The 56,165-nt window shown below is 66.4% G+C and carries 51 protein-coding genes and 1 pseudogene; 27 read left to right on the forward strand and 25 right to left on the reverse strand.

Features of this window, described 5'->3' with window-relative positions; all coding sequences use genetic code 11:
• The first annotated feature begins 125 nt into the window (after positions 1-125).
• From C5F44_RS14725 to C5F44_RS14750, 6 genes are all read left to right on the forward strand, one after another.
• The gene (locus C5F44_RS14725; protein WP_107674310.1) at positions 126-512 is read left to right on the forward strand and encodes a hypothetical protein; all 387 of its coding nucleotides are present in this window, start codon (positions 126-128) and stop codon (positions 510-512) included.
• A 194-nt stretch (positions 513-706) separates the two neighbouring features.
• Positions 707-1,639 carry a UDP-3-O-acyl-N-acetylglucosamine deacetylase gene (gene lpxC / locus C5F44_RS14730; RefSeq protein WP_107674311.1) on the forward strand — a complete coding sequence of 311 codons (933 nt, stop codon included), beginning with the start codon at positions 707-709 and terminating at the stop codon, positions 1,637-1,639.
• A gap of 162 nt (positions 1,640-1,801) precedes the next feature.
• Positions 1,802-2,641 carry an outer membrane protein assembly factor BamD gene (locus tag C5F44_RS14735; protein WP_107674312.1) on the forward strand — a complete coding sequence of 280 codons (840 nt, stop codon included), beginning with the start codon at positions 1,802-1,804 and terminating at the stop codon, positions 2,639-2,641.
• 39 nt (positions 2,642-2,680) lie between these two features.
• The gene (gene recN / locus C5F44_RS14740) at positions 2,681-4,324 is read left to right on the forward strand and encodes a DNA repair protein RecN (RefSeq protein WP_107674313.1); all 1,644 of its coding nucleotides are present in this window, start codon (positions 2,681-2,683) and stop codon (positions 4,322-4,324) included.
• Positions 4,325-4,378: 54 nt separating this feature from the next.
• Positions 4,379-4,771, forward strand: coding sequence for a GFA family protein (locus tag C5F44_RS14745; protein ID WP_107674314.1), 393 nt, complete (start codon positions 4,379-4,381; stop codon positions 4,769-4,771).
• Positions 4,772-4,974: 203 nt separating this feature from the next.
• Entirely contained in the window at positions 4,975-5,136 is a 162-nt protein-coding gene (locus tag C5F44_RS14750; protein WP_107674352.1) for a DUF3563 domain-containing protein, read from the forward strand.
• Positions 5,137-5,223: 87 nt separating this feature from the next.
• On the opposite strand, the gene C5F44_RS14755 is transcribed toward C5F44_RS14750, so the two are convergent.
• Positions 5,224-6,591 carry an FAD-binding oxidoreductase gene (locus tag C5F44_RS14755; RefSeq protein WP_107674315.1) on the reverse strand — a complete coding sequence of 456 codons (1,368 nt, stop codon included), beginning with the start codon at positions 6,589-6,591 and terminating at the stop codon, positions 5,224-5,226.
• Between the two features lie 107 nt (positions 6,592-6,698).
• On the opposite strand from C5F44_RS14755, the gene purQ reads away from it, so the two are divergent.
• The 4 genes from purQ to C5F44_RS14775 all read left to right on the forward strand — a co-directional run bounded on the left by purQ (position 6,699) and on the right by C5F44_RS14775 (position 13,663).
• The gene (purQ, locus tag C5F44_RS14760) at positions 6,699-7,367 is read left to right on the forward strand and encodes a phosphoribosylformylglycinamidine synthase subunit PurQ (protein ID WP_107674316.1); all 669 of its coding nucleotides are present in this window, start codon (positions 6,699-6,701) and stop codon (positions 7,365-7,367) included.
• A 46-nt stretch (positions 7,368-7,413) separates the two neighbouring features.
• On the forward strand, positions 7,414-9,177 hold the full coding sequence (locus C5F44_RS14765) for a sensor histidine kinase (RefSeq protein WP_107674317.1): 1,764 nt from the start codon (positions 7,414-7,416) through the stop codon (positions 9,175-9,177).
• Between the two features lie 7 nt (positions 9,178-9,184).
• On the forward strand, positions 9,185-10,513 hold the full coding sequence (locus C5F44_RS14770; protein ID WP_107674318.1) for a sigma-54-dependent transcriptional regulator: 1,329 nt from the start codon (positions 9,185-9,187) through the stop codon (positions 10,511-10,513).
• 426 nt (positions 10,514-10,939) lie between these two features.
• Entirely contained in the window at positions 10,940-13,663 is a 2,724-nt protein-coding gene (locus C5F44_RS14775; RefSeq protein ID WP_107674319.1) for an Rne/Rng family ribonuclease, read from the forward strand.
• A 141-nt stretch (positions 13,664-13,804) separates the two neighbouring features.
• On the opposite strand, the gene C5F44_RS14780 is transcribed toward C5F44_RS14775, so the two are convergent.
• A complete protein-coding gene (locus C5F44_RS14780; RefSeq protein ID WP_107674320.1) occupies positions 13,805-14,065 on the reverse strand; it encodes a sulfurtransferase TusA family protein in 261 nt (86 codons plus the stop codon).
• A 103-nt stretch (positions 14,066-14,168) separates the two neighbouring features.
• On the opposite strand from C5F44_RS14780, the gene C5F44_RS14785 reads away from it, so the two are divergent.
• From C5F44_RS14785 to C5F44_RS14795, 3 genes are read left to right on the forward strand one after another with little or no spacing between them, the layout of a single operon-like run.
• Positions 14,169-14,927 carry a cytochrome c biogenesis CcdA family protein gene (locus C5F44_RS14785; protein ID WP_107674321.1) on the forward strand — a complete coding sequence of 253 codons (759 nt, stop codon included), beginning with the start codon at positions 14,169-14,171 and terminating at the stop codon, positions 14,925-14,927.
• Positions 14,928-14,987: 60 nt separating this feature from the next.
• The gene (locus C5F44_RS14790; protein ID WP_107674322.1) at positions 14,988-16,235 is read left to right on the forward strand and encodes an alpha/beta hydrolase; all 1,248 of its coding nucleotides are present in this window, start codon (positions 14,988-14,990) and stop codon (positions 16,233-16,235) included.
• On the forward strand, positions 16,232-17,605 hold the full coding sequence (locus tag C5F44_RS14795) for a cytochrome P450 (RefSeq protein WP_107674323.1): 1,374 nt from the start codon (positions 16,232-16,234) through the stop codon (positions 17,603-17,605). The genes C5F44_RS14790 and C5F44_RS14795 overlap by 4 nt, the downstream gene beginning before the upstream one ends.
• Before the next feature lie 117 nt (positions 17,606-17,722).
• Here C5F44_RS14795 and purS read toward each other — a convergent pair whose 3' ends face one another.
• Complete coding sequence (gene purS / locus C5F44_RS14800) at positions 17,723-17,962, reverse strand: phosphoribosylformylglycinamidine synthase subunit PurS (RefSeq protein ID WP_107674324.1); 240 nt, start codon at positions 17,960-17,962, stop codon at positions 17,723-17,725.
• 146 nt (positions 17,963-18,108) lie between these two features.
• Here purS and pepN point away from each other — a divergent pair, with 146 nt between their 5' ends.
• Positions 18,109-20,679: an aminopeptidase N gene (pepN, locus tag C5F44_RS14805; RefSeq protein WP_107674353.1), complete on the forward strand. Its 2,571-nt coding sequence runs from the start codon at positions 18,109-18,111 to the stop codon at positions 20,677-20,679.
• Between the two features lie 15 nt (positions 20,680-20,694).
• Here the strand turns inward: pepN and C5F44_RS14810 are convergent, their stop codons facing one another.
• Positions 20,695-21,246, reverse strand: coding sequence for a lytic transglycosylase domain-containing protein (locus tag C5F44_RS14810; RefSeq protein WP_412917554.1), 552 nt, complete (start codon positions 21,244-21,246; stop codon positions 20,695-20,697).
• A 288-nt stretch (positions 21,247-21,534) separates the two neighbouring features.
• Between C5F44_RS14810 and gatB the strand changes: the two genes are divergently transcribed.
• On the forward strand, positions 21,535-23,046 hold the full coding sequence (gatB, locus tag C5F44_RS14815; protein WP_107674325.1) for an Asp-tRNA(Asn)/Glu-tRNA(Gln) amidotransferase subunit GatB: 1,512 nt from the start codon (positions 21,535-21,537) through the stop codon (positions 23,044-23,046).
• Positions 23,047-23,153: 107 nt separating this feature from the next.
• Positions 23,154-23,549: a DUF4177 domain-containing protein gene (locus C5F44_RS14820; RefSeq protein WP_107674326.1), complete on the forward strand. Its 396-nt coding sequence runs from the start codon at positions 23,154-23,156 to the stop codon at positions 23,547-23,549.
• A 3-nt stretch (positions 23,550-23,552) separates the two neighbouring features.
• Here C5F44_RS14820 and C5F44_RS14825 read toward each other — a convergent pair whose 3' ends face one another.
• From C5F44_RS14825 to C5F44_RS14845, 5 genes are all read right to left on the reverse strand, one after another.
• On the reverse strand, positions 23,553-24,656 hold the full coding sequence (locus C5F44_RS14825) for a pyridoxal phosphate-dependent aminotransferase (RefSeq protein ID WP_107674327.1): 1,104 nt from the start codon (positions 24,654-24,656) through the stop codon (positions 23,553-23,555).
• Positions 24,657-24,721: 65 nt separating this feature from the next.
• Positions 24,722-27,883: a valine--tRNA ligase gene (locus C5F44_RS14830; RefSeq protein ID WP_107674328.1), complete on the reverse strand. Its 3,162-nt coding sequence runs from the start codon at positions 27,881-27,883 to the stop codon at positions 24,722-24,724.
• A gap of 90 nt (positions 27,884-27,973) precedes the next feature.
• Positions 27,974-28,621 carry a glutathione S-transferase family protein gene (locus C5F44_RS14835; RefSeq protein ID WP_107674329.1) on the reverse strand — a complete coding sequence of 216 codons (648 nt, stop codon included), beginning with the start codon at positions 28,619-28,621 and terminating at the stop codon, positions 27,974-27,976.
• Positions 28,618-29,376, reverse strand: coding sequence for a VOC family protein (locus C5F44_RS14840; protein ID WP_107674330.1), 759 nt, complete (start codon positions 29,374-29,376; stop codon positions 28,618-28,620). The genes C5F44_RS14835 and C5F44_RS14840 overlap by 4 nt, the downstream gene beginning before the upstream one ends.
• 3 nt (positions 29,377-29,379) lie before the next feature.
• Positions 29,380-29,733, reverse strand: a complete 354-nt coding sequence (locus C5F44_RS14845; protein ID WP_107674331.1) for a DUF1428 domain-containing protein — start codon at positions 29,731-29,733, stop codon at positions 29,380-29,382.
• A 74-nt stretch (positions 29,734-29,807) separates the two neighbouring features.
• On the opposite strand from C5F44_RS14845, the gene C5F44_RS14850 reads away from it, so the two are divergent.
• The gene (locus C5F44_RS14850) at positions 29,808-30,461 is read left to right on the forward strand and encodes a winged helix-turn-helix transcriptional regulator (protein ID WP_107674332.1); all 654 of its coding nucleotides are present in this window, start codon (positions 29,808-29,810) and stop codon (positions 30,459-30,461) included.
• A gap of 3 nt (positions 30,462-30,464) precedes the next feature.
• On the opposite strand, the gene C5F44_RS14855 is transcribed toward C5F44_RS14850, so the two are convergent.
• On the reverse strand, positions 30,465-30,896 hold the full coding sequence (locus tag C5F44_RS14855) for an Lrp/AsnC family transcriptional regulator (protein WP_107674333.1): 432 nt from the start codon (positions 30,894-30,896) through the stop codon (positions 30,465-30,467).
• A 216-nt stretch (positions 30,897-31,112) separates the two neighbouring features.
• Between C5F44_RS14855 and C5F44_RS14860 the strand changes: the two genes are divergently transcribed.
• Positions 31,113-32,258 (forward strand): type III PLP-dependent enzyme, encoded by a 1,146-nt coding sequence (locus tag C5F44_RS14860; RefSeq protein WP_107674334.1) that lies wholly within the window; start codon positions 31,113-31,115, stop codon positions 32,256-32,258.
• Between the two features lie 133 nt (positions 32,259-32,391).
• Here the strand turns inward: C5F44_RS14860 and C5F44_RS14865 are convergent, their stop codons facing one another.
• The 3 genes from C5F44_RS14865 to gltX all read right to left on the reverse strand — a co-directional run bounded on the left by C5F44_RS14865 (position 32,392) and on the right by gltX (position 36,064).
• Positions 32,392-33,123, reverse strand: coding sequence for a heparan-alpha-glucosaminide N-acetyltransferase (locus C5F44_RS14865; protein WP_235822643.1), 732 nt, complete (start codon positions 33,121-33,123; stop codon positions 32,392-32,394).
• Positions 33,124-33,249: 126 nt separating this feature from the next.
• The gene (locus C5F44_RS14870; RefSeq protein WP_107674335.1) at positions 33,250-34,539 is read right to left on the reverse strand and encodes a citrate synthase; all 1,290 of its coding nucleotides are present in this window, start codon (positions 34,537-34,539) and stop codon (positions 33,250-33,252) included.
• Between the two features lie 109 nt (positions 34,540-34,648).
• Positions 34,649-36,064, reverse strand: coding sequence for a glutamate--tRNA ligase (gene gltX / locus C5F44_RS14875; protein ID WP_107674356.1), 1,416 nt, complete (start codon positions 36,062-36,064; stop codon positions 34,649-34,651).
• Positions 36,065-36,169: 105 nt separating this feature from the next.
• Here gltX and C5F44_RS14880 point away from each other — a divergent pair, with 105 nt between their 5' ends.
• A complete protein-coding gene (locus C5F44_RS14880) occupies positions 36,170-38,299 on the forward strand; it encodes a ComEC/Rec2 family competence protein (RefSeq protein WP_235822644.1) in 2,130 nt (709 codons plus the stop codon).
• On the opposite strand, the gene lexA is transcribed toward C5F44_RS14880, so the two are convergent.
• The 8 genes from lexA to C5F44_RS14920 all read right to left on the reverse strand — a co-directional run bounded on the left by lexA (position 38,293) and on the right by C5F44_RS14920 (position 45,281).
• Positions 38,293-38,979 (reverse strand): transcriptional repressor LexA, encoded by a 687-nt coding sequence (gene lexA / locus C5F44_RS14885; protein ID WP_107674336.1) that lies wholly within the window; start codon positions 38,977-38,979, stop codon positions 38,293-38,295. The genes C5F44_RS14880 and lexA overlap by 7 nt on opposite strands.
• A 188-nt stretch (positions 38,980-39,167) precedes the next feature.
• A complete protein-coding gene (locus tag C5F44_RS14890; RefSeq protein WP_107674337.1) occupies positions 39,168-40,334 on the reverse strand; it encodes a molybdopterin molybdotransferase MoeA in 1,167 nt (388 codons plus the stop codon).
• Positions 40,331-40,822 carry a cyclic pyranopterin monophosphate synthase MoaC gene (gene moaC / locus C5F44_RS14895; RefSeq protein ID WP_107674338.1) on the reverse strand — a complete coding sequence of 164 codons (492 nt, stop codon included), beginning with the start codon at positions 40,820-40,822 and terminating at the stop codon, positions 40,331-40,333. Before moaC ends, C5F44_RS14890 begins: the two co-directional genes overlap by 4 nt.
• Positions 40,819-41,634: an indole-3-glycerol phosphate synthase TrpC gene (gene trpC / locus C5F44_RS14900; protein ID WP_107674339.1), complete on the reverse strand. Its 816-nt coding sequence runs from the start codon at positions 41,632-41,634 to the stop codon at positions 40,819-40,821. The genes moaC and trpC overlap by 4 nt, the downstream gene beginning before the upstream one ends.
• A 128-nt stretch (positions 41,635-41,762) precedes the next feature.
• Complete coding sequence (locus tag C5F44_RS14905) at positions 41,763-42,413, reverse strand: uracil-DNA glycosylase (protein WP_107674340.1); 651 nt, start codon at positions 42,411-42,413, stop codon at positions 41,763-41,765.
• Positions 42,406-43,419, reverse strand: coding sequence for an anthranilate phosphoribosyltransferase (gene trpD, locus C5F44_RS14910; protein WP_107674341.1), 1,014 nt, complete (start codon positions 43,417-43,419; stop codon positions 42,406-42,408). The genes C5F44_RS14905 and trpD overlap by 8 nt, the downstream gene beginning before the upstream one ends.
• Positions 43,416-44,003: an anthranilate synthase component II gene (locus C5F44_RS14915; protein WP_107674342.1), complete on the reverse strand. Its 588-nt coding sequence runs from the start codon at positions 44,001-44,003 to the stop codon at positions 43,416-43,418. The genes trpD and C5F44_RS14915 overlap by 4 nt, the downstream gene beginning before the upstream one ends.
• Positions 44,004-44,147: 144 nt before the next feature.
• Positions 44,148-45,281 (reverse strand): Hint domain-containing protein, encoded by a 1,134-nt coding sequence (locus tag C5F44_RS14920; RefSeq protein ID WP_107674343.1) that lies wholly within the window; start codon positions 45,279-45,281, stop codon positions 44,148-44,150.
• A 570-nt stretch (positions 45,282-45,851) separates the two neighbouring features.
• Between C5F44_RS14920 and C5F44_RS14925 the strand changes: the two genes are divergently transcribed.
• The 3 genes from C5F44_RS14925 to C5F44_RS14935 all read left to right on the forward strand — a co-directional run bounded on the left by C5F44_RS14925 (position 45,852) and on the right by C5F44_RS14935 (position 46,812).
• Positions 45,852-46,103, forward strand: a complete 252-nt coding sequence (locus tag C5F44_RS14925) for a helix-turn-helix domain-containing protein (protein ID WP_107674344.1) — start codon at positions 45,852-45,854, stop codon at positions 46,101-46,103.
• Positions 46,104-46,270: 167 nt separating this feature from the next.
• Positions 46,271-46,519 carry a type II toxin-antitoxin system ParD family antitoxin gene (locus tag C5F44_RS14930; protein WP_107674345.1) on the forward strand — a complete coding sequence of 83 codons (249 nt, stop codon included), beginning with the start codon at positions 46,271-46,273 and terminating at the stop codon, positions 46,517-46,519.
• Positions 46,519-46,812, forward strand: coding sequence for a type II toxin-antitoxin system RelE/ParE family toxin (locus tag C5F44_RS14935; RefSeq protein ID WP_107674346.1), 294 nt, complete (start codon positions 46,519-46,521; stop codon positions 46,810-46,812). Before C5F44_RS14930 ends, C5F44_RS14935 begins: the two co-directional genes overlap by 1 nt.
• Before the next feature lie 471 nt (positions 46,813-47,283).
• Here C5F44_RS14935 and C5F44_RS14940 read toward each other — a convergent pair whose 3' ends face one another.
• A complete protein-coding gene (locus C5F44_RS14940) occupies positions 47,284-48,150 on the reverse strand; it encodes a LysR substrate-binding domain-containing protein (protein ID WP_219908690.1) in 867 nt (288 codons plus the stop codon).
• Between the two features lie 96 nt (positions 48,151-48,246).
• Here C5F44_RS14940 and C5F44_RS14945 point away from each other — a divergent pair, with 96 nt between their 5' ends.
• From C5F44_RS14945 to C5F44_RS14965, 5 genes and pseudogenes are all read left to right on the forward strand, one after another.
• Positions 48,247-49,242, forward strand: a complete 996-nt coding sequence (locus C5F44_RS14945) for a DMT family transporter (RefSeq protein ID WP_181318286.1) — start codon at positions 48,247-48,249, stop codon at positions 49,240-49,242.
• Positions 49,243-49,615: 373 nt separating this feature from the next.
• A pseudogene (locus C5F44_RS14950) lies at positions 49,616-50,005 on the forward strand (terminase gpP N-terminus-related DNA-binding protein); the annotation flags it as partial.
• A gap of 85 nt (positions 50,006-50,090) precedes the next feature.
• Positions 50,091-50,933, forward strand: coding sequence for a helix-turn-helix domain-containing protein (locus C5F44_RS14955; RefSeq protein WP_181318287.1), 843 nt, complete (start codon positions 50,091-50,093; stop codon positions 50,931-50,933).
• A gap of 7 nt (positions 50,934-50,940) precedes the next feature.
• Positions 50,941-51,744 carry a helix-turn-helix domain-containing protein gene (locus C5F44_RS14960; RefSeq protein WP_235822645.1) on the forward strand — a complete coding sequence of 268 codons (804 nt, stop codon included), beginning with the start codon at positions 50,941-50,943 and terminating at the stop codon, positions 51,742-51,744.
• Between the two features lie 280 nt (positions 51,745-52,024).
• A complete protein-coding gene (locus C5F44_RS14965; protein ID WP_181318288.1) occupies positions 52,025-54,016 on the forward strand; it encodes a Hint domain-containing protein in 1,992 nt (663 codons plus the stop codon).
• Between the two features lie 243 nt (positions 54,017-54,259).
• Here the strand turns inward: C5F44_RS14965 and C5F44_RS18030 are convergent, their stop codons facing one another.
• The 3 genes from C5F44_RS18030 to C5F44_RS14980 all read right to left on the reverse strand — a co-directional run.
• Entirely contained in the window at positions 54,260-54,586 is a 327-nt protein-coding gene (locus C5F44_RS18030) for a hypothetical protein (protein ID WP_181318289.1), read from the reverse strand.
• A gap of 564 nt (positions 54,587-55,150) precedes the next feature.
• Positions 55,151-55,603 (reverse strand): GNAT family N-acetyltransferase, encoded by a 453-nt coding sequence (locus tag C5F44_RS14975; RefSeq protein WP_107674351.1) that lies wholly within the window; start codon positions 55,601-55,603, stop codon positions 55,151-55,153.
• Between the two features lie 366 nt (positions 55,604-55,969).
• Positions 55,970-56,165, reverse strand: a 196-nt coding sequence (locus tag C5F44_RS14980; protein WP_146161961.1) for an efflux RND transporter permease subunit, incomplete at its 5' end; no start/stop codon positions are given.

The following is a 56,165-nucleotide window of genomic DNA, read 5'->3' on the forward strand; positions in this document are numbered from 1 at the left end:
AGCCGAAGAGATGGATTTCGGCAATGACTTCGGACACGGCTCCGACGTGGCCGAGACGCAGGACAACGACCTGCCGCCGCCGGCCTACCGTCCGCAGGCCGCTGCCCCCGGCCGCGCCGCGCCCCGTGCCCGCCGCCATCGACGCCGATGCCGCCGCTTTCGTGGCCCCGCGTCCGCGCGCACCCGGTCAGCCCTCGCCCGAGGCGCTGGATCGTCTGCGCTCCGCCGTGGCCCGCAATCCCGGCATGACCGCGCAGCGCCCCGCCACCCCGGCGCAGGCCGCGCCCGCACCGGCCCCCGCGCCCTCTGCGGCGGCGGCTGGCAAGCCGCGCTTCGGCATCGGCTCGCTGATCAACCGCATGGCCGGCCATCTGGAGACTGCCCCCGACCGCGCCGCCGGCCCGGCCGTGCGCACGCAGCCCCCGGTGACCGCCTATGATGATGAGCCGGAACACGGATCGGATCACGACCGGATCGAAATTCCGGCCTTCCTGCGCCGCCAGGCCAACTGATCACAGGCCACGACGCCACCTTCGAAAAGGCCCGGATTTCCGGGCCTTTTCCATTTTTTACAAGCACTTACAATTATTGCAGCAAGTGTCACAAACCGTTGCAAAAGGTGAGTTGAGCTGACGCACCCCCTTCACTAGTTACAATTGGAAAGAACGCGCGCCCCTGGTGCGCGAAAACAGTTCGGGTAAGGCTCGTGCAGAACACGCTCAAATCCGCGGTCACCTTTGTCGGCGTCGGTCTTCACACCGGGGCCCCGGTGCGCATGACCGTGCGGCCGGCTTCGGCCAATCACGGGATCTGGTTCCGCCGCACGGATGTGACCGACCGCAGCGCCCTGGTGCCCGCGATCTGGTCCGCCGTCACCCCCTCGCGTCTGTGCACCGTGGTGGAAAACGCCGCCGGTGTCTCGGTCTCGACCATCGAACATCTGATGGCCGCTCTGGCCGGCTGCGCGATCCACAACGCCCTGATCGAGATCGACGGCCCCGAAGTGCCGATTCTCGACGGGTCGGCCGAACCCTTCGTTTCCGCCTTCATCGCCCGTGGCCTGCAGGAACAGGCGGCCGAGGTGCGCGCGATTCGCGTGCTGAAGCCCGTCGAAGTGCGCGAGGGCGAGGCGGTCGCCCGGCTTGAGCCCGCCGACATGCTGGAAATCGACTTCCGCATCGACTTTGCCGAAGCCGCCATCGGCACCCAGGAGCGCCGGCTGAGCCTGGCAAACGGCGCCTTCGTGCGCGAACTGTCCGACAGCCGCACCTTCTGCCGCCAGTCCGACGTGGACATGATGCGCGAAAAGGGTCTGGCCCTGGGCGGCACGCTGGAAAATGCCGTGGTTTTCGACGGTGACCGCGTGGTTTCGCCCGGCGGCCTGCGCCATGCCGATGAACCCGTGCGCCACAAGATGCTGGACGCCCTTGGCGACCTGTCGCTGGCCGGCGGCCCGGTTCTGGGTCGCTACACCGGCCTGCGCGCCGGCCATGCCATGACCAACCGCCTGCTGCGCGCGCTGTTCGCCGATCCCGAAGCGTTCCGCATGGAAGGCTGCGGTGCCTGGGTCGGCGCCAAGCTGCCCGGCGTCGGCGTGCATCGCGGCGATCTTCCCTCGCGCCGCCGCGCGGCGGCCTGAGGTCGCGTTTTCCCACCCCTGCTTCCGCTCCCGAAGCCGTGAAAGGCGTTTTGCGCCCCGGATTTTTCTATGCTAGGACAGCGCAAAAGCCGGGAGCAAATCACCCGGGCGGGGCCCGTGACAGGGTGCCGGACAAGGACGACGGGTTTGGATAGGCAACACATGGCAGGCGGACGTTCGGGTAGACGGCTGGCAACGGCACTGGCGCTGACGGCTGTTTTGTCGGCCTGCGGCTCCAACCCCAAGACCGAGTCGCTTGAAGGCTACACGGCCGAACAGCTTTACAAGCAGGGCGAACTGGTTCTGGAAACCGGCAAGCGGCCGCAGGATTCGCTGCGCTACTTCCAGGAAATCGAACGGCTCTATCCCTATACCGAATACGCCAAGCGCGCGCTGATCATGCAGGCCTTCACCCTGCACAAGACCAAGAAATACGAAGAATCCCGCGCCGCCTCGCAGCGGTTCCTGGATTTCTACCCCGATGACGAAGACGCCGCCTATGCGCAGTATCTGATGGCGCTCAGCTATTACGATCAGATCGACGATGTTGGCCGCGACCAGGGGCTGACGTTCCAGGCGCTGCAGGCCATGCGCGACGTGATCGAGAAATATCCCGACAGCGAATATGCCCAGTCGGCGATTCTCAAATTCGACCTGGCCTTCGACCATCTGGCGGCCAAGGAAATGGAAATCGGGCGCTACTACCTCAAGCGCAAGCATTATGCGGCGGCGCTGAACCGCTTCCGCACCGTGGTGCAGGATTTCCAGACCACGACGCACACCGCCGAGGCGCTGCACCGTCTGGTCGAATGTTATCTCGCGCTTGGCTTCGAATCCGAGGCGCAGACCGCGGCCGCCATTCTTGGCTACAACTACCAGTCCTCGCCCTTCTATCAGGACAGCTTCAACCTGCTGAAGGGCAGGGGGCTTTCGCCTGAAGCCAAGGGCGATAGCTGGCTGACCAAGATCTATCGCCAGATGGTTCGCGGCGAGTGGCTGTAACCATGGGGCGTGCCGGCACGCTTCCGACGGTCTGACCTGATGCTTCGATCGCTTGAAATCCGCGATGTGCTGATCATCGACCGGCTGGCCATGGATCTGGGTCCGGGCCTCAACGTGCTGACCGGCGAAACCGGGGCCGGCAAATCGATTCTGCTTGATGCGCTTGGCATGGTGCTGGGCTGGAAGGGGCGGGCCGATGTGGTGCGCGCCGGGGCCGACCGGGCCGAGGTGACCGCCGTTTTCGACCTGCCCGCCGGCCACCCCGCCACGCCCATTCTGGCCGAGGCCGGCATCGCCGCCGAGGGCGAGCTGATCCTGCGCCGCGTGGCCCAGGCCGATGGCCGCCGCCAGGCCTTCGCCAATGACCGCCGCGTGACGGCCGAAGTGCTGCGCGACCTGTCGGAAACGCTGGTCGAACTGCACGGCCAGCATGATGACCGGGGCCTGCTGAACCCGCGCGGCCATCGCGCGCTGCTGGACAGTTTCGCCGGGTTTGACCTTGCGCCGCTGCGCGCGCTTTGGGCCGCGCAACGCCAGGCGCGCGACGCGCTGTTCCAGGCCGAGGCACAGATCGCCCGCGCCCGCACCGAAGAAGATTACCTGCGTCATGCCGTGGCCGAGCTGGTCAAACTTGACCCGCAGCCGGGCGAAGAGGCCACGCTGGATGCCAGCCGCCGGCTGATGCAGGGCGCCGCCCGCATCCGCGACGACATCGCCCGCGCACAGGCCGCCCTGTCGGAAGACGGCGCCGAAGGCCGGATGCGCGATGCGCAGCGCTGGCTGGAAGGGGCCGCCGACAAGGCCGGGGGGCGGCTGGACGAACCGCTTGCCGCCCTGTCGCGCGCCAGCATCGAACTGTCCGAGGCGCTGGCCGGGGTGGAACACTGTCTTGAGGCGCTGGATTTCAACCCGGCCGAGCTGGAGGCGGCGGAAGAACGGCTGTTCGCCATCCGCGCGCTGGCCCGCAAGCACGCCGTCGCGCCCGATGATCTGGCCGCCCATGCCGCCGCGCTGGCCACCCGGCTTGAGGCGCTGGATGCCGGCGAAGCGGGGCTTGCGAAACTGTCCCGCGCCGTCACCGCCGCCGAGGCCGCCTATGCAGAAGAGGCCCGCCGCATCCGCGCCCTGCGCCGCGAGGCGGCCGCGCGTCTGGATGCGGCCATGGCGGGCGAACTGGCCCCGCTCAAGATGGAACGCGCCCTGTTCGTCACCCGTCTGGACGAGGCCGAACCCGGCCCCGACGGCATGGATTCCGTCACCTTCACCGTCACCACCAACCCCGGCGCGCCGCCCGGCGCGCTGAACCGCATCGCTTCGGGCGGCGAACTCAGCCGCTTCCTGCTGGCGCTCAAGGTCTGCCTCACCGGGCAGTCGCGCGGGCTGACGCTTATCTTCGACGAAATCGACCGTGGCGTCGGCGGCGCCACCGCCGATGCCGTGGGGCGCCGGCTCAAGGCGCTGGCCGAGGGCGCGCAGGTGCTGGTTGTCACCCATTCGCCGCAGGTGGCCGCTCTTGGCGTGGCGCATTGGCGGGTGGAAAAGCGCGTGCAGGGCGATGCCACGCTGTCCGCCGTCACCGCACTGGCCCCGGATGACCGGGTTGAGGAAATCGCCCGGATGCTGGCGGGTGATACGGTCACCGATGCCGCCCGTCAGGCGGCCCGCGCGCTGCTGGCGGGCTGACGCCGCCGCCTGCCGATGCTATCTTCCACACCATCGGGGGCCTTGGGGGGCAGCATGGAACAGTTCACCGCCGGGTGTCTTTGCGGCAGCGTCCGCGTCATCGCCAGCGGGCGCCCCTACCGGGTTGGCCTCTGCCATTGCCTTGACTGCCGCAAGCATCACGGCGCGCTGTTCCACGGCTCGGCCATCTTTCCCGAAGACGCCGTGACCGTCACCGGCGAAACCCGCGCCTATCGCGGGCGCCACTTCTGCCCCACCTGCGGCTCGCCGGTCTTTGGCTGCAGCGGCGACGAGGTTGAGGTGAACCTGGGCGCCTTCGACGCGCCCGACCAGTTCCGCCCCAGCTATGAGTTGTGGACCACCCGCCGCGAGGCCTGGTTGCCGGCCTTTCCCGGGATGCGCGGCTATGAACGCAACCGCGCCTCGGACGGCCGCAGCGAGGACTGACCGCCCGCTTTGGGGCGCGAGGGCAGGGGGCTTTGGCCGGCTGCCGCTCTGCGCAAGGCATCTGGCCTGCGAGAATTGCTAAATCTGATAGCGCTATGCGTGTGGTGCATGGCGGGATTCGCCATTCCAGCCTTTTTCGCTGCGCTGCAGCAACCTATATTCCCCCTGTGAACTGAATGACCGCAAAAGAAGGAGGGTTCGCCATGTTCGCTCGTCTGAAGACTGTGCTGAAAACCCTGCAAGGCCCCAGCATCGAAGAAATGGAACACCGCTATCTGGAAGGCGCCGTGTCGCGCATTGATCTGGAACGCCGTGAACGCGATGTGGACGCGGGCCTGTTCCGCCGCCCGACCCGCTACTACTGAGGTCCGGTTGCGGCGCCCCGGCGCCGTGACGGAATGACAGCACGGGAAACGGCCCGACGAAGTGCCCCTCATGGGGCACTTTCTGTTTCAGGGCACCAGCTTGCCCGGGTTCATCAGCCCCTTCGGGTCCAGCGCGGCCTTGATCCGCCCCATCGCGGCCCAGGTCGCCCCGTGTTCGGCCGCCATCAGCCCCTTCTTGCCAAAGCCGATCCCGTGTTCGCCGGTGATCGTGCCGCCCAGCCGCAGCGCCCGTTCGGCCATGCGGTGCGCCAGCGCCTTGGCGGTGGCCGCCTCCTCTGCGTCGCCCTCGCGCACCATCAGGATCGCGTGGAAATTCCCGTCCCCGACATGGCCCAGGATAGGCCCCGGCAGACCCGAGGCCGCAATATCCGCCGCCGTCTCCTCGACCGCCACGGCCAGCGCCGAGATCGGCACGCAGGCATCGGTGACGATGGCCCGCGATCCGGGGCGCGAGGCCAGGATCGCCCGATAGGCCGCGTGGCGGGCCGCCCACAGCTTCTTGCGGTCTTCCGGCGCGCGGGCCCACTGGAACCCGGTCGCCCCGAAGCCGGTGGCGATGTCGCCAAAGCGGGCGGCCTGTTCCGTCACCCCGTCGGGCGAGCCGTGAAATTCCACCAGCAACTGCGGCGCCACCGGCAGATCAAGGCGGGAATAGGCGTTGACCGCCGCCACCGTCGCCGCATCCAGAAACTCGATCCGCGCCATGGGCACGCCCGACTGGATGGTCGCGATCACGCAATCCACCGCATGGGCCATGCTGTCAAAGGCACAGACCGCCGCCGACACCGCCTCGGGCTGGCCATGCAGGCGCAGCGTCAGTTCGGTGATCAGGCCCAGCGTGCCCTCGGACCCGACGATCAGCCCGGTCAGGTCATACCCGGCCGAGGATTTCGGCGCCGCCGTGCCGGTGCGGATCACCTCGCCGCCGGCCAGCACCACCTCAAGCCCCAGCACATTGCCGCGCATGGTGCCATAGCGCACCGCCGCCGTGCCCGAGGCGCGGGTGGCCGCCATGCCGCCCAAGGTGGCATTGGCGCCGGGATCGACCGGGAAGAACAGGCCGGTCGCGCGCAGCTCTTCATTCAGGCGTTCGCGGGTGATGCCGGGCTGGACCACGGCGGTCATGTCCTCGGGGTGGACCGACAGAACCTTGTCCATCCGGGTGAAATCCACCGTCACCCCACCCGCCAGCGCCAGCGCATGTCCCTCAAGCGAGGTGCCGGCCCCCCAGCCCACCAGCGCAAAGCCGTGCCGGTCCGACAGCCGGGCAAGCTCGGCCACTTCGGCCGTGCTTTCGGGCCAGACCACCGCCTCGGGCGGCGGGCCCGAGACAAGGCTTTCGCTTTGGGCATGGGCGTCCAACACGGCGCGCGCGGTGGACAGACGGGCGCCGAAAACGGCGCGCAGATCGGCAAGGGCGGTTTCTGTCAGCATGACGCGGAAAGTTGTTCATTCTGCCCCCTGACGCAAGCCCTGCGGGGTGGAAATGCTGCGACCTTTGCGCTAAGCCCAAGCCACCGCCGCAAACCCGAGGTTCCGCCATGAAAGCCGCCGTCATCACCTTTCCGGGGTCGAACTGCGACCGTGATCTTGTCGTCGCCTTCGAAGGGGCCGGGTTCCAGGTAACGCGGATCTGGCACAAGGATGCCGAACTGCCCGAGGGCGTCGATGTGGTCGGTGTGCCGGGCGGGTTTTCCTATGGCGATTACCTGCGCTGCGGCGCCATCGCGGCGAAATCGCCGATCGGCGGGGCCATCGTGAAACACGCGCAGCGCGGCGGCTATGTGCTGGGCATCTGCAACGGCTTTCAGGTCATCACCGAGATGGGCCTTCTGCCCGGCGTGCTGATGCGCAACGCCACGCTGCGCTTCGTCTGCCGCACGGTCACGCTGAATGTCGTCACCACCGACTCGGCCTATACCTCGACCTTCGTCAAGGGCCAGCAGATCCGTATTCCGGTGGCCCATCATGACGGCAATTACACCATCGACGCCGATGGGCTGAAGCGGTTGCAGGACGAAGACCGCATCGCCCTGACCTATGCCGACAATCCCAACGGCAGCATGGCCGACATCGCCGGTATCCTGTCCGAAAACCGCCGCGTCTTCGGCCTGATGCCGCACCCCGAACGTGCCGCCGAGGCGCTGCACGGCTCGGTGGACGGGGCGGCGCTGTTTGCCGGGCTGATGGGCGGGATGGCGCTGGCCTGAGGGCCATTGCCTTGAGACGGGCCGCGCCGGTCCCTAGACTTCGGCCATGACATCGGAAACCGATCCCACCTCTGGCGACATGCCCCAGGGCCTGCCCTGGCGCGTCAAGCTTATCGTCGCCGCCCTGCTGGTGCTGGCGGTGGGCGTTGTCGTGGTGTCGAACCGCTGGCTGTCTGAACGTTTCGTCGATTCCACCCGCAACCGGGCCGAAGTCCGTCTGGCGCTTTATACCGGGAACCTTGTTTCGGAATTGCAGCGCACCTCGGTCGTGCCGCTGCTGCTGGCGCGTGACCCCGCGCTGATCGAGGCGCTGAAGGCCGGCAACTTTTCCAAGACCTCCGGCAAGCTGATTTCGCTGCAATCCGAAATCGGCGTGGCGGCGATCCGGCTGATGGATGTCAACGGCCGCGTGGTGGGGGCGACCAACCGCAACCTTCTGGGCACCAGCCACCGCAACGATTCCTTCTTTGTCGATGCCCAGCGGGCCAGGGAAGCCACACTGTTCACCGCCGCGCGGCGCGACACCGGCGGCTTCGACTTTTCCTATTCGCGCGCCGTGGTCGCCGATGGCAAGGTTCTGGGCGTCATCGTGGTGTCGGTCGACCTGATGAAATACGAACGCGCCTGGGCTGGCCTTCAGGATGCGGTTCTGGTCACCGACAGCGAAGGCACGGTGATCCTGGCGACAGAACCCGCCTGGCGCGGCAAATCCATGGCCGAGGCGCTGGCCGCCCGCGATGCCCCTTCGGCGCTTGAGCGCGCCTTTCAGGCCACCGCCGACTGGGCGCAGGCCCCGCCCGACGCCTATGTCCGGGGCGAGGCGGTGATGCGCACCGATGCCCGCGTGCCGTTCCGCGGCTGGCGGATCTACACCTTCACCGCTTATGATTCGGTGCGCGAAAAGGTCAACGGCATCCTCGCGCTGGAAATCATGGGCTTCGCCATCCTGATGGCGCTGACCTTCTATCTTCTCAGCCGCCGCGCCTGGTCGCGCTCGATCTCGCTTCAGCGCGAATCGGCGGAACTGCGCATCCTGAACGCCCGGCTGCAGCGCGAAATCGCGGAACGCGAAAAGGTGCAGAAAGACCTTGAGGTCGCCGAACAGACGCTGGCGCAATCCTCCAAGCTGGCCGCCCTGGGCGAAATGTCGGCGGCGGTCAGCCACGAACTGAACCAGCCGCTGGCCGCGATGAAGACCTATCTCGCCGGCGCGCGCCTTCTGTTGCAGCGCCGCCGCCCGGAAGAGGCGCTGTCGTCCTTCCAGCGGATCGACGATCTGATCGAACGGATGGGCGCGATCACCCGGCAACTGAAATCCTACGCCCGCAAGGGCGGCGAGGCGTTCGAGCCGGTCGATCTGCGCGCCTGCATCTCGTCGGCGCTGTCGATGATGGAACCGCAGCTCAAGGCGCGCGTGGTCAAGATCACCCGCGCCCTGCCGCGCCATCCGGTCATGGTCATGGCCGACCGCATCCGCCTGGAACAGGTGATCATCAACCTGCTTCGCAACGCGCTGGATGCCACCAAGGGCGTCAAGGCCCCGCAGATTGATCTGCTGCTGGCCGAGGGCGAGACGGCCACGCTGTCGGTGCGTGACAATGGCCACGGCATCGACGAACTCGATAACCTGTTCGAGCCGTTCTACACCACCAAGAAGCCGGGCGAGGGCGTCGGCCTTGGTCTGGCCATCTCCTCCGGCATCGTCAGCGATCTGGGCGGCCGGCTGACCGCGCGCAACAGTGAAACGGGCGGCGCGGTCTTTGAAATGCAATTGCCGATCCTTGGCAAAGAACAACAAGCAGCAGAATGAGGCAGGCATGGCACTTTCGATGAAGGTCGCGATCGTTGACGACGAGGCCGACATGCGGGCGTCGATCAGCCAGTGGTTGGCACTGAGCGGCTTCGACACGGTGACATTCGGCAGCGCGGAAGAGGCGCTCAAGGTGATCGGCCCCGATTTTCAGGGCGTCGTGGTCAGCGACATCAAGATGCCCGGCATGGACGGGATGGCGTTCCTCAAGCGCCTGATGAGCCAGGATTCCGGCCTGCCCGTGATCATGATCACCGGCCATGGCGACGTGCCGATGGCGGTTGAGGCGATGCGCGTCGGCGCCTTCGATTTTCTGGAAAAGCCGTTCAATCCCGACCGGATGACCGAACTGGCCAAGAAGGCCACCCAGGCGCGGCGGATGACGCTGGACAACCGCGCCCTGCGGCGCGAACTGTCCGACGGCAGCACCATCATGAAGAAGCTGGTCGGGTCCAGCCCCGCGATGGAACGGCTGCGCGAGGACATCCTGGATCTGGGGCAGGCCGACAGCCACGTCCTGATCGACGGCGAAACCGGCACCGGCAAGACGCTGGTCGCCCATGCGCTGCACGCCGTGGGGCCGCGCGCGTCCAAGAAATTCGTCAGCATTTCCTGCGCCGCCTGGTCCGAGGACCAGTTGGCAGCCAAGCTGTTCGGCCCGGCCGAAGACGGGGTGATTCCCCTGGTCGAGGAAGCGCGCGGCGGCACGCTTTGCCTTGAGGACATCGAGGCGCTGCCGAACCCGTTGCAGGCCCGGCTTCTGACCTTCATCAACGAACAGGGCCTGCCACCCGAAACCCGGATCATCGCGATCCGCAACCAGCACGCCCCCGACGTGACGCTGGAACAGGCGCTGCGGTCAGACCTCTATTACCGGCTGGGCGCGATGACCATCGTGCTGCCGCCGCTGCGGGCGCGGGGGGAAGACATCCTTCAGCTTTTCACCCGCCTCTCCGAACAGTTTGCCGAAGAATACGGCTGCGATGCCCCGCAGGTGACGGCGCAAGAGGCGGCGCAACTGTTGCAGGCCCCTTGGCCGGGCAATGTGCGGCAACTGGTGAACATCGCCGAACGGGCCGTGTTGCAGAACCGGCGCGGCTCTGGCTCCATCGCCTCGCTGCTGATGGCCGACAACGAAGCCAGCGGCCCGGCGATGACCACCGAAGGCAAGCCGCTCAAGGAATATGTCGAGGCTTTCGAACGGATGCTGATCGACAACACCATGCGCCGGCACAAGGGCAGCATCGTGGCGGTGATGGAAGAACTCTGCCTGCCGCGCCGCACCCTGAACGAGAAGATGGCGAAATACGGGCTGGTGCGCGGCGATTATACCTGACCGCGCACCCCTGCACTCGCCTCTGGATTGTGCGACCCCTCTCAAATTGTGCATTGCTCTTGGCCCGGCTTTGCCGCTAGGGTCGCGGCGAGCCGGTTTTCCGGCCCAGGAAATTCTCTCCCCCCTCGCTGATGCGCGCAAGACGCGCCGCGTTCGGGGAGCCGGATCGGCCGCAAGGCCGTGCACATTGCCCAAGGCGCGGGAAACCGGCGCTGGAAGGCTGCTGAAGGCGGAGGGTCGCAAGGCCCTCTTGACGTGAACCGCGATGAGGCGCGTGAACAGTGCAGCGACAGGCGAGGTCTGCCCGCAGGGCAGGGTCCGCACGCGCACGACCGCCGCCCCCGCCCAGACAAGCCGCCCCGTTTCCCGTAATCCCGCCGCCGGTCCGCCGGGGGCAGCCTTGCGCACGGGTCGCAATGGAACAACATGCCCAAGAAGATGCTTATCGACGCCACACATGCGGAAGAGACCCGCGTTGTCGTGGTGGACGGAAACAAGGTCGAAGAGTTTGACTTTGAAACCGTAAACAAGCGCCAACTGGCCGGGAACATCTACCTGGCCAAGGTGACACGGGTCGAACCCTCGCTGCAGGCGGCCTTTGTGGATTACGGCGGGAACCGCCACGGGTTCCTGGCCTTCGCCGAAATCCACCCGGATTACTACCAAATCCCGGTCGCTGACCGGAAGGCGCTGCTGGAAGAGGAACGCCAGCTTGCCCGCGCCGAGGAAGAGGAAGAGAACCGCCGCCATCGCCGCCGCGCGCCCCGTCCCAAGGCCGAATCCGCCCGCCCTGACGCGGTGAAATCCGGCCCCTCGGGCATGGATGTGGTGGATCTTGAAGACGAAGCCGCCGAAGTGCCCGCCGATGCGGTTGCCGAAGCGACCGACGTGGTTGCAGAGCCCGCCGTTGAACCGGCCGTTGCGGCCCCCGCCACCGAAAACGGCGAAAACGGCGCTCCGGCCTGGCGCGCGATGGATCACGCCTCGGACACCGATGACGAGATCGAATCGATTGCCGAAGAAGACGTGTCCGAAGAGATCAGCGCCCCGAAACGGTCGCGCTCGCGGCGCTACAAGATTCAGGAAGTGATCAAGGTCCGGCAGATCATGCTGGTCCAGGTCGTCAAGGAAGAACGCGGCAACAAGGGCGCGGCGCTGACCACCTATCTGTCGCTGGCCGGCCGCTACTGCGTGCTGATGCCGAACACCGCGCGCGGCGGTGGCATTTCCCGCAAGATCACCAACGCCGTTGACCGCAAGAAGCTCAAGGAAATCGCGGGCGAGATGGAGGTGCCGGAAGGTGCCGGCCTGATCATCCGCACCGCCGGCGCCAAGCGCACCAAGGCCGAGATCAAGCGCGACTACGAATATCTGATGCGCCTGTGGGAAGAGGTGCGCGATCTGACGCTCAAGTCGATCGCCCCCGCCACGATCTACGAGGAAGGCAACCTCATCAAGCGCACGATCCGCGACCTTTATTCGCGTGAGATCGACGAGGTTCTGGTGGAAGGCGAGGGCGGCTACCGCACCGCCAAGGACTTCATGCGGATGATCATGCCCAGCCATGCCAAGCAGGTGAAGCGGTATGACGAACCGATGCCGCTGTTCGCCCGCTATCAGGTGGAAACCTACCTGGCCGGCATGTTCAACCCGGTCGTGCAACTGAAATCGGGCGGCTACATCGTCATCGGCGTGACCGAGGCGCTGGTCGCCATCGACGTGAACTCGGGCCGCGCCACCAAGGAAGGCTCGATCGAGGAAACCGCGCTCAAGACCAACGTCGAGGCCGCCGAAGAGATTGCCCGCCAGTTGCGCCTGCGCGACCTGGCCGGTCTGATCGTCATCGACTTCATCGACATGGAAGAGCGGAAGAACAACGCCACCGTCGAGAAGCGCCTCAAGGACAAGCTCAAGACCGACCGCGCCCGCATCCAGGTGGGCCGCATCTCGGGCTTCGGCCTGATGGAAATGAGCCGCCAGCGCCTGCGCCCCGGGATGCTGGAATCGACCACGCAGCCTTGCCCGCATTGCCACGGCACCGGCCTGATCCGCAGCGACGACAGCATGGCGCTGACCATCCTGCGCGCGCTGGAAGAGGAAGGCACCCGCAAGCGCAGCAAGGAAGTGCTGCTGAAGGCGCCGGTCGGCATCATCAACTACCTGTTCAACCAGAAGCGCGAACACATCGCGCTGATCGAGGCCCGCTATGGCATGGCGGTCCGGCTTGAGGCCGACCCGATGCTGGTGTCGCCCGACTACTCGATCGAGAAGTTCAAGACCGCGACCCGCGTGGTGCCGGAACCGATGCCGGTGGTGTCGGGTCATGCCGGCCTGATGGGCGCCCCCGTCGAGGAAGAGGACGAAGACGATCTGGTCGATGAGGCCGAGATCGAAGAGGACGAGCCCGAGGTCGAGGCCGAGGGCGAGGAAACCGAAGCCCGCGCTCCGGCGCCGCGCGGCGGTGACCGTGGCGGTGACGGAGAGGGTGGCAAGAAGAAGCGCCGCCGCCGCCGTCGTCGTCGGAGTGGAAACCGCGAAGGCGGGGCCGAAGGGGCCGCCGAGGGGCAGGACGATGCCGATGACGCCGACGAGGCCGAAGAGGGCGCCGTCCCCGAAGCTGCTGCCGATACGGTAAGCGTCGAGGACGCCGCCGCCGAACCCGCCCCGGCCCGCAAGCGCACCCGCGCCCGGCGCAAGCCCGCCGCGGACACCGCAACCGAAGCTACCGCCGAGCCGGTGGCCGAGGCCGCGCCCGAAGCCGAAGCCGAAGCGCCGGCGCGCAAGCGCACCCGTGCCCCGCGCAAGTCTGCGGCCAGTGCTGAGGCCAATGCCGAGGCAAGCGCCGAAGCGGCGCCCGCCGAGACCGCCGCCGAAACCCCGGCTGACGCCGAAGCCAAGCCGGTCGCCAAGGCGAAACCGGCGGCCCGGTCCAGGGCGGCCAAACCGGCCAAGCCCGCCGTCCCGGCGGAACCGGCGCCTGTCGCGGCCGAAGCCGCCCCTGAAGCGGCCCCTGCGCCGGCCGAGGTGGAAGCCCCCGCGCTGCAACCCGCCCCGACGCCCGACCCGGCCGAAGGCACGGCGCTGCAATCCGACCCGGGCGAGGCCGCCGCGTCCAAGCCGCGCCGGTTCGGCTGGTGGTCGAAGAAGTGACACAAGGCTGAAAGGGCGGGGAAACCCGCCCTTTCTTGCTGAAGGGGGGCCGTCTGTGCCCCCGCCTTGTCTGTGAAGATTTCACCTGTCGGGTTCGGCGCGAAACGATCAGGGGGCAGGGGCCGCCCCCGCGCGGCCGCCTCAGCCCGCCGGGCCTTGACCGCCCGCCCGGATCAGATGCCGCGCCACCGCCCCATCGGCCGTTTGCCCAAGGTAGCTGTGCCCGGCCTGGCCGCAGAAATGCGGCAGGTCCACCGCCGCCATCGCATCGGTTGCCCGCACGCACAGCACCTGGCCCGGTGCCATGCCCATCAGCCGCTTGCGCGCGCGCAGCACGGGCAGGGGGCACAACAGCCCCTCGCAATCAATCTCGTGATCCCAGGTGTCCGGCAGGTCTGACATGACTGTGGTGATAGGGCCTTGCGGCGGAATGTGACAGGCCCTTCCCGCCAAAGTGACAGCCGCCCCCCGTGACGCCGCCCGCCGTTGCCGCTAGACAGGGCGCATGTTCGGGATCGACCTCATCGACGCCAGCCTGCTTCCGGCCATGGCGATTGCGCTGGTGGCGGGTGTGCTGTCGTTCCTGTCGCCCTGCGTGCTGCCGGTGGTGCCGCCCTATCTGGCCTATATGGGCGGCATTTCCATGGGCGAGATGACGGGCGCCAGCGAAGCCCGCCGCCGGGTGATCCTGCCCGCGCTGTTCTTCGTGCTGGGGCTGTCCACCGTCTTTCTGCTGCTGGGGTTTGCCGCCTCCGCCTTCGGGGCCTTCTTCCTGACCAACCAGCAGCTCTTCGCCAAGGCGGCCGGCGTGGTGGTCATCGTCTTCGGCCTGCATTTCCTGGGCGTCTTCCGCATCCCGATCCTTGACCGCGAGGCACGGCTGGATGCCGGCGACCGTGGCGGTTCGGCGCTTGGCGCCTTCGTGCTGGGCCTTGCCTTCGCCGCCGGCTGGACGCCCTGCATCGGCCCGCAACTGGGCGCGATCCTCAGCCTTGCCGCGCAAGAGGGCAACATCGGCCGCGGCATGGTGTTGCTGGCGGTCTATGCCGTGGGGCTGGGGCTGCCCTTCCTGCTGGCCGCGCTGTTCATCGGCCGCGCCATGGGCCTGATGACCCGTCTCAAGCGCCACATGAAATGGATCGAACGCGCCATGGGCGCGCTTCTGCTGATCGTCGGGCTTGCCCTGGTGACCGGCGCCTTCACCGATTTCAGCTGGTGGTTGCTGGAAGGCTTTGATGCGCTTGGGATTCCCCTTTTGGGATGATGTCGCACCCTCTGGACCTTGCCGGATTTCCGGGCATGATCGGACCCAGGGAAAGGCCGGATGGAACAGCAAGCGCCACAGGATCACGACAGGCCGGACCAGGCGACGCGGGCGTTTCGCCGGCGCGTCTTCTATATTCCCGGCTATGACCCGATCCACCCGCGCCGCTACCGCGAACTTTACCGCAAGGAAGGCACCGATCAGGCCCGGATCTGCGGCTATGATCTGGCCCTCACCCCCAAGACGACCAAGGGCCCCTATGGCTGGCATGTGAACGGCCAGTTCGACGGCCGGGCCACCGAATCGGATGTCGAGGTGCTGGTCTGGTCCGACATCGTGCGCGAAAGCATGTCGAACACCATTCCCGCCACCTATCTGCAACTGGTCCGCACCGCCTGGGCCTATATCGGCTCGGGGGCGCTGTTTCGGCTGATGAAGCTGCGCAAGGGCCCGATGATCGCCGCGCTTTACCCGATCGTCTTCCTGCTGGTGCAGCTTCTGGCGGCCCTGCTGGTGGCCGGTCTTGCGGCGGCGCTGGTGTCGCGCTTCGGCCATTGGGCGGCCGGGCTTCTGGCCGGGGCCGCGGTTCTGGTGCTGGCGCTGCGCTGGTTCCGGTCGATCGACAACAAGACCTATGCCTATTACCTGATGCACGATTACGCCTTCTCGGCCCTGTCGGGCGGCGCCAACCCTCCGGGGCTTGAGGCGCGGATGGCGGAATTCCGGGCGGCCATCCGCGCCGCGCTGGACCAGGATTTCGACGAGGTGCTGGTCGTCGGCCATTCCTCGGGCGCGCATGTCGGCGTGTCCATCCTCTCGGACCTCATCCGCGGCGGCCTGCCGCTGCACCGCCCGGCGCTGGCCTTCCTCAGCCTGGGGCAGGTGGTGCCGATGGTGTCCTTCCTGCCGGGCGCCCACCGCCTGCGCGCCGACCTGCGCTATCTCTCGGCCCGCGATGACCTGACCTGGGTCGATGTCACCGCGCCGGGCGACGGCTGCGCCTTCGCGCTTTGCGATCCGGTGGCCGTCACCGGCGTCGCCCCCGCCAACCAGCGCTGGCCGCTGGTGCTGTCGGCGGCCTTCACCCAGACGCTGACCCCCGCCCGCTGGAAGGAACTGCGCTGGCGCTTCTTCCGCCTGCATTTCCAGTATCTCTGCGCCTTCGACGCCCTGACCGGGGCCGACGGGGAATATGATTACTTCCGCATTACCGCCGGCCCGCAGACCCTTGCCGCCCGCTACCGCGACCGGGCGCCTTCGGGCAGCCGCATCACCCGCGCGGTGAACCGCCATACGAGTCTGACATGACCGGCTGCCCCGTTCACCGCCCGCTGCCGCCCAAGCCCGCGCCGCGGCCTGACAAGGTGTCGCTGCTGGGCTACCTGCGGCTGTTCCGCCGCGACATCCTCTCGGCCCAGCCCGCGCGGCTCTATCACGCCTGGATGGCCGAATTCCGCACCCCGTTCTTCCGCAGCTACATGTGCAACGACCCGGCACTCGTCACCCGCGTGCTGAACGAACGGCCCGACGATTTCCCCAAGTCGAACCGCATCAGCGAAGGTCTCGCGCCGCTTCTGGGCCGGTCGGTCTTCCTGACCAATGGCGAGGAATGGAAACGCCAGCGCCGCATCATCGACCCGGCCTTCGAGGGGGGCCGCCTGAAAGACACCTATCCCGCCATGCTGGCCGCCGGGCAGGCGGCGGTGGCCCGCCTGTCCGAGGGTGAGGTCGAGGTGGAAGAGGCGATGAGCCACGCCGCCGCCGACGTGATCTTCCGCACCCTGTTCTCGATCCCCATCGAGAATGAGGTCGCCGCGCGTGTCTTCCACGAATTCCGCGCCTATCAGCGCACCCAGCCGATCCTGAACCTTGCCGCCTTCCTGCCGCTGCCGCGCTGGATGCCGCGCCTGCACCGCCGCGCCACCCGGCGCTCGGCCGCGCTGATCCGCGGGCTGATCGCGCTACTCACCGCCGAACGCGCCGCCGCCATCGCCGCAGGCACCGCCCCCGACGATCTGGCCACCAAGATCATGACGACCGCCGATCCGCAGACCGGCGAACGCTTCGATGCCTCGGAAATGGTGGATCAGGTCGCGATCTTCTTCCTTGCCGGGCATGAGACCAGCGCCTCGGCCCTGGCCTGGACGCTCTATCTGCTGGCGCTTTACCCCGAGGTGCAGGACGAGGTGGCCGCCGAGGCGCAGTCGCTGGGCGACAGCCCCGATTTCGCTGCCGTGGGCCGGCTGAAACGCGCCCGCGACGTGTTCCGCGAAACGCTGCGCCTTTACCCGCCGGTGCCGATGATGGTGCGCGAAAACCGCTGCCCCGAGGATTTCCGTGGCCGCAAGGTCGCCCCCGGCGCGCAGGTGGTGCTGTCGCCCTGGCACCTGCACCGGCATGACCGGCTCTGGTCCGACCCCGACGCCTTCGATCCCGCCCGCTGGCAAACCGAAGCAGGCCGCCAGTCCGCGCGTGACGCCTTCCTGCCGTTCTCGGCCGGCCCGCGCGTCTGCACCGGCGCGGCCTTCGCCATGATCGAGGGGCCGCTCCTGCTGGCGCTTCTGCTGCGCAGCTTCCGCTTCGACCGGATCGAGGGCGCCGATCCGGTGCCCGTCGCGCATCTGACGGTGCGGGCGGAAAACGGCATCCGCCTGCGGGTCACGCGGCGCGCGGCCTGACCGGGCCATCCCAAGCCGTCACAGGGCAGGGGAAACCTGCCCCTTTCATCTGTCCTCAAATATCCCGGGGGTGCGGGGGCTGGCCCCCGCCTTCCGCCCGTTCCGCAAGCGCCGCGATCAGAGAATCTCGACCCGGTAGCTTTCGATCACGGTATTGGCCAGCAGCTTCTCGCACATCGCCTTGACCTCGGCCTCGGCGGTGGCGGCCTCGGTGGCGGCCAACTCAAGCTCGATCACCTTGCCCTGCCGCACGCCGGTCACCCCGGCAAATCCCAGCGACCCCAGCGCATGGCGGATCGCTTCCCCCTGCGGGTCCAGCACGCCGGTCTTGAGCATGACGGTAACGCGGGCTTTCATGGGCAGTCCTCCGGGGCAGGGATGGCGATCCCATACCGCCGCCGGGCGCGCGGGGCAAGGCCCGGTAACGATGCCGCGCGCCAAGGCCGCCCCCCTTGCGCCCGGCCGCGCATCGCCCGATCCTGCGGATGAAACCGGAGTCTGCCATGACCGATCCCCGCACCGTCTATCTGTCCGATTACCGCCCCTACAGCCATCTGGTCGATCAGGTCGACCTGACCGTCCGGCTGGCCCCCAGGGCCACCCGCGTCGATGCGCGGCTGCACCTGCGCCCGAACCCCGCCGCCCGGGGCCGCCATGTGCTGCGGCTGGATGGCGAAGACCTGCGGCTGGTCTCGGTCCGTCTGGACGGCACGCTTCTGGACCTGACGCCCGATGACACCGGCCTGACCGTGCCCGCCGACCTCTTGCCCGAGGCGCCCTTCGTGCTGGAAACCACGGTCGAGATTTCGCCCGAAACCAATACCGCGCTGGAAGGGCTTTACATGTCGAAGGGCATGTATTGCACCCAGTGCGAGGCCGAGGGTTTCCGCAAGATCACCTTCTACCCCGACCGCCCCGATGTGATGGCGCCCTTCAAGGTGCGCATCGAAAGCGATCTGCCGGTGCTTCTGTCGAACGGCAACCCGGTGGCCAGCGGCCCCGGCTGGGCCGAATGGCACGATCCCTGGCCCAAGCCCGCCTATCTTTTCGCGCTGGTGGCGGGCGATCTGGTGGCGCATCGCGACAGCTTCACCACCCGCTCGGGCCGCGCCGTCGATCTGGCGGTCTGGGTCCGCGCCGCCGACATCGACCGCTGCGCCTATGCGATGGACAGCCTGATCCGCTCGATGAAATGGGACGAAGACACCTACGGCCGCGAATACGATCTGGACGTGTTCAACATCGTCGCCGTCGATGATTTCAACATGGGCGCGATGGAGAACAAGGGGCTGAACATCTTCAACTCCAAGCTCGTGCTGGCCAGCCCGGAAACCGCCACCGACGACGATTACGCCCGCATCGAGGCGGTGATCGCCCATGAATACTTCCACAACTGGACCGGCAACCGCATCACCTGCCGCGACTGGTTCCAGCTTTGCCTCAAGGAAGGGCTGACCGTCTTCCGCGACCAGCAGTTCTCCGGCGACATGCGCAGCCATGCCGTGAAGCGGATCGAGGATGTGCTGACCCTGCGCGCCCGCCAGTTCCGCGAGGATCAGGGACCGCTCGCCCATCCCGTCCGGCCCGAGAGCTTTGTCGAGATCAACAACTTCTACACCGCCACGGTCTATGAAAAGGGCGCCGAGATCATCGGGATGCTCAAGCGGCTGGTGGGCGATGACGGCTATGCCCGCGCGCTTGACCTGTATTTCGACCGCCACGACGGCCACGCCGCCACCATCGAAGACTGGCTCAAGGTGTTCGAAGATGCCACCGGCCGCGACCTGACGCAGTTCAAGCGCTGGTATTCCGAAGCCGGTACCCCCCGTGTGACGGTCAGCGAAGCGTGGAATCCCGGCCCGCAGGGCGGCACCTATACGCTGACGCTGACGCAGGTGAACCCGCCCACGCCGGGCCAGCCCGACAAGGGGGCCAAGGTCATTCCGGTCGCCGTGGGCCTGCTGAACCCCAATGGCGACGAGGTGGTGCCCACCACCGTTCTGGAACTGACCAAGGGCAGCCAGAGCTTCCGCTTCGAAGGGCTGGCCGCGCGGCCGATCCCGTCCATCCTGCGCGGCTTTTCCGCCCCGGTGGTGCTGGAACGCGCCGTCAGCGCACAGGAACGCGCTTTCCTGCTGGCCCATGACACAGACCCGTTCAACCGCTGGGAAGCGGGCCGGTCGCTGGCCCGTGACATGCTGGTGGCGATGGTCGCCAAGGGGGCAGGGGTCTCGCCCGCCTGGGCCGAGGCGCTGCCGCAACTGGTGCTGGATGACAGCCTTGATCCGGCCTTCCGCGCGCTGGCCCTGCGCCTGCCGGCCGAGGATGACATCGCCCAGACCCTGCACGCCGCCGGCACCGTGCCCGACCCCGACGCGATCCGCGCCGCCCGCCGCGCGGCAGCGACGGCGCTGGCGCAGCGGCTGGCCCCGCATCTGCCGGGGCTGATCGCCGGGCTGACCGACAGCGGTCCCTTCACCGCCGATGCGCGGGCCGCCGGGCGGCGGGCGCTGAAAACCGCCGCGATCCAGCTTCTGGCGCGTGTCGATGGCGGGGCCGCGGCCGAAGCCGCCTATGCCACCGCCAACAACATGACCGAAGAGGTCGGCGCGCTGGCGGCGCTGCTCGACATCGGCAAGGGCGCTGCGGAACTGGCGCGGTTCGAAACCCGCTGGTCCGGCAATGCGCTGGTGATGGACAAGTGGTTCGCGTTGCAGGTCGCGCTGGCCGCGCCCGATCAGGCCGCCGCCGTCACCCGCCGCCTGACCGAGCGCCCCGATTTCGACTGGAAGAACCCCAACCGCTTCCGCGCTGTCATCGGCGCCCTGTCCGGCAATCACGCGGGCTTTCACCATGCCGGCGGCGACGGGTATCGCACCGTGGCCGACTGGCTGCTGAAACTTGATCCGCTGAACCCGCAGACCGCCGCCCGCATGTCCACCGCTTTCGAAACCTGGCGGCGCTACGATGCCGGGCGTCAGGCGCTGGCGCAGGCCGAACTGCGGCGCATTCTGGCGGCGCCGGGCCTGTCGCGCGACCTGTCGGAAATGGCGGGGCGGATGCTGGCGGGCTAAGGGGCCGGGCCGGCCTCAGCCGGCCTGGCACCATTCCTGAACGCGGGTCCAGGCGGCCATGTCGGCCCGCTTGTCGGCCTTGCGGAAGGGCATCCAGTCCCGGCCCACGCCCCGGTTTCCGGGGCCGGCAACCACGCCGTCGCGGCCCACGTCATCGGCCAGGATTTCCACCGCGCAGGCCAGATTGGCGCTGCCGTCCTTCAGGGCGCCGGCGCTTTGCGCCTCGCAGCCCTGGTCGCGGGCGGTGCGGGGCGAAATCTGCATCAGCCCCATATAGCGCCCGCCGCCGCCCGCCGCCTTCGGGTTCCAGCCGCTTTCGTGCTTGGACACGGCGCTCAGCACGCCCACCCAGAAGGCGCGGCGTTCCTCAAGGCTGGCCTTGGCATAGCCGGGGCACCAGGTGGCAATGTCGGCGGGCACGCGCTCGGCCAGCACGTCATCCTTTTCGGCCACCGCGTTCATCGCGGCCTTGGTCCAGTGCATCGCCTCGGGGCGGTGGTCCCAGCGCATCACCGGGGGCGCCTCGGGTTCCTTGGCGCTGCTGACGCAGGCCGCCAGCAACGGCAGAAGGGCAAGACAGGCCGCCCGGCACAGGGAGGGGCGCAGCACGGCGGCGCGGGCAGGGCGGCGCGAACCGGCCTTTGCGGCGCCTTGGGCGAGTGTGGTCAACGTCAAGGGTATGTCCAATGGCAGTTGGCTCTGGCGGCTCCTATACCGCCGACAGGCCCGTCCACCAAACCGCCGGCCGGCCGATGCGCGGGAATCTGCCACCCGTGGCCATCGCGCGCCCTCTTGCCCCGCGCCGCCCTGCGGCCTAAACGCAAGGGATCAAGCCCGGAACACCGGAAGGATGCCATGCTCGACCTGACCTTTGCCACGCCCAAGCCCAAAGTCATTCAGGGTGCCAAGCACGATTGGGAACTGGTGATCGGGATGGAAATCCACGCCCAGGTGGCCAGCAACGCCAAGCTGTTCTCGGGCGCCTCCACCACCTTCGGGGCGGAACCGAACACCAATGTCAGCTTCGTCGATTGCGCGATGCCCGGGATGCTGCCCGTGCTCAACGAATTCTGCGTGGAACAGGCGGTGCGCACCGGGCTCGGGCTCAAGGCGCAGATCAACCTGACCTCGGCCTTCGACCGCAAGAACTACTTTTACCCCGACCTGCCGCAAGGCTACCAGATTTCCCAGCTTTACCACCCCATCGTGGGCGAGGGGGAAGTGATCGTGGAAATGGGGCCGGGGATTGCCCGTCTGGTGCGGATCGAACGCATCCACCTGGAACAGGATGCCGGCAAGTCGATCCATGACATCGACCCGAACCTGTCCTTCGTGGACTACAACCGTACCGGCGTGGCGCTGATGGAAATCGTCAGCCGCCCCGATATTCGCGGCCCCGAAGAAGCCGCCGCCTATGTCGGCAAGCTGCGCCAGATCCTGCGCTACCTTGGCACCTGCGACGGCAACATGCAGAACGGCAACCTGCGGGCCGACGTGAACGTGTCCGTCTGCCGGCCGGGCCAGTATGAGAAATACCAGGAAACGCAGGATTTCAGCCATCTCGGCACCCGCTGCGAAATCAAGAACATGAACTCGATGCGGTTCATCCAGCAGGCCATTGAGTATGAGGCCCGCCGCCAGATCGCCATTCTGGAAGACGGCGGCAGCATCGTGCAGGAAACCCGCCTCTACGATCCCGACAAGGGCGAAACGCGGTCGATGCGGTCCAAGGAAGAGGCGCATGATTACCGCTACTTCCCCGACCCCGACCTTCTGCCGCTGGAAATCGAACAGGCCTGGGTGGACGGCATCGCCGCCACCATGCCCGAACTGCCTGACGCCAAGAAGGCCCGCTTCATGGCCGATTTCGGCCTGACCGATTATGACGCCTCGGTGCTGACCGCCGAACTGGACGCCGCGCGCTATTTCGAAGCCGTGGCGCAGGGCCGTGACGGCAAGCTGGCCGCGAACTGGGTCATCAACGAACTGTTCGGCCGGCTCAAGAAGGAAGGGCAAGAGATTGCCGACAGCCCGGTTTCGGCAGCCCAACTGGGCGGCATCGTCGAACTGATCAGCGCCGGCACCATTTCGGGCAAGATCGCCAAGGATCTGTTCGAAATTGTCTGGACCGAAGGCGGCGATCCGGCGGCCATCGTCGAGGCGCGCGGCATGAAGCAGGTCACCGACACCGGCGCGATCGAGGCGGCGGTGGATGCCATCATCGCGGAAAACCCCGCGCAGGTGGAAAAGGCCAAGCAGAACCCCAAGCTGGCCGGCTGGTTCGTCGGGCAGGTGATGAAGGCCACCGGCGGCAAGGCCGCCCCGGCCGCCGTCAACGATCTGGTGATGAAGAAGCTGGGTCTCTGATCCCGCCCCCGGCGCCGGCCCCGCAGGCCGGCGCTGACGGCCTCGTCATTTGCCTGTTGCGGGCAAAGGCCATACCGTGTTGTCCGCCGTAGCCCCCGGAGTTCCTGATGCAGCAGTTCGAATATCGGGTCGTGCCCGCCCCGCGCCGTGGCGAAAAAGCCCGCGGGGTAAAGACCACGGAAGAACGCTTCGCGCTGGCCCTGACCACGGCGATGAACGAAATGGCCGCCGAGGGCTGGGAATATGTGCGCGCCGATGCGCTGCCCTGCGACGAACGCGCCGGGCTGACCGGCACCAAGACCACGGTTCAGAACCTGCTGGTGTTCCGCCGCGCGCTGCGGCGGGGCGGCGATGTCTGGCCCGAGGTCGATGAAGAGATGGACGAACCCGTCCTGCGCGCCCCTGTGGTGACGGCCCGTGTCGAGGCCCCCGCCGCCCGTCTGGGCGCCACCGCCACCGCGCCCGAAGGGGCCGCCCCGGCACTTGGCCCGGCGCGCGACTGACCCTCAGCCGCCCGCTGCCCGCAAGGCTTGCGGCAGGATTTCCTCAACCACATCCAGCGCGGCCTCGGGGCCAAGGCTGATCCGCAGGCAGCGGTCCAGCGGCGCCACGCCCGGCATACGGATGAACAGGCCCCGCTCCTGACAGCCGGCCAGCACGGCGCGGGCGAAATCGCCGTCGCGCCCGGTGTCAATCGTGACGAAATTGGTGGCCGAGGGCAGGGGCTCCAGCCCGTTCGCCCGCGCAATGCGCCCCATCCGGTCGCGTCCCGCCTCGATATTGCGGCGGATCTGCGCCAGCCAGTCCTGATCGCGCAACGCCTCCAGCGCGCCGATCTGGCCGATCCGGCCCATGCCGAAATGGTCGCGCACCTTGTCGAAGGCCAGCGCAAGGCCGGGTTCGGCAATGGCATAGCCCACCCGCGCCCCCGCCATTCCATAGCCCTTGGAAAAGGTGCGGAAGCGGATGACCTGCGGATGATCGGCCGCAATCGCCGGAATCGCCTCGGGCGGGGCCAGGTCGGCATAGGCCTCGTCCAGCAGAAGCAGGGTCTCGGGCGGCAGGTTGGCCACCAGATCCTCGATAACGCGGCCGGGGTGGTGGCTGCCCATCGGGTTGTCGGGGTTGGCCAGATACAAAAGCCGCGCGGTCTGCGCGCCAGCGGCGGCCAGCAGCGCGGCCGGGTCTTCGTGGCGGCCCGCATAGGGAACGCGCGTCAGCGCCCCGCCATAGCCCGCCACATGGAAGTTGAAGGTCGGATAGGCGCCCAGACTGGTGACGACCGGCGTGCCCGGTTCTAGCGTCAGCCGGCACAGCAGGCCCAGCATCGTGTCGATCCCGCCGCCCACCACAATGTTCTCGGGCTTGCAGCCGTGATGCCGGGCCAGCGCCTGCTTCAGATCATGGTTTTCCGGGTCGGCATATTTCCACACCTCGGCGGCGGCGGCCTGCATGGCGGCCAGCGCGCGGGGCGAGGGGCCGAACAGGCTTTCATTCGCCCCAAGCCGCGCACGGAACGCACGGCCCTGCCGCCGTTCCAGCGTTTCGGGGCCGGTGAACGGCACGGTCGAGGGCAGGGCGGCGGCGTGATGTGTCAGAAAGCGGCTCATGCCGGTTTGGTGGCATGGCAATCGGGGCTGCGCAAGGGTGATGCCTTGCGCAACCCGCCGCCCGGTCAGCCCAGATCGGCCAGCCGCTTCAGCGCCGCATCCACCTTGGCGGCCTCGTCCTCGCGCGCCTCAAGGTTGGACTTCGCTTCCTCCACCACATCCTCGGGCGCGGATTTGACGAAGTTCGGGTTGTCGAGCCGGCCTTTCAGCCCGCCGATTTCCTTGCGCAGCTTGTCCAGCGTCTTTTGCAGACGCGCCTTTTCTTCCGCGATGTCGATCAGCCCGGCCAGCGGAATGGCAAAGGCCGCGCCTTCCAGCGCCAGCGCGATGGCGCCCTTGGGGGCGGGGCCTTCGGCAAAGCTGTCAATCCGCGCCAGCCGCCGGATGATGGCTTCGTTCCGCTCCCAGGCGGCGCGGGCGGCGGCGGAAAGCTCGGTCGCCACAAGGTCGATCTTCAGGCCGACCGGCACATGCACCTGCGCCCGGGCCGAACGGATTTCCTCGATCAGCCCGGTGACAAAGCCCATTTCGGCCTGCGCATCCGCCTGCACCAGATCCAGCCCGTAGGTCGGCCAGTCGGTATGCACCAGCAGCTTGGCGCGGGTGCCGGTGGTGCCCCACAGGTCTTCGGTGATGAAGGGCATGAACGGGTGCAGCAGAATCATCGACTGGTCCAGCACCCAGGCCATGGTGGCGCGGGTTTCCGCCGCATCCGGGCCGTCGAACAGCGGCTTGGCGAATTCGACATACCAGTCGCAAACCTTGCCCCAGACGAAGCGATACAGCGCATCCGCCGCCTGATCGAAGCGGAAGTCGGCCAGCGCCGCGTTCACTTCGGCCAGCGTGCGGGCGGTCTCGCCAATGATCCAACGGTTCGCCGTCGCCTTGGGGGCGGGCGGCGCGCTTTGGGTGGCATGGCCCTCCCAGACGCCGTTCATCTCGGCAAAACGGCAGGCGTTCCACAGCTTGGTGCCGAAGTTGCGGTAGCCGGCGATCCGGCTGGTGTCCATCTTCAGCACGCCGCCAAGGCTGGCCATGGCCGCATTGGCAAAGCGCAGCGCATCGGCGCCGAATTCGTCGATGATCTCCAGCGGGTCGATGACATTGCCCAGCGACTTCGACATCTTCTTGCCCTTGGCGTCGCGCACAAGGCCATGCAGATAGACGGTGTGGAACGGAATTTCGTCCACCACGGCAAGCTGCATCATCATCATCCGGGCAACCCAGAAGAACAGGATATCCTGCCCGGTGATCAGCACCGAGGTCGGGAAATAGCGTTGCAACTCGGGCGTCTGCTCGGGCCAACCCAGCGTGCCGATGGGCCAGAGGCCGGAGGAGAACCAGGTGTCAAGAACGTCGGGGTCGCGCCAGACAGGGTAGGTCAGGCGCGTTGCATCCTGATCCACCTCATAGGCCGCAAGTGAGGCGGCAAGGGCCTCGGCTGCGGCGGCGCGGTCGGCCACTTCCACGATACGGGCATGGTTCAGCGGATGCGGCAGCGCGGCCAGATCGTCGCGGAAGCGGTCAGAGACGGCGGTGAAATCGGCCGCACACTGCGAGGAGGTCTCGCGCGCGACAGGCCCACCGTCGCCCAGAACGCGCAGGATTTCCACATTGTCCAGCGCCTGATCGCCTTCATCATCGGTAAAGCCGGGGGCGGAAAGGTCGAAGCCATACCACACCGGGATCTGATGCCCCCACCAAAGCTGGCGGCTGATGCACCAGGGTTCGATGTTTTCCAGCCAGTGATAATAGGTCTTCTCGCCGCTTGGCGGGATGATCTTCGTCTTGCCCGTCCGCACCGCGTCCAGCGCCGGTTCCACGATCTTGGCGGTGTCCACGAACCACTGGTCGGTCAGCATCGGCTCGATCACCACTTTTGATCGGTCCCCGAAGGGCTGCATGATCGGCTTCGCCTCGACATAGGGCACCCGTTCCAGGTGTTCCGCGCCGGTTTCCTTGTCGACCGATTTCTGCAGCACGGTAACGGCCAGACCTTCGGCGTTGATCTGCTCGACCACGCGCTTGCGCGCCTCGTAGCGATCCAGCCCGCGCAGGTCGTCAGGCACCAGGTTCAGCGCGTCGATCTCGGCTTCCGACAGGGCAAAGGGCTGCTCCGCGATGCCGGGCGTTGCATAGCCTTTGGCCACCAGCCAGGCCCGCGACAGGCGCTGCGCGATCGCGGCCGCCTGATCATAGGGCAGGCCATCGGCCCGCATCTGCGCGCGGGTGTCCATCAGCCGGTAACAGGGAATGTCGTTGCGGGCGGCGACGCCATAGTCGTTGAAGTCATGCGCGCCGGTGATCTTGACCGCGCCCGAACCAAAATTCGGATCGGGATATTCGTCGGTGATGATCGGGATCAGGCGGCGGTGTTCCTTCGGCCCAACCGGGATTTCGCAAAGTTTCCCGACGATTGGCGCGTAACGCTCATCTGATGGATGAACCGCGACGGCGCCGTCGCCCAGCATGGTTTCAGGCCGCGTGGTGGCGATGCTGATGTAATCGCGTTCCTCTTCCAGGATCACGCGCCCCCCGGCATCCTTCTCGCGGTAGATATAGGTCTCGCCCCCCGCCAGCGGATACTTGAAGTGCCACATATGGCCGGCCACCTCGGTCTGTTCGACCTCAAGGTCCGAAATGGCGGTCTCGAAATGCGGGTCCCAGTTCACCAGCCGCTTGCCGCGGTAGATCAGGCCCTTGTTGTAAAGATCGACAAAGACCTTGATCACCGCGTCGTGGAAGTTGCCTTCCTCGCCCTCGGGCGCACCGGGGGCGCCCGACATGGTAAAGGCCTCGCGGTCCCAGTCGCAGCTTGCGCCAAGCCGCTGCAACTGGCCGATGATGGTGCCGCGCGACTTGCGCTTCTGGTCCCAGACCAGCCCGGTGAATTCCTCGCGGGTGAAATCGCTGCGGCGGCGGTTGGTTTTCGCCAGCTCGCGTTCCGTCACCATCTGCGTCGCGATGCCCGCATGGTCGGTGCCGGGCTGCCACAGCGTATCGTCGCCCCGCATCCGGTGCCAGCGCACCAGAATGTCCTGCAGGGTGTTGTTGAAGGCATGGCCCATATGCAGGCTGCCGGTGACATTCGGCGGCGGGATCATGATGGAAAAGGCGGGGTGTCCGGGCTTGGCATTGGCCCCGGCCGCGAAGGCCTTGCTCTCAAGCCACAGCTTCGAGAGGCGGGCCTCGGCCTCGGCGGCGTTGAAGGTCTTTTCCATCGGCATCTGGCGTCTCCCGTGTGCTGCGCGGGATTTAGCCCTTGCGGGGCGCAGGGGCAAGTTGCCCGCGTGCGCCCCGCCCTGTTGCCGCCGCGATCAGGCCGCGCGGCGGCGGTCGGCCTCGGCCCAATGCGCCATCTGGTCGGCCAGCGCCTTGCCACAGGCCGGGCGGCCGGTGGCGCGGGCCAGATAGGCCTGCAATCCCGGCAACCCGTCCAGAAAGCCGTGTGCCGCCGGGATGCGCAGGATGTCGGCCATCAGCAGATCGGCCACGGTGAAGCGGTCCGCGACCAGCCAGTCCTTGCCCGCCAGCGCGGCCTCAAGCTGGCCCAGCCTTTGCCCCAGCAGCACGGCTTCGCGGGCGGCGGCCTCGTCATCCTTGCGGAACAGCTTGGCCACCACCCAGAACATCGCCCAGACCTCGACCGAGTTCAGCCCCGCGATCACCCATTGCAGCACGCGGGCGCCATCGTCGCCTCCGGGCAGAAGCGGCGTGTCGCGGGCCAGATGCAGCAGGATTGCGCCGCTTTCGAACAGCACCAGATCCCCGTCGCGCACAAAGGGCACCTGCCCGAAGGGCTGCTGCGCGAAATGCTCGGGCGTCTTGTCCATCAGCGGCGTCGTCTCCACCCGGTAGGGGCGGCCGATCTCCTCGAGCAGCCAGCGCACGCGCAGGTCGCGGACATGGCCGCGCGGGCTTTGCGGCACCCAGTCATAGGTGGTCAGGGTGACAGGGCCGGTCATCCCTGCGGCCCCACCACGCCAAAGACCGCGCCCTGCGGGTCTTGCGCGATGATGATATAGGCCCCGCCCGGCACCTCGACCGGCCCGTGCAGCACCTGCCCGCCGCCGGCCAGCACCGCCGCCTTGGCGGTGTCAATGCCGGGGGCACCGAAATAGGGCAGCCAATGCGGCGGCACGCCGGGCGGCGCCATCAGCCGCATCATGCCGCCGATGTCGGCGCCTTCCCGCGCGAACAGTTGATAGGTGCCCATTTCGCCCATCGGCATGGCGGTGGACGGCGTCCAGCCCATCAGATCGCCGTAAAACGCCAGCGCGGCCTCGGGCGCGGTGGTGTTCAGCTCATGCCAGTTGCCATGACCGGATTTCTTCTGGTCAAAGGCGCTGCCTTGCTGGCCGGGCAGGGGCTGCAACAGGCCGAAGGCCGCGCCCTGCGGATCGGTCACGATGGCAAAGCGGCCGGTGCCCGGAATATCGGCCGGGGCGCGATGCACCGCACCCCCCAGCGCCGTGATGCGGGCCACGGTCGCGTCGCAGTCGTCCACCGCGAAATAGACCAGCCAGAAACAGGGCATCGGCGCGTCCGGCTGCATCAGCCCGGCGACCATCGCCTTGTCCATCATGGCCAGGATGTAGGAAAACCCCTCCATCCCGGCATCCTGAAAGCCCCAGCCCAGCACCGGGCCATAAAAGGCCTGCGACGCCGCAACCTCGGGCGTTGCCAGTTCATACCAGCAGGGGGCACCTTGAACGCTCATCTCTCAGACTCCGGCGCTGAAGATCGGGGTGAAGCCGCCATAGATCATCCGGCGGCCGTCGAAGGGCATTTCCACCTGCTCATGGGCAGGGTCTTCCATCATCTTCTTGTAGGCCGCATCGCGGGTGGCCTTGTCGGGCCAGGTCAGCATGGCAAAGACCACGGTTTCCTCGGGCGTCGCGGCGACCGCGCGGAAGAAGTCGGTCTGCTTGCCGGGCGGCACATCGTCGCCCCAGCCCACGACCAGACTCAGCGCCCCCATTGCCTTGAACTGGGGCCAGAACTCCTCCTCATGCTGGCGATAAACCTCGCGGTTCGCCGTCGGAACCGGAATCACGAAACCATCCAGATAGGCCATCACACCCTCCCTTCACTCTTGTATCGCGCAGGGTGGCGGCTATAGTTATAAAAAGCAACTGAAAGTTATGTAATATGACCAGGCCGAACCGGCGGTCCTATGACGAAGGCTGCATCGCCGCCCATGCGCTGGATCTGATCGGCGACCGCTGGGCGCTGCTGGTGGTGCGCGAACTGATGCTGGGTCCGCGCCGCTTCGGGGCGCTGCGGGCGGGCCTGCCGGGCATCAGCGCCAATGTGCTGACCCAGCGGCTGGAACAACTGGCCGCTGCGGGCATCCTGCGCCGCGAGGATCTGCCCGATCCCGAAAAGATCACGCTTTACCGCCTGACGGCGGCCGGGCAGGGGCTCTGGCCGGTGATCCGCGCCCTGTGCCGCTGGGGGGCGGGGATGCCGGGCCATGATCCGCGCCTGTTCATCAGCCCCACGGCGCTGATGTTGTCGATGCGCGCGATGTGCGCGCCGGTGCGGACCGCCACGCACAAGGCGGTGTTCCGTCTGGCCGAGGACAGCTTCACCATGGACATCGCCTCCGGGGCCTGCCGCGTGGCGCGGGGCGACGATCCGGCGGCGCCCCTGCGCTTTGAAGGCGGCACCAACGCCATGGCGCGCGCGATCTACGGCCCCGAACCGCTGGCGGTCACGGCGGCCGGCGTCATCGGCTTTTCCGGGGATCCGGCCGAAGGGCAGGCCTTCGTCAACCTGTTCGCGCTGCGCCCCGCCGGGTGATCGTCACACCGCCCGGTCGATCTTGGTCGACAGGTGGATCAGGCTTTCCGAGGATTTCACCCCGGTCATGGCGCCGATCTGGTCCAGCACCTGATCCAGCACCTGCGTATTGGGGCAGGCGATCTGCAACAGAAAGTCGAATCGCCCCGAGGTGGTGAAGACGCGCTCCACCTCGTGAATCGCCTTCAGCCGGGTCAGAATCGCGCCTTGCGCCCGCGGCTCGATCGTCAGCAGAACCGAGGTGCGCAGCCGCCCCTCGCGCGCGGTTTCGCCCAGTTTCAGCGTATAGCCGACGATCACACCGTTGGTTTCAAGCCGTTCCAGCCGGGCCTGGATCGTGCTGCGCGCGACTTTCAGCCGCCGCGCCAGCGTGGCCACCGACATGCGGGCGTCGGCGCCCAGCAGGCCGATGATGTTGCGATCCAGTTCATCCATGCAATCTGCTTTCCGATTTCGTCATTCTGACGATGTTTCAAGGCAAATATATAGTTTCTTCCGGTGAAGATGTCACCCATATCGCGCATCCTCACTGCAGGAAAAGGGCGGCTCATACGCACCTGGCCTGGTTCAAGGAAACCACGCTGGTGCCCGCACCCCCAGACTGCACGGGGCAAAGGGCGATGCGTCTTCATTGGCAGAAAGGATACGCCGATGGGACTGTCCAAAACGATCTGGACCAATCCGACCGAATACCTCCGCACCGAAGCACCGGAGAACCCGGTGCTGTTCTTCGCGCCCACCGTGGTGCAGGCGAACGCCCGCCGCTTCATCGACGGCTTTCCCGGCATGGTGACCTATGCGGTCAAGTCGAACCCGGGCGAAGAGATGATCGAGAACCTCGCCGCGGCGGGTGTGCGCGGCTATGACTGCGCCAGCGCCTTCGAGATCGACCTGATCCGCCGCCTCGCGCCCGATGCGGCCATCCATTACAACAACCCCGTCCGCTCGCGCGCCGAAATCGCCCATGCGGTCGCGCGCGGCGTCAAGTCCTACAGCGTGGACTCCCGCACCGAACTGACCAAGCTGATCGAACTGGTCCCCGCCGAGGGCACCGAGATCAGCGTGCGTTTCAAGCTGCCGGTCGCCGGTGCGGCCTACAACTTCGGCGCCAAGTTCGGCGCAACCGAGGAACTGGCGGCCGAGCTGCTCAAGGTTGTCGCGGCGGCGGGCTTCGTGCCCTCGCTGACCTTCCACCCCGGCACCCAATGCACCGACCCGCACGCCTGGGAATCCTACATCCGCGAAGCCGCCCGCATCGCGGCCGATGCCGGCGTGACCATTGCCCGGCTGAACGTCGGCGGCGGCTTCCCCAGCCACCGTATGCAGGCCGTCCTGCCCGATCTTGAGGCGATTTTCGCCCTGATCGACCGCGTGGCGACCGAAGCCTTCGGCGAGAACCGCCCGCTTCTGGTCTGCGAACCGGGCCGGGCGCTGTGCGGCGATGCCTTCACGCTGGCCGCACGGGTCAAGGCGGTGCGCGATGGCGACCATGTGTTCCTGAACGATGGCGTCTATGGCACGCTGACCGAACTGCCGCTGATCGGCGTGATCGACCGTATCCAGGTGGTCGATGCCGAAGGCACGCCGCGCAAGGGCAAGCTGAAGCCGCGCATCGTCTTCGGCCCCACCTGCGATTCGGTTGACCGCCTGCCGGGCGAAATCGCGCTGCCCGCCGGTCTGGCCGAGGGCGATTATCTGATCTGGCACGGCATGGGGTCTTACTCGGTGGTGACCAACAGCCGCTTCAACGGCTTTGGCGATCTGCAGATGGCCACGGTCCTCAGCCTCAAGGTCTGATCCGCCCCGCCTTCTGGAAAGCCCCCGCCCGGACATCCCGGCGCGGGGGCTTTTCCTTTGCGCGGCGCGCCGGCCCTTTCATCTGTCCTGAAATATCCCGGGGGTGCGGGGGCAGCGCCCCCGCGGCCGGCGGTCAGCCCAAAAGCCAGGCCGCGCCCAGCACCAGCCCGATCAGCACCGGCTGGTGAATCAGATAGATCGCCAGCGAATGCTGTCCCGGCCAGGCCAGCCGGCGCAGAAGCGGCGTCGCGGGCAGGGCCAGATGCGGCCAGAGGCCAAGGAAGCTGAAGATCTTGCCCAGTGCGATCCCGCCCAGAAAGGGCGCGAACCAGGGGAAGAACGGCTCATAATCCGCGGTGATCGGCACCCGCCCCGACAGGCCGGTCCAGATCAGCCAGCCGTCAAAGGCAGGATGCGCCCAGACATAGGGCAGGGCGAAAACCCCGGCCGCCACCGCCAGCACCCCCACGGCGGGCAGGCGCAGGAACAACAGCCCCACCAGCGACGACACGGCGATGGAATGAAGGATGCCGTAGAAGATGGTCAGGCGCGGCTCTCCCAGCGCCGAGAAGGTGGCCCAGGTGACCAGCGTCACCAGCCCCGCCGTGCCGCCGATCTTGACCAGCCGCCGCCAGAAGGCGGGCCAGCGGATGCCCTGTCCATGCGCCATCCACAGCGACAGCCCGGCCAGGAAAATGAACGATCCGGCCACGATCCGGGCATGGTACCAGAACCAGCCGGTCACGGCGGTGCCGGGGGCCACCAGGCCGAACAGCTCCAGGTCATAGGTGAAGTGAAACGCCACCATGCCGGCCAGCGCCGCCGTGCGGGCAAGGTCAATGACCAGATACCGTTCCTTCGTCACCCGTGCCCCCCGCAATACTTGCCGCGCATCCTGCCCCGTGCCCGGCCGGACCGGAAGGGGGCAAAGCAGAAAGGGCGGCCCCGCGGACCGCCCCTCCCATTCGCTCCGGTTCCCTTCGCGCCCGCCTCAGCGGTGGCGAACGTCGACATAGTCGCGGTGTTTCGGCCCGATATAGAGCTGCCGCGGCCTGCCGATCTTCTGGTTCTTGTCGGCGATCATTTCTCGCCACTGCGAAATCCAGCCGATCGTGCGCGAAATCGCGAAGATCGGGGTGAACATCGAGGTGGGGAAGCCCATCGCCTCAAGGATGATCCCCGAGTAGAAATCGACGTTGGGGTAAAGTTTCTTCGAGATGAAGTATTCGTCCGAAAGCGCGATCCGCTCCAGCTCCTTGGCCACCTGAAGCAGCGGGTTGTTGTGAACCCCCAGCAGCTCCAGCACCTCGTCGGCCGATTCCTTCATCACCTTGGCGCGCGGGTCGAAGTTCTTGTAGACCCGGTGGCCAAAGCCCATCAGGCGGAAGCCCGAATTCTTGTCCTTGGCCTTGGCAATGAATTCCGGGATACGGTCAACCGTCCCGATTTCCTTCAGCATTTCCAGGCAGGCCTGGTTGGCGCCGCCATGCGCCGGGCCCCACAGGCAGGCAATGCCCGCCGCGATGCAGGCAAACGGGTTGGCGCCCGAAGACCCGGCCAGACGCACGGTCGAGGTCGAGGCGTTCTGTTCGTGGTCCGCATGAAGCATCATGATGCGGTCCATCGCCTTTTCCAGCACCGGCGAGACCACATAGTCCTCGGCCGGGATGGCGAAGCACATGTTCAGGAAGTTGCCGGCATAGGAAAGCGAGTTCTTCGGATAGACGAAGGGCTGGCCGACCGAATATTTGTAGGCCATGGCGGCGATGGTCGGCAGCTTGGCGATCATGCGGATCGCGGCAACCTCGCGCTGCCAGGGATCGTTGATGTCAAGGCTGTCATGGTAGAAGGCCGACATCGCGCCCACCACGCCCACCATGGTGGCCATCGGGTGGCTGTCGCGGCGGAACCCGCGGAAGAAATAGTGCATCTGTTCATGCACCATCGTGTGCCGCGTCACCCGGCTGGTGAAATCGGCCAGTTGGCTGGCGGTCGGCAGCTCTCCGTAAAGCAGCAGGTAGCAGGTTTCGAGATGGGTCGATTTATCGGCAAGCTGTTCGATCGGATAGCCGCGATAAAGAAGTTCGCCCTTGTCGCCGTCGATATAGGTGATCGTGCTTTCGCAAGCGGCGGTCGAGGTGAAGCCGGGGTCATAGGTGAAGATGTCGGCGTCACTGTAGAGCTTGCGAATATCGACGACATCGGGGCCAAGGGTGGGGTGCAGGACCGGAAGGTCGAATTCCTTGCCGTCCAGCGTCAGCGTCGCTTTTCTGTCTGCCATTCGTCTCACGTCCCCCGTGTCGGGCCCGGCCGCCAAAGGGGCGGCGGGCCGGTTGTCCTGTCACGCCCCGCAGCGGGGCGCAGAGCCAAGGCCGGGGACGGGGGCAGCCTCAGGCTGCGGCGTCCGAAAGCCTTGCGATCGTCTCGTCCCGACCGATGGCAAGCATCATGTCGAAGACCGAAGGCGTCACGCTGCGGCCTGCCAGGGCGGCCCGAAGCGGGGCCGCCAGCTTGCCGAATCCGATGCCGTTTTCGGCGGCGATCTCGTTCAGGATGGTCTCGAGCGTGTCTTTCGTCCAGCTAGCATTTTGCAAGCGCGGCGTCAATGATTTCAGTATACCACGGGATACCGTATCCAGCGAAGCCGCCGCCTTCTCATCCGGCACGATGGGCCGTTCGGCCAGTGCAAACTGCGCCTTTTCAAGCAGTTCCGGGAAGGTCTTCGCACGTTCCTTCAGCGCCGCCATCGCCGGCACAAGCCGTGTACGCTGCTGCACCGTCAGCCCGGGCTGGCCCGCGGCGGCCAGATAGCCCTCAAGTTCATGCAGCAGTGCGGCATCCTCGGTCATCGCGATGTGATGGCCGCAGGTGTTTTCCAGCTTCTTGAAATCCAGCCGCGCCGGCGCGCGACCGATTCCCTCCAGCGTGAAGACCCGCATCGCCTCTTCGCTGGTGAAGATTTCCATGTCACCATGCGCCCAGCCCAGCCGGGTCAGGTAGTTGCGCATCCCGCTCGCCGGGTAGCCCATGGCCTGGTACTCCTCCAGCCCGGTCGCCCCATGCCGCTTTGACAGCTTCTTGCCGTCGGGTCCGTGGATCAGCGGGATGTGCGCCCAGACCGGCACGGTCCAGCCCATCGCATCATAGACCATCTGCTGGCGGGCGGCGTTGTTCAGGTGGTCGTCGCCCCGGATCACATGGGTCACGCCCATGTCATGGTCGTCCACCACCACGGCCAGCATGTAGGTGGGCGTGCCGTCGCTGCGCAGGACGATCATGTCATCCAGCGTTTCGTTCTTGATGACCACGCGGCCCTGCACCTGATCGTCGATCACCGTCTCGCCCGTGCGCGGCGCCTTCATGCGGATCACATAGGGCGCGTCGGGGTGGCTGGACGGGTCGGCATCACGCCAGGGCGACAGGAACACCGGATAGCTGACACCGCGCGCCTTTTCCGCCTCGCGGAAGGCCTCGATCTCGGCGGCGGTGGAAAAGCACTTGTAGGCGGTGCCCCGCGCCAGCATCTCATGCGCCACCTCGGCATGGCGATCCTTGCGCTCGAACTGGCTGACGACATCGCCGTCCCAGTCCAGCCCCAGCCAGGTCAGCCCCTTGAGGATGGCCTCGGTCGCTGCCGGGGTTGATCGTTCCCGGTCGGTATCCTCGATCCGCAGCAGGAACTTGCCGCCCCGGCCGCGCGCGAACAGCCAGTTGAACAGCGCCGTCCGGGCACCGCCGATGTGCAGATAGCCGGTGGGCGAGGGCGCGAAGCGGGTGACCACATCGGAGCGGGCCTCAGAGCGCATGGGCATTCTTGCATTAACCTTTCGGAAACCAGGATCTGGGATGACGGGAAGGGCCGGTCAGCCGGCGTTGCGGGCATTTAGACGGCAAGGACGGGGAAGGGCAAGGTGGCGGGGGCGTGGCCCGACCAATGGCTGCTGGCGCCGCTGCGCGCGCTGGTCGAGGCGCGGGGGCATCTGTTCCCCCTGGCCGCGGTGCTGATCGGCTGCGGCGTGGGCCTGTGGTTCGTCTGGCCGTCCGAACCGGGCCGGGCGCTGTATCTGGGCGCGGGCGGGCTGGCGCTGGCCGCCGCCCTGGCGCAGCGTTGGGCGCCCGATCTGCTGCGCCCGCCTGCGGCGGCGCTGCTGGCACTGATGCTGGGCTTTCTGGCCGCCGGGCTGCGCGCCCATCTGGTGCAGGCGCCGATGCTGACCTTCCGCTACTATGGCCCGGTCGAAGGCCGCATTGTCGAGATTGACCGTTCCGCCTCGGATGCGCCGCGCATCACGCTGGATCATGTGGTGCTGGAAGACCTGCCGCCCGACCGCACGCCGCAGCGGGTGCGGCTCTCGTTGCAGGGCGACCAGCCCTTCCTGACCCCGGCGCCCGGCCAGACCGTGATGGTCACCGCCAGCCTGGCCGCCCCCGATGGCGCGGTCGAACCGGGGGGCTTCGACTTTCGCCGCATGGCCTATTTCGCCGGGCTGGGCGGCGTCGGCTATACCGCCAAGCCGCTGGTGCTGCTGGAGGATCCGGGCCCGGCCGACGAACGCATCGGCCGGCTGCGCAGCTATCTGTCGGGGGCCATGCAGGCCGCCATTCCGGGCGATGCCGGCGCCTTTGCCGCGGGCGCCATGACGGGCGACCGTTCGGGCATCAGCCATGATACCGTGGTGGCGCTGCGCGACAGTTCGCTGGCGCATCTTCTGGCCATCTCGGGCATGAACCTGGCCTTTCTGGTGGGCTTCGTCTTCGCGCTGCTGCGCACGGCACTGGCGCTGGTGCCCGCGCTGGCGGTACGGGCGAACGGCAAGAAGGTGGCGGCGGTGATCTCTTTCGCGGTGGCGGGGTTCTATCTGCTGCTGTCGGGATCGAATGTCGCGACCGAACGCGCCTTCGTCATGGTGGCGGTGATGCTGGGGGCGGTGCTGCTGGACCGCCGCGCCATCACCCTGCGATCGGGCGCGGTGGCGGCAACGGTCCTGCTGCTGCTGCGTCCCGAAAGCCTGCTGGAGCCGGGGTTCCAGATGTCCTTCGCCGCAACGCTGGGGCTGATCTGGGGCTTTTCTGTGCTGGATCACAAGGTCATGCTGGGCGACTGGCCGCGCTGGACGGTGCCGGTCTTCACCCTTGTCGCCAGTTCCGCCATCGGCGGCATCGCCACCGCGCCCTATGCGGCGGCGCATTTCAACCGCTTCACCGATTACGGCTTTGTCGCCAACCTGCTGACCGTTCCGGTCATGGGCGCGGTGGTCATGCCGATGGGCGCTCTGGCGGCCCTGCTGGCGCCGCTGGGGCTGGCCGGGGGGCCGCTGTGGCTGATGGGACTGGGCTGCGACTGGATTCTTTACGTTGCGCATCGGGTGGCCGCCATCGACGGCGCGGTGACGGCGATCCCCGCGCCGGGGGGCGTGGTGCTGCCGCTCCTGTCGCTCGGGGCGCTCTGGGGTATCCTCTGGCCGGGCCGGGCGCGTTGGGCCGGACTGGCGGCGGTCGTGCTGGCCCTGCTGCTCTGGCCGCTGGCGGAACGGCCCGGCCTGCTGATCTCGGGCGACGGGCGGCTGGTCGGGCTGATGGGGCCACAGGGGCGGGCGCTGTCGGCCGCCGGGGGCGGCGGCTTTGCCGCGAAGAACTGGCTGGAAAACGACGGCGATCTTGCCTTGCAGCCCGAAGCGGCGGCGCGGCCGGGGTTCACCGGGCCGAAGGAAGCGCGGCGCTTCGCCTTTGCCGGCCTGCGCGGCGTTGTGCTGACCGGCAAGACCGGCGCGGCCCTGCTGGGCGACGCCTGCGCCTCGGCCGATCTGGTGATCCTGGCGGCGCGGGCCGAAGCCGCCCCCGAAGGCTGCCACCTGATCGACCAGACCATCCTGCGCGACACCGGCCCGCTGGCCCTGTCCCAGGGCGCGGACGGCACCATCACCTTGCGCGCGGGCCGTTCGGGCGGCCGGATCTGGAGCGGCCCTGTGCTGGACAACAGCCGTCTGGCCGGCCTGCTGCCCGATCTGCCCCCGCAGGCAGCGCCCGGCCCGGATCAGTAGTTGCGGATCAGCCCGACCAGCCGGCCCTGCACCTTGACCAGATGGTCGGGGAAGACACGGGTTTCATAGGCGGGGTTCGCCGCCTCCAGCGCGATCATGTTGCCGCGCCGGCGAAAGCGTTTCAGCGTGGCCTCGTGATCCTCGACCAGCGCCACGACAATATCGCCGTTCTCGGCGGTGGTCTGTTCGCGGATCACCACGATGTCGCCATCGTTGATCCCCGCCTCGATCATCGAGTCGCCCTTGACCTCAAGCGCGTAATGGTTGCCGCGGCCCGCCAGCATCGAGCCGGGCACCGCAACATGGTGGCTGACCTCGCTGATCGCCTCGATCGGCACACCGGCGGCGATGCGGCCCATGACCGGCAGTTCCATCGCATGGATCGCCTCGACCGGCACGGCATTGCGCGGCGGATCGCTGCGGTCGCCCTTGATGACGCGCGGGCTGAAGCCGGGCCGTTCCATCGCATCGGGCAGCTTGATGATTTCCAGCGCGCGGGCGCGATGGGCCAGCCGCCGGATGAAGCCGCGTTCTTCCAGCGCGGTGATCAGCCGGTGGATGCCGGATTTCGACCGCAGATCCAGCGCCTCTTTCATCTCGTCAAAGGAAGGCGGCACGCCGTCGCTGTCCATCCGGTCCTTGATGAAATTCAGAAGTTCAAGCTGCTTGCGCGTGAGCATCGGTTCCCCCGGTCGGGCATGGGTTTTGGGCGGGTGTTTTGGGCGGGTATTTGGGGCAGGCGTTGACGCAATGTTCTGCCCGTGTTCCCGGTTTGTGTCAAGCAATTTGCGAATCACCGGCCGCAAACGCCGCCGCGGGGCGCTTCGCCCCCCGCACCCCCAGAGGGTATTTGGGCCAACTGGAAGGGTCAGAACGGCAGATAGGGCACGGTCTCGCCCGGCTGGCGCTGGCCGTCCGATGCGGGCCGGATCAGCAGGGCGCTGGCCTCGCTCAGAATGGTCAGCAGCGCGCTGTCCTGCTGGGCGAAGGGGGTGATGCGGTCGCCGGCCAGGCGGGCGCGCATGTAATGGGCGCGCGGGCCGTTGGCGGGCAAGGGTTCGGTCAGGATCGCGGCTTGCGGGGCGGGCAGCGGCGCGGGGTCGCCTTGCAGGGCGCGCAGCAGCGGCAGCAGGAAAAGCTGCCCGGTGATGATGGCCGAAACCGGGTTGCCCGGCAGGCCCAGCAGCACCGACGCCCCCAGCCGGCCCGCCAGCAGCGGCTTGCCGGGGCGCATGGCCACCTTGTGAAAGGCGGGCACCAGCCCAAGGTCGCCGGCGGTGCGGGCCACCAGATCATGATCGCCGACCGAGGCGCCGCCGATGGTGACGATCACATCGGCCCCGTCCGCCAGCGCAAACACCGCGCGCAAGGCGGCGTCCTCATCCCGGGCGATGGGCAGCAGTCGCGTTTCCGCCCCGGCGGCGCGCGCCATCGCCTCCAGCGCAAAGCTGTTCGAGGCGATGATCTGGTCGGGGCCGGGGTCTTCGCCGGGCATCACCAGCTCATCCCCGGTGGCGATGAAGGCCACCACCGGCCGGCGCGCGACGGGCACCTGCGCCACGTTCATCGCGGCCAGCAGCGCCAGATCGGCCGGGCGCAGCCAGCGCGGCGCGAGCCGGGCGCCGGCGGCGAAATCGGCGCCTTGCGGGCGGATGTTGCGCCCGCTGTCGGCGGCCACGCGCAGCGTGATGCGGTCCCCCTGACGGTCAACGTCTTCCTGGATGACCACACGGCTGGTCCCGGCGGGGACGGGGGCGCCGGTGAAGATGCGCACGGCCTGTCCGGGCCCGACAGACCCCGCGAAGCCATGTCCGGCCCCCGCCTCACCCACAACCTGGAAGCTGTCACCGGCGGCGGGATCGCCCGCAACGGCATAGCCATCCATGGCCGAGGCATCGAAGGGCGGCTGGTCGCGGCGCGCGGCGACCGGGGCCGCCAGCCAGCGGTTGGCCGCCGCCCGCAGCGGTACCGTCTCGGACGAAAGAGGCGCGGCCAGCGCCAGAAGGCGGGTCTGCGCATCTTCGACCGAAATCATCGCTTCGCCTCGTAAAGACCTGATTTTCCACCGTCTTTCAGCAGAAGGCGGATGCCTTCGATCGTCATGGATTTCTCGACCGCCTTCACCATGTCATAGACCGTCAGGCAGGCCACCGAGACGGCGGTCAGCGCCTCCATCTCAACCCCGGTCTGCCCGCCGGTCCTGACCGTGGCCTCAACCCGGATCGCGGAGCGCAGCGGATCGGCGGTCAGCTCCAGCGCGACTTTCGTCAGCGGCAACGGGTGGCAGAGGGGGATCAGATCGGCGGTCTTCTTGGCGCCCATGATGCCCGCCAGACGCGCCACCGACAGCACGTCGCCCTTCTGCGCGCGCCCTTCGGTGACCAGCGCCAGCGTGGCGGGCGCCATCACCACATAGCCTTCGGCCACGGCAATGCGGTCGGTGACCGGCTTGCCCGAGACATCCACCATATGCGCCGCGCCGGTGGCGTCGAAATGGGTCAGTCCGGGCGGGCCTGCGGTCATATCCGGCCCCCTTGCGCCGTCAGCGGACGGGCCAGAATGGCGCGCGTGGCGGTGGCCACGTCGTCCTGCCGCATCAGGCTTTCCCCGATCAGGAAGCAGCGCGCGCCGAAGCGGGCCAGATCGGCCAGATCCTCGGGGGCATAAAGGCCGCTTTCCGCCACGATCAGCCGGTCTTCGGGCACCAGCCGCGCCAGCTTGCGCGTGGTGTCCAGTGACACTTCGAACGTGTGCAGGTTGCGGTTGTTGATGCCGATCAGCGGCGATTTCAGCGCCTGCGCGCGTTCCAGCTCGGCCTCGTCATGCACCTCGATCAGCACATCCATGCCCCAGGTCAGGGCCGCGTCTTCCAGCTCCGCCGCCTGTTCGTCGGACAGCGAGGCCATGATCAGCAGGATGCAATCGGCCGACAGCGCGCGGGATTCGGCCACCTGCCAGGGATCGTACAGGAAATCCTTGCGCAGGCAGGGCAGTTTGGTGGCGTCATGCGCCTGGGTCAGGAACTCGTCGGCGCCCTGAAAGCTGGGCCCGTCGGTCAGCACCGACAGGCAGGTGGCGCCGCCGTCCTCATAGGCGGCGGCCAGCGCCGGCGGGTCGAAATCGGGGCGGATCAGGCCCTTCGACGGGCTGGCCTTCTTGATCTCCGCGATCAGACCGTAGCCCTGCATCGCCGCCTCGCGCAGCGCGCGGGCAAAGCCGCGCGGCGCCGGCGCGGACCGGGCGGCCTCTTCCACCTCGGCCAGCGGGCGGGCGGCCTTGCGGGTGGCCACGTCCTCAAGTTTGTAGGCCTTGATCCGGTCGAGAATGGTGGTCATGCGGGTCTTCCTGTTGCGGCGCGGACCGGGGGTTTCACAGCCCCGGACCCCGTGGGGTATGTGTCCCAGGATGAAGGGAATGAGCGGGATCGCGGAAGACTAGCGAAGCCTGCGCCGGAAGGAAAGGTTCAGCGGGACCAGTCGATGACCGGCTCGCCCCGCGCGGCCAGCCAGCGGTTCACGGCCGAGAAGGGCCGCGCGCCGAAAAAGCCCCGCCAGGCCGACAGGGGCGAAGGGTGCGGGGTTTCGATGAACAGGTGGCCGTCGCGCGGCAGATCGGCGCAAAGCCGTTGCGCCGGTGCCCCCCACAGCACAAAGGCGCGCGGGCCATCGGCAGCGGTGGCCTGCACCACCTGCGCAGCCAGCTCCTCCCAGCCCCAGCCCTTGTGACCGTTGGCCCGCCCCACCGGCACCGTCAGCGCGGTGTTCAGCAGCAGCACCCCCTGGTCGGCCCAGGGCGCAAGGTCGCCATCGGCCTTGGGCTGGCCGGTGTCTTCGGCAAGCTCGGTCAGGATGTTGCGCAGGCTGTCGCGCGGGGGCTGGCCCGGCGGAAAGCTGAAGGCAAGTCCGGTGGCGCGGCCCGGCGTGGGGTAGGGGTCTTGCCCCAGGATCACCACCCGCACCCGGTCGCGCGGGGTCAGCGCCAGCGCGCGGAAGATCACGTCCGGCGCGGGCTGCCAGTCGGGCACCGCCCGCAGCCGTGCCCAAAGGGCCGGCCACTGGTCGCGAAAGAACGGCAGGCCGGCCCAACTGGCGGGCGGCGGCGGCGCGTCAGCCATGCGTCAGGCGGGCAACATCGGCCAGCTTGGCCTTGGCCGCGCCGCTGTCGATCGAGGCGCGGGCCATCTCCACCCCCTCGGGCAACGAGGCGGCCTTGTCCGCCACCACCAGCGCGGCGGCGGCGTTCAGCAGCACCGCATCGCGATAGGCGCCCGCCTCGCCGTCCAGCAATGCGCGGAAGGCAACGGCGTTTTCCGCCGGCGTGCCGCCCAGCACCTTTTCGAACGGATGGTAGGGCAGGCCCGCATCTTCGGGATGCAGGGTGAATTCGTGGATCGCGCCGTTTTCCAGCGCCGCCACCTTGGTGGGTGCGGCGATCGAGATTTCATCGGTGCCGTCGCCGCCATGCACCAGCCAAGCCTTGACGGTGCCAAGCTGCAGCAGGGTTTCGGCCATGGGCCGGATCAGCGCGTCGGAAAAGGCGCCGGTCAACTGGCGCGTCACCCCGGCGGGGTTGGTCAGCGGCCCCAGGATGTTGAAGATGGTGCGGGTGCCCAGTTCGGCCCGCACCGGCCCCACATGGCGCATGGCCGGATGGTGCATCGGCGCCATCATGAAGCCGATCCCGGCCTGCGACAGGCAGCGTTCCACCACCTCGGCGCCAACCATGACATTCAGGCCCAGCTCCGTCAGCGCATCCGCCGCGCCGGATTTGGACGACAGGTTCCGGTTGCCATGCTTGGCCACCGGCACGCCGGCCCCGGCCACCACAAAGGCGGTCGCGGTCGAGATGTTCAGCGTGCCCTTGCCATCGCCGCCGGTGCCCACGATGTCCATCGCGCCTTCGGGCGCGCGGACGGGGTTGCACTTCGACCGCATCACCCGCGCGGCGGCGGCATATTCATCGACCGTCTCGCCCCGCGTGCGCAGCGCCATCAGAAAGCCGCCCATCTGTGCGGGGGTGGCGGTGCCTTCGAACAGGCAGGCAAAGGCGGCCTCGGCCTCGTCCCGGGTCAGCGGGCGGGTGGCGGCGATGCCGATCAGCGGTTTCAGAACCTCGCTCATGCCGTCACCTTGACGCCGGCGGTTTCCAGGAAATTCTGCAGCATCCGGTGCCCGTGTTCGCTGGCAATGGATTCGGGGTGGAACTGCACCCCTTCGATCAGCTTCTCGCGGTGGCGCAGGCCCATGATGGTGCCGTCCTCCAGCCAGGCGGTGATCTCCAGACAATCGGGCAGGGTCTCGCGCTCGACGATCAGCGAATGATAGCGCGTGGCGACAAAGGGCGAGGGCAGGCCGCGGAACATGCCTTTGCCTTCGTGGTGCATGGTGCCCATCTTGCCATGAACGATCTCGTGGCAGCGGATGACCTTGCCGCCGAACGCCTCGCCAATGGTCTGGTGGCCCAGGCACACGCCCAGCAGCGGCACGTCGTTTTCGGCGGCGGCGCGGGTCAGCGGCAGGCAGATGCCGGCCTGCGCCGGGTCACAGGGGCCGGGCGACAGCACAATCGCCTGCGGCCGCATCGCCAGCGCCTCCTGCACCTCAAGCGCATCGTTGCGCCGCACCACCACATCGGCGCCAAGTTCGCCGAAGTAATGCACAAGGTTCCAGGTGAAGCTGTCGTAATTGTCGATCAGAAGCAGCATGTCGGTGGCAACCCGTTGGTTCCCCGTGGGGCGGGCCGGAACGGCCCGGCCTGCGGCCCCGAGGAACGTCGTCCCGCTTATCGCGCATCTGACCCCGGGGGGCAACCGCCCTGCGCAGAGGGGTTTCCCCCTCTGCGCGGCCGGTCATGCGGCAACAAGCGGCTGGTCCTTGCGCTCCAGCAGGCGCAGCAGCCGCCGGGCAAGGCCCCCCGTCAGGAAAGTGCGGGCCGCGGCCGGGCGGAAGCCCGTTTCCCGCAGCTCGGGGAACAGCTCCAGCAGTTCCGCGCGGGCGGCCCGGTCCACCATCCGCAGCGCCTGCGGGCCGGGATAGAACGACTCGGTCTCGGCCCCGTTGGCAAAGACCACTTCATGCCGGTCGAACAGGATGTGGAAATACTCCACCGGCCCGCAGTCCCGCGCCTCTTCGATGCCGTCGCTGGCCAGCAGGTGCTTGGCCGCCACCAGCACCTCATCCTCGCCGGCGATCCGTTCCGCCAGGGCCGACCGGACCAGAATCCGGTGCTGCGGCGACACCAGCAGATCGGTTTCCGGCAGGGACGGACCAAGCGCGCCCGCCCGGATGCGGATGGGCCGCAGATTGGGCCGGCGGTCCAGCTCAGACGCGGCCATCCGGCGCTGTCCGATCCACAGGATGGGCTGCGCGCCGCGGTCCCGCGTCACCACCGCATCGCCGACCCGCAGATCCTCGATCGGGCGCGGCCCGGTCGGGGTCAGGATCAGGGTGCCCCGCAGGAAGCAGGGCGGACCCGCTTCAATGTTGCGGATGGTGTCGAATTCCAGGGGGCCGGTGTCGAGGCTGTTGCCGTTCTCGTCCTTGCCCGGCAGGATGACGGTGCCCGGCGTCTCGGGAAAGCTGGCGCGGGTGTCCAGCACGATATGGCGCCCGCCGCCGCCCAGACCCTGCACCTCGAACACCACGCCGGTCGGGGTCATCCCCAGCCCGGCTACCAGGTCGGGCTTGGGCACCATGCCGGTGTAAAGGTCGGTCCAGTTGGCCGGGTTGTCCAGATCGGCCTGCGTGGGATTCGCCGGCCCGGAATAGCTTTGCAGCTTCCAGAACTGGCCGTTCGAAAAGGCCTCTGCGCCGTTGATGTTCTGATAGCCGACCAGCCGGAACGTCTCGTCCGGCGCCCCCACCCGCTGGGCATTGTTCACCTGCATGGCAAACCCGGCGTCGCTGGGGTTGTAAAGATTGGTTGGCTGGTATGGCGTCTCGCCCAGGATGTCGCCGCGAACCAGAAGGACAGTCTCAGACATCGTTCCCTTTCAGTCTTTACTCTGGTCAGACGCAGACGGACGCAGGTCTGACCGGCCCTTCGCGGGGCAGGAACCTGGAACGCCTGTGACTGGCATTGTTTCGGAAAGGGGGGAAATTGCCCCCGGCACGATGAACGGGGAACACTTGTCCCGCGGCGCAGACAACAGCACCGGACAACCCCCGCGGTCGACACTGCGGTCGACGCCGGCCCCACTTGCAGGAACGCGCAGCCCGTGTCAACCGCCCGGCACCCGCCATCTGCGCCTGCGGGGACGATAAGAAATATCCGTGTTTCATAAGGTTGTCAGAAGGGGGGAATGTGGCGGCATGTCGCGGCCTCCTCCAGGCCCCGGATCACCCCCGGGCCAGCGCCAACCCGCGCAGGTTGCACCCCGCCGCCGAAACCGGCCCCGACAGGCTTTGCCAGCCTGGCCACTGGCCCATCACCGTTTCAGAAATCGAAACGACCCACGCCCCCGCAATGCCAGCCCACCCACCACGCCCTGCGCGCAGCGGGCAAGCCCGTCAGCAGGCCCGTCAGGAAACATCCGGGAAACCTTGGAGGCGCCATGACCAAAAGCTTGCGCACGGCGGGCCATCTGGCGCTGATGCAGGCATTGGTTGAGGCCCGTCGCAACAGCGGCCTAACGCAGCAGGAACTGGCAGATCGTCTGGGTCGTTCGCAGTCGTTTGTTGCAAAGATCGAAACCGGAGAGCGGCGTGTGGAGGTCATTGAGTTGATCGAGATCGCGCAACTGCTCGGGGTGTCAGCACTGACCCTTCTCGGCCCTGTGGAGGCGGCGTTGCAGGGCAGGGCTTGATCGTCCGCGCCAGAATCCGCCAGCGAACATCGGTCCATGCCCGCAATCACACCGCAAGAATGGCACCGGAGGCGGGGCCAGATGGGTGGTGCGATTGATCCCGGTGATCTGGCGTGATATCCAAAGACTGACAATCTTTGTACATAGCTGCGAAGGGAGGCGTTTCGATGCACATCTCGCTGACGGAAAAGCTGGAAGATTATGTGAAGAGCAAGGTTCAGTCCGGGCTCTACAATAATGCCTCCGAAGTGGTGAGGGAGGCGCTGCGGCTGAAGATAGCCGCCGATGAAGCGGATGAAGTGAAGCTGCAACGCCTGCGCGATGCCATCGAACCTGCTTGGCAGCAGGCTGATCGGGGTGAGTTTGCAGACTATTCGCTCGAGAAATCCCTCGCCAGGCTTCAGGCGCGGAGCTGATGGGCCAATTCCGTCTGACGCTTCAGGCCGAGGGTGACCTTGACCGTATCGGGGCCTATACGCTGGAAAAGTGGGGCATGGATCAGGCGATCCGCTACCTGACCGAGCTTGACCAGACTTTTGCGGCGCTGGCGCAAACAACGGCGCTCGGCAAGGATCGCACTGATCTGCGTCCAGGCCTGATTTCCTGTTCCTGCAACCGGCACATGATCTTCTTTAGGCGCAGCGGGCAGGGCGACGTGGAAATCCTGCGCATCCTGCACGAGCGCATGGACTTCGACCGTCATCTCTGACCGTCCTTTTCGTCAGCACCAAGCCCTTGGCTGTCAATCGGCACGCAAAACTGATCCCAGATCGGCGTCCAAAATTGACCCTCTATGTGGCGCCGGAAAACTCTGCCCTCGGGCGGTCCAACGTTGGGGAGCGGATCACGCCTGGTATATCAAAGCCACACGCCTCGATAGCCGGGCGGTTGCCTTGCTTTGTGCCTAGGCCATCAGGCAATTTACACCAGCTTGACGGACGTGGCCGGATCGGGCGGCGTCGGATACCGATCTACCGCAAGCCGGACGATCTTGACCACCGGATAGTGCTTGTGCTGGAAGCGGCCCATAGCCGCCGGTCAGTCGCCGCGAATGCTGCATAGCCGCATTCCGCAAAGCTGCTGTTCATGCCTTAGCGCAGAAAAATCCGGGGACGAATGTCAGTGGCGCCGAGGGATCCGGCACATAATAAAACGCCGCAGAACAAGCGCCCGGAAGGCTTCAGCCTTGATCGGTCTGGCGCCTGTATTGCTGATCGAAGACCATCTCTTCCATGGCATCGCACAAAGGGTTGCTCGCCGCAGCGCCACGGATCAGGACCAGGTCCAGCGCCTCTGGCATGCGTAGGCCGCCGGCACCTTCCGGCAATATGAGGTGCGGCGGCGCCGAAAGGCGGGTCACGGCGGCGACGGCCAGCCCCGCCTCGACGATCGTCAGCAGCCCGGCGAGGCTGGAGCTTTCATAGGTTGCGCGGAACGTGATGTTGCTTTGCTCCAACGCGGTCAGAACCACCTTGCGCGCGTGGCTTCCGGGCTCGAAGAGCGCCACCGGCAGCGGCCGCCGTTCCAGGGCAAGGCGGTCGCGCGCGGAAATCCAGACCATCGGCTCGCGGCGCACCAGCTTGCCGGTGACGCCGTCTGATCGCGTCACAATGGCCAGATCCACTTGGCTCCCGCTTACCAGCGGCGCAAGCACCGTGGTCTGGGCGCAGACAACCTTGATGTCTGCCAGAGGATACTGCATCCCGAACCGCTCGAGCACGGGCGGCAGAAACTGCGAGATGAAGTCATCCGGCGCCCCGATGGTGATTGCGCCGCGGAAATCGGGCTTGTGAAAGGATTCCGCCACTTCGTCATGCAGTCGGAGGATACGGCGGGCATAGGCCTCCAGGCGCTCGCCCTCGCGCGTCAGGGCAAGGTTTCGGGTGTCGCGGAGAAACAGAACCACGCCCGTTTCCGCTTCGAGCCGCGCGATATGGGTCGAGATCGTTGCCGCAGAACGATGCACCCTTTGCGCGGCGCGGCCGAAGCCCTTCGCGTCGATGCAGGCGATGAATGTACGCAGCAGCACATGATCGAGCTGAATCATTCTTTGGAAATCCCTGACAATAGCTTCAAACCATATTGATTGTTTGTTGAAAGGCCATGGCTATTTTGACCTCGAGCCAGGCATGGGAGCAGATGGATGACGCCTCAGAGACAGGGAGTTGCGGGGGTCGTTCTGGCCCAGACCACGCTGGGCACCCTGGGGCTTTGTGTGATCGAGGTCGGGACCGATCCGCTTTCGACCGCCTTCTATCGCTGTGCCATCGCGGCCCTTGCGCTTGCGGCCTATGGCGCATTGCGGGGCGATCTGCGCGTGCTGTTCCACCTTCCGGCTCGGGTGCTGTTTCTCGCACTTCTGAGCGGGGTACTGATGGTCGGGAACTGGGTGCTGTTCTTCGAGGCGATCCGTCGCTCGGGCATCGCGGTCGCGACGATCGTTTTTCACGTTCAGCCCTTCGTCATGGTGCTGATCGGGGCGCTGGTCTTTCGTGAACGTCTTTGCCTTCCTACCCTTGGCTGGATCGCGCTGGCATTGTTCGGGCTGGCGCTGGCCACTGGGATCTTCGATGCCCCAGAAGGTCATGGGCCCGACTGGATCGGCGTCCTCTGTGCCGTTGGCGCGGCAATCTTCTATGCTGTCGTCACGATCATCGCCAAAGGTTTCCCCCGTTCCAACGGCGCGCAACTGACGTTGTTGCAGTGCCTGTGCGGGGTTCTGATTCTGGCGCCGTGGTTGCCGTTGCCGCCGCAGAACTTGGGGGCTGAGCAATGGGCCTGGCTTGCGATGATCGGGGGCGTGCATACCTGCGCGGTCTATGTCCTGCTTTACAACGCCTTGCCGAAGCTCCCCACCGCCACGGCCGCCGTTCTGCTGTTCCTTTACCCGATCAGTGCTATTGCTGTTGATGCATTCTGGTATCGGCATGCCGTCACGGGTTTGCAGATCATGGGATGTCTCTGCGTCCTGCTCGCGAGCCTAGCCATCACGCTCAAGTGTGGCGGTCCCGCAGGGTGCCGGCCAGAGCAGGTTGATCGCCTCAGAAATCGGCAGGCCGCAGCTGGGGGCGATAGCGTCCCCCCCATCGCGAAGCCGATGGTTGCAGCCGAGAGGGGGTCTATGGCCTCGAACGGGTAATGCGTCACCGCAGCGCCTGTCGAGACCATTCCACAATGTAGTGGCCTACCGGCCCTTACCCGCCGGTCGGCCTGTCAGAATGCTGCCTCACCGCGTTCCCGAAAGCTGCTGTTCGACTCGCACCGCAGCAAGAAACCGACCGGGATGGCAGCGATGCGGGACCTTTCAGACCTTCGCGGCAAATGCGCCAATGTCCGGTTCGGCGAACCGTTCAAAAACGGTCAGAAATGGGCGCCCCGGCCACCCGACAGATACAGTTGCTAAGGCAGAGTATCGGCGTCCAGTTTAGACCCCCCTGAAGTTCTGTCAGATCGCTTGTTGCGGGGCAGCGAACTGAGGGAGGGATGAAGCGGGTGGATACGATCGTGCGGGTGCGGCGGCCTTCTACGTTCAGGGTTGGTCGATGAAGAGGATCGTGCGGGAGCTGCAGGTGTCGCGCAACACGGTGCGCAAGATCCTTCGGTCTGACGAGGCGGACTTCAGCTATGAGCGCGAGCGGCAGCCGATGCCACGGTTCGGGCCTTGGCAGGGGCAACTTGAACAGTTTTTGTCTGGCAACGCGGGCAAGTCCTGCCGTGACCGGCTGACGCTGATCCAGATCATCGAAGACCTGCGCAGGATTGGCGCACAGAGGTGTGCATTTCATATTTCGTCAACTCATGCGCGAAGGCAGCGGTGCCAACTGTCACAGGCGCCATTGGATGAAGGCATCCGGTTAGGTAGGGGCGGGAGCGCCAGAAACGAAGCAGGGTGGCGAAGTTGAAATACCTGAATCTGCAGGTAACTGTGCCACGCCACAGATCACCTCAATAGTAGGCGCCAAGCGCTCAGGAACCATTATGCCATCAGTGACGAGCCGCAAGCCAGGTCAGCCGGAAGATACCGCGGATTTTGCCGAAAACATCCGCCACCTTGTCTCCCGCATGCCCTCAATCGCGGAGGCCTCGAAGCGGATGGGTATCAATCGTCAGCAGTTGAACAAATATCTGAACGGCAGCAGCGTCCCTTCGCTGCGCACCATGCGCCGGATCGCCACGCTCTTCAACATTCCGATCGAGGCGCTGACCTTGCCGCTGGACGAGTTCGGCCATCACATTGGGGACAAGGCCGCGCCCGACAAGATGTCTTCGGATCATTCCTTGATCGCGGAACTCGCCGGAGCATTTACAGAGGCGAGCGAGGTGCTCAAGCCGTATTGTGGCCGGTACTTCCGCTACAACTGCGTGCCCCAGATGCCGAAGTATGTGCTGCGCACCTATGCGATCATCTTTCAGCGGCAGGGCGTTACGCAAGCGCTGGTCCTGGAACGGTTCGCCGCCGCCGGAACACCCTGGAGCCGGAGCAATGTGCGCCGGACGCGTCATCTCTTGAGCTACGTCCAGGACCGGATCCAGTTCATCGACTGCGGCACGCCGGCCCATGAGGTCACGCCGGGCTTCGCTCTGTTCTATCCGGTCTACACCTCCGGCGTGCGCTACCTGAGCGGCGTGTTGCTGAGCAACTTCGGCTTTGGTGCGCGTCCTATCTACAGTTCCAATATTGTCATGCAACGGCGTCGGGCAGGGCAGAGCCTGCGCGAAGACTTGGCCGCCTGCGGGCTGATGTCCCTGGATGATCCGGCGCTCGGTCCAGAGGTCCGCGAACGCCTGTGCTTCGAAGACGGCACTCCGGCGCTCCATCTCGCGGGCTGAGGGCACGATGATCCGCAACAATTTCCCAGTCAATCTGCGCCAACTGGTACACCATCTTTCCGGGACCTCGCGTGCCGCCGAGGCTCTCGGCATCAATCGCCAGCAACTGAACAAGTACCTGAGCGGGCTGACCATGCCATCGCTGGCGACGCTGCAAGGTATCACCGCACATCTGGGCCTTCAGCCAGACGATCTGCTGCTACCGCCAGGGCAGTTTCTGGCGCGCTGGCGCCCGCCGGTGAAGGTCGACGGGCTACCGCCACAAATTCAGGAGGTGTTCGGCGTCCTGCTTGAGAACATGGCACAGACGCGCGACACGCTCGCGCAGTTCTGCGGTCATTACCATGTCTACACGTCACTCCCGACAAATCCCAAAAGGATAGGCCGCGCCTATGCGGCTATTTCGCAGCATGGCGATCTGACCACAGTCAAGATGGTGATGTTTGCCACGAACCGGGGAGAGACCCCGGAAAGCCGCCCGCCGACCAAGGTGACGGGGCTGGTCCAGTGGCTGGGAGAGCGGATCTATATCAACGGCGTGCAGAACGTCGGACAGACCAATGCGCGACTCTACAGCATTGCGCTTTACCCGCCTGCGGTGCCGTCCATGCCCTATCTGACTGGCATGCTGATGACGTCAAACAATGCCCGCACGCGGCCGATCTACGCGCTGCCGATCGTCTTTGATCGTCTTGCCGGAAAGGCTTCGCGCAGGGCCGATCTCCAGGCCTGCGGTGTCTTCTACAAGGACGATCCGAGGCTTGATCCGGGCGCACTCGCTCTGCTCGACGGACAACAGCCGCTGTGGTGACGGCACTGTCTGCAGAATACCTCTGAGTACCCGGAAATCCGATGCCCTCGTCACGCCACCGCCCTTGCGGAATGGCGCGGACAGCATGTCGTATCGTCAAGCGGGCGACCCGGCTTCACTTGTGACGCTCTGGAGAGAAGTGGTGCGAGCCAGCTCGCCAGTGCTACGCCTCAAATGTACGGGTTCGTCTTGGTTTCCATTCCTGCAGTGCGGCATCCCAGCAGGCCGCCGCACGAATGATTCCCTAAGCGGCCTTCCTGATTGTAGCGAGGATGACATCATGCCTGATGTTTTTGGGACGAACGGCAACGATAGCTGGACCAATAACAATACCAACGACCGTTATTTCGGCAATGATGGCAACGACACGATGGTCGGGGGTAATGGGACGGAGGTTCTGTTTCCCGGCTCGAATTCGGCCGCCAACGGCGACTGGATCTACGGCGGCAACGGCAACGATCTGTATTACGGCAACGGCGGCAACGATGTGTTTGTCGAATACGAGACCGACACCGGCAAAGACACGATGTATGGCGGCAACGGCAACGACACGATGCATGGCGGCGCCGATAGCGACCGCATGAGTGGCGACGACGGCGACGATTACATGAATGGCGGGACCGGAAGCGACTCCATGCTTGGCGGGGCCGGAAACGACTACATGTTTGGTCACTACGGGGCCGACACACTCAGCGGTGGCACAGGAAATGATACGATCGACGGTGACAACGGCGCCGATTCGATCAATGGCGGAGACGGTAATGACTCCATAGATGGCGCTGCGGGCACAGATGTGAGCTATGGCGGAGCCGGTAACGACACAATCTACACTGACGCCAATACTGGTGGGCCCGGTGACAACTTCGACACTATCTATGGTGGCGATGATGATGACGTCATCTATGGATTCAACAATGGTCAAGCGCTTTATGGTGACGCCGGGAATGACATAATCTCGGGCGACAACAAATTTTCCGGTGGCTCCGAAAGCAATACCGACACGTCGGAATCTGACAGCCTGTACGGAGGCACTGGCGACGACACGGTTTATTCCGGCTATACTGGGACGACCTCTGCCTATGGCGACTACCTTGATGGTGGCGAAGGGCGGGACAATCTTGTCGGCGGTACAGCCAGTGATACCCTTTACGGGGGATCTGGCGCAGATTCGCTCAGCGCTGGCCAAGGCAATGACCATCTCGACGGCGGGGCCGGCGATGATACGCTGACCGGCGGCACCGGCGATGACCTGTTCATCTGGACCGGCGCCACCAACGATGTGATTACCGATTTCGGTACTGACAGCGGCGTGCTGAGCAACGGCATCCATACCGACAATGACTTTGTCGATCTCTCGGGTATCTATGACACGTCTGCCCTCGGGGAGGTCAACACCAGGATCACGGCGGCGGGCGGCAAGGCCTTCCACACCGAACTCGGGATGCTGCGGGCGGATGCCGCCGATGGCAAGATCGACGGCATCATCAATGGCACCGATTACCGCACCGAACTGGGCATCACCGGCAGCCTTGAAATGACGGGCGTCGCCTCCGGCTTCCTCAACTTCGACAATACTGCCGTCGTATGTTTCGGGGCCGATACGCTGATCCTTACCCTTGAAGGGCCCGTCCGCGCCGGTGACCTTTCGGCCGGCGACATGGTGCTGACGCTGGACAACGGCTACCAGCCGGTGCGCTGGATTGGCAAGCGGCGGTTCAATGCGCTGGATCTGGCGCGGGCGCCGCACCTGCGCCCGGTCCGCATCCGCGCCGGGGCGATGGGGGCCAATATGCCCGAGGCTGACCTGATCGTTTCGCCGCAACACCGCGTTCTGGTGCGTGGCGCGGTTCCCGAACGGATGTTCGGCGTGCAAGAGGTGCTTGTTGCCGCGAAGCAGTTGCTTGGCATGGATGGCTTTGCCGTGGCGCAGGATCTGGACCAGATCGAATATGTCCACTTCCTGTTCGATCAGCACCAGATCGTCTGGTCGAACGGCGCCCCGACGGAATCGCTGTTCACCGGGCCAGAGGCGCTGAAAGCGGTCAACCCCGCGCAACTTGAGGAAATCCTTGCGATCTTCCCCGAACTGGCGAACACCGAAACCGTCCTGCCCGAGCTGTTCCCCCCGGTTCGGCTGCTGGTTCCGGGCCGCCGGGCGCGGTCCATGGCCGACCGGCTTGCCCGCAACGACCAACGCCCCCTGCAGGGGCACGGCCACAGACCCTTGCCCTCTTGCGGGCGGCAGGAAATGGAGATGGCCGCGCTGTCCTAGGCGGCGGCTTGCGGGCGCCGGATGTCGGCCTCGGGCAGGCCGGCCTCAGCCGCCGGCGCCATCAATGTCTGCAAGGGGGCCGTTCTCGGCCCCCATTGCCCGTGAACCGTGGGGACGGGTCTGCCCGATCCGGCCCGGTCGCCGCATGGCGATCACCATCCGAGCGTCTCGCCAGTCGGCCAGCTCATTCCGGTTGTGCTCCTCCCCGGAAATCGGACGGTGACGGAAGCCAGGATCTGACGTTCAGGATGTGACCGGGACAAGGCGATGATGGTAGAAGTGCCAAATGTGGTTACAGAAGACGGACTGCGCGGGTTTCTTGCGCAGGGCTACTGCATCGAGGTCATCTGCGAGAAAGGTGCCGAACGGCGGAACAACACCTGGTACGGGGTTTGGATCGTTCGGGCAGGCGCCCCAGACAGACGCAATGACAAGATGCTTGTCACCAGCCGCAATCTTCTGAAATTCCGAGACTTCAGGACCATTTCCGGTCTGGTGAGCTTTCTTGCTGACATGGGTTGCAAAACCGCCAGTATCCCGCTGGAACAAGGCAGATGCGAACCACATCATCTGACGACACATACACACGACGCGCGCAGATGAACTGGCCAGTTTCCGGCGGCAGGTCAGGGGCCGTGAAGCGCCCTGCGCCTTCGAGGTGTTCTCAGCACCTTTCTGGCCGCAGACCCGCAGCTTCCAACATAGGCGAAGATTCGACAGAACTTGACATCCCTTCGCGCGGCCGCGGGCCACAGCATCAGCGCTGATCCGGGCTTCCGGGCATGCCTTCGCCATCGGCTGCACCGACGTAGCAAGCGCGTCTGACGGGGGTGCAATTGGAAGTGGATCACGACCAAAAGGACGCTCGCTATGCGATGGTGATGACCCGGGGGGCAGGTCATACGGAACAGCAATCGAAAGGGTTGGCTGGCCTGGCCGACCCGCCCCCCAAGACAGGCGGGGCCTGCCCATAGCCGCCTTTCACCCGGACAGGGTGCTGCTTCGTTGCACTTCCCAAAGCTGCTGTTCGTTTTGCCTCGCAGCGGCCACTCGACCACGATGGCATCCACGCGGGACGAGGCGGCCACTCACAATGCGGTCGGGCAAGGCGATAACAGCCTGCCCGACTTGTTTTTACCCCTTCAGACTGAGTGTTACATTCGGAAAGGGAAAGCCGAAGTCGTCGATAGCGCGCCGAGAAACCTCTTGGAAGCCAAGCGCGATGTAGAAGCGAACGGCTTGCTCATTCTCTGTGTAGACCTCTAGGGAAAGTTCCCCCTTCCGGGCCAGTGCATCGGCGATAAGTTTGCGCCCTATGCCAAAGCCCTGCCAGTCTGGCGCGATGAAAATCCCGCCAATGAAGCTGCCCAATAGACTGATGAACCCAACAGTCTCCCCCTCAAGGCAAGCCACTGAAGTCTCTGCCTTAGGCAGATACTCCTCTTCGATCAGTCCCCGCTGCTCGATCAGCCTTGTCTCACCGATGAAGGAATGCGCCCTCATCGAAGCTTCGAACCAGATTTTGGACAGCTTTTTCAGATCCGTTGCCGCGTCAAAGGGCCGGATCACCAAGTTTATGTTCTCCATGAGAACTCCACAGAAATCATGCAAAAAAGCATCGGCGACGATGTCGCCGAACGATACCGCTACATGCGGTTCAATCGAAGCCTCTGTGCATAAATCTCCTTCTGTGACAGTCAGAACATAGGCTACCAGCTCATCAGGCTCAATGGCTGCCTTGGACTCCGAGCAACGTGCGTTGGGACGGCCACACTGACGTTTGGCGGGTTCAACCAATCCGTCGCTCTGGACAGGCAAGGTCGGCCATGATGGCAGTGAAGGCCGGCCCAAAGTCACCGGGCGGCAATGCGACAACGAGTGTCTTCGATAGACCATACTCCGTGAATTGGGGAGGTAATTGGACGGAATCGTTTCTGCCAGTTAGCCTCCCGTTCACTCCGATCTTGCAACGCCTTCTGCTGGGCTATTGCGCCTCCAGAGCCCCTTGATCGTGACCTCCAGCCCGTCGACGAAGCTGTAGATCACCGGGATGACCAGAAGGCTGAGGAAGGTTGATGTGATCAGGCCCCCGATCACGACCGTCGCCATAGGCTGGCGGAAGGAAGGATCGCCCTCGACAAGGCCGAGT

It is taken from the genome of Fuscovulum blasticum DSM 2131 (assembly GCF_003034965.1).
Lineage (GTDB): Bacteria > Pseudomonadota > Alphaproteobacteria > Rhodobacterales > Rhodobacteraceae > Pseudogemmobacter > Pseudogemmobacter blasticus.

Excerpts from the sequence above, each read along its gene's own strand:
- C5F44_RS14735 (WP_107674312.1), top strand. The coding sequence starts at position 1,802 with ATGGCAGGCGGACGTTCGGGTAGACGGCTGGCAACGGCACTGGCGCTG.
- recN (WP_107674313.1), top strand. The coding sequence starts at position 2,681 with ATGCTTCGATCGCTTGAAATCCGCGATGTGCTGATCATCGACCGGCTG.
- C5F44_RS14745 (WP_107674314.1), top strand. The coding sequence starts at position 4,379 with ATGGAACAGTTCACCGCCGGGTGTCTTTGCGGCAGCGTCCGCGTCATC.
- C5F44_RS14750 (WP_107674352.1), top strand. The coding sequence starts at position 4,975 with ATGTTCGCTCGTCTGAAGACTGTGCTGAAAACCCTGCAAGGCCCCAGC.
- C5F44_RS14755 (WP_107674315.1), bottom strand. The coding sequence starts at position 6,591 with ATGCTGACAGAAACCGCCCTTGCCGATCTGCGCGCCGTTTTCGGCGCC.
- purQ (WP_107674316.1), top strand. The coding sequence starts at position 6,699 with ATGAAAGCCGCCGTCATCACCTTTCCGGGGTCGAACTGCGACCGTGAT.
- C5F44_RS14765 (WP_107674317.1), top strand. The coding sequence starts at position 7,414 with ATGACATCGGAAACCGATCCCACCTCTGGCGACATGCCCCAGGGCCTG.
- C5F44_RS14770 (WP_107674318.1), top strand. The coding sequence starts at position 9,185 with ATGGCACTTTCGATGAAGGTCGCGATCGTTGACGACGAGGCCGACATG.
- C5F44_RS14775 (WP_107674319.1), top strand. The coding sequence starts at position 10,940 with ATGCCCAAGAAGATGCTTATCGACGCCACACATGCGGAAGAGACCCGC.
- C5F44_RS14780 (WP_107674320.1), bottom strand. The coding sequence starts at position 14,065 with ATGTCAGACCTGCCGGACACCTGGGATCACGAGATTGATTGCGAGGGG.
- C5F44_RS14785 (WP_107674321.1), top strand. The coding sequence starts at position 14,169 with ATGTTCGGGATCGACCTCATCGACGCCAGCCTGCTTCCGGCCATGGCG.
- C5F44_RS14790 (WP_107674322.1), top strand. The coding sequence starts at position 14,988 with ATGGAACAGCAAGCGCCACAGGATCACGACAGGCCGGACCAGGCGACG.
- C5F44_RS14795 (WP_107674323.1), top strand. The coding sequence starts at position 16,232 with ATGACCGGCTGCCCCGTTCACCGCCCGCTGCCGCCCAAGCCCGCGCCG.
- purS (WP_107674324.1), bottom strand. The coding sequence starts at position 17,962 with ATGAAAGCCCGCGTTACCGTCATGCTCAAGACCGGCGTGCTGGACCCG.
- pepN (WP_107674353.1), top strand. The coding sequence starts at position 18,109 with ATGACCGATCCCCGCACCGTCTATCTGTCCGATTACCGCCCCTACAGC.
- gatB (WP_107674325.1), top strand. The coding sequence starts at position 21,535 with ATGCTCGACCTGACCTTTGCCACGCCCAAGCCCAAAGTCATTCAGGGT.
- C5F44_RS14820 (WP_107674326.1), top strand. The coding sequence starts at position 23,154 with ATGCAGCAGTTCGAATATCGGGTCGTGCCCGCCCCGCGCCGTGGCGAA.
- C5F44_RS14825 (WP_107674327.1), bottom strand. The coding sequence starts at position 24,656 with ATGAGCCGCTTTCTGACACATCACGCCGCCGCCCTGCCCTCGACCGTG.
- C5F44_RS14830 (WP_107674328.1), bottom strand. The coding sequence starts at position 27,883 with ATGCCGATGGAAAAGACCTTCAACGCCGCCGAGGCCGAGGCCCGCCTC.
- C5F44_RS14835 (WP_107674329.1), bottom strand. The coding sequence starts at position 28,621 with ATGACCGGCCCTGTCACCCTGACCACCTATGACTGGGTGCCGCAAAGC.
- C5F44_RS14840 (WP_107674330.1), bottom strand. The coding sequence starts at position 29,376 with ATGAGCGTTCAAGGTGCCCCCTGCTGGTATGAACTGGCAACGCCCGAG.
- C5F44_RS14845 (WP_107674331.1), bottom strand. The coding sequence starts at position 29,733 with ATGGCCTATCTGGATGGTTTCGTGATTCCGGTTCCGACGGCGAACCGC.
- C5F44_RS14850 (WP_107674332.1), top strand. The coding sequence starts at position 29,808 with ATGACCAGGCCGAACCGGCGGTCCTATGACGAAGGCTGCATCGCCGCC.
- C5F44_RS14855 (WP_107674333.1), bottom strand. The coding sequence starts at position 30,896 with ATGGATGAACTGGATCGCAACATCATCGGCCTGCTGGGCGCCGACGCC.
- C5F44_RS14860 (WP_107674334.1), top strand. The coding sequence starts at position 31,113 with ATGGGACTGTCCAAAACGATCTGGACCAATCCGACCGAATACCTCCGC.
- C5F44_RS14870 (WP_107674335.1), bottom strand. The coding sequence starts at position 34,539 with ATGGCAGACAGAAAAGCGACGCTGACGCTGGACGGCAAGGAATTCGAC.
- gltX (WP_107674356.1), bottom strand. The coding sequence starts at position 36,064 with ATGCGCTCTGAGGCCCGCTCCGATGTGGTCACCCGCTTCGCGCCCTCG.
- lexA (WP_107674336.1), bottom strand. The coding sequence starts at position 38,979 with ATGCTCACGCGCAAGCAGCTTGAACTTCTGAATTTCATCAAGGACCGG.
- C5F44_RS14890 (WP_107674337.1), bottom strand. The coding sequence starts at position 40,334 with ATGATTTCGGTCGAAGATGCGCAGACCCGCCTTCTGGCGCTGGCCGCG.
- moaC (WP_107674338.1), bottom strand. The coding sequence starts at position 40,822 with ATGACCGCAGGCCCGCCCGGACTGACCCATTTCGACGCCACCGGCGCG.
- trpC (WP_107674339.1), bottom strand. The coding sequence starts at position 41,634 with ATGACCACCATTCTCGACCGGATCAAGGCCTACAAACTTGAGGACGTG.
- C5F44_RS14905 (WP_107674340.1), bottom strand. The coding sequence starts at position 42,413 with ATGGCTGACGCGCCGCCGCCGCCCGCCAGTTGGGCCGGCCTGCCGTTC.
- trpD (WP_107674341.1), bottom strand. The coding sequence starts at position 43,419 with ATGAGCGAGGTTCTGAAACCGCTGATCGGCATCGCCGCCACCCGCCCG.
- C5F44_RS14915 (WP_107674342.1), bottom strand. The coding sequence starts at position 44,003 with ATGCTGCTTCTGATCGACAATTACGACAGCTTCACCTGGAACCTTGTG.
- C5F44_RS14920 (WP_107674343.1), bottom strand. The coding sequence starts at position 45,281 with ATGTCTGAGACTGTCCTTCTGGTTCGCGGCGACATCCTGGGCGAGACG.
- C5F44_RS14925 (WP_107674344.1), top strand. The coding sequence starts at position 45,852 with ATGACCAAAAGCTTGCGCACGGCGGGCCATCTGGCGCTGATGCAGGCA.
- C5F44_RS14930 (WP_107674345.1), top strand. The coding sequence starts at position 46,271 with ATGCACATCTCGCTGACGGAAAAGCTGGAAGATTATGTGAAGAGCAAG.
- C5F44_RS14935 (WP_107674346.1), top strand. The coding sequence starts at position 46,519 with ATGGGCCAATTCCGTCTGACGCTTCAGGCCGAGGGTGACCTTGACCGT.
- C5F44_RS14940 (WP_219908690.1), bottom strand. The coding sequence starts at position 48,150 with ATGATTCAGCTCGATCATGTGCTGCTGCGTACATTCATCGCCTGCATC.
- C5F44_RS14945 (WP_181318286.1), top strand. The coding sequence starts at position 48,247 with ATGACGCCTCAGAGACAGGGAGTTGCGGGGGTCGTTCTGGCCCAGACC.
- C5F44_RS14960 (WP_235822645.1), top strand. The coding sequence starts at position 50,941 with ATGATCCGCAACAATTTCCCAGTCAATCTGCGCCAACTGGTACACCAT.
- C5F44_RS14965 (WP_181318288.1), top strand. The coding sequence starts at position 52,025 with ATGCCTGATGTTTTTGGGACGAACGGCAACGATAGCTGGACCAATAAC.
- C5F44_RS18030 (WP_181318289.1), bottom strand. The coding sequence starts at position 54,586 with ATGATGTGGTTCGCATCTGCCTTGTTCCAGCGGGATACTGGCGGTTTT.
- C5F44_RS14975 (WP_107674351.1), bottom strand. The coding sequence starts at position 55,603 with ATGGAGAACATAAACTTGGTGATCCGGCCCTTTGACGCGGCAACGGAT.